Origin of the sequence: Mycobacterium sp. 1165196.3 (genome assembly GCF_001673415.1) — a bacterium.
GTDB classification, from domain to species: Bacteria; Actinomycetota; Actinomycetes; order Mycobacteriales; family Mycobacteriaceae; genus Mycobacterium; species Mycobacterium europaeum_A.
In genome coordinates this window covers 1-55,748 of sequence record NZ_LZLU01000015.1, presented here as the reverse complement: position 1 = coordinate 55,748, position 55,748 = coordinate 1, and the positions used below count along the sequence as shown (strand labels likewise).

Annotated in this window: 43 protein-coding genes; 19 read left to right on the top strand and 24 right to left on the bottom strand. The window is 68.5% G+C overall.

All coding sequences use genetic code 11. The features are described from left to right. On the top strand, positions 1 to 679 hold a 679-nt coding region (locus A5659_RS01845; RefSeq protein ID WP_082975872.1), incomplete at its 5' end, for an aminoacyl--tRNA ligase-related protein. A 3-nt stretch (positions 680 to 682) separates the two neighbouring features. Here the strand turns inward: A5659_RS01845 and A5659_RS01840 are convergent. Next, a complete protein-coding gene (locus A5659_RS01840; protein ID WP_067179024.1) occupies positions 683 to 1,432 on the bottom strand; it encodes a helix-turn-helix transcriptional regulator in 750 nt (249 codons plus the stop codon). Positions 1,433 to 1,487: 55 nt separating this feature from the next. Here A5659_RS01840 and A5659_RS01835 point away from each other — a divergent pair, with 55 nt between their 5' ends. Then, positions 1,488 to 2,060 carry a class I SAM-dependent methyltransferase gene (locus tag A5659_RS01835; RefSeq protein WP_067179022.1) on the top strand — a complete coding sequence of 191 codons (573 nt, stop codon included), beginning with the start codon at positions 1,488 to 1,490 and terminating at the stop codon, positions 2,058 to 2,060. On the opposite strand, the gene A5659_RS01830 is transcribed toward A5659_RS01835, so the two are convergent. Beyond that, complete coding sequence (locus tag A5659_RS01830) at positions 2,057 to 2,542, bottom strand: DUF2834 domain-containing protein (RefSeq protein WP_067179020.1); 486 nt, start codon at positions 2,540 to 2,542, stop codon at positions 2,057 to 2,059. The genes A5659_RS01835 and A5659_RS01830 overlap by 4 nt on opposite strands. A 69-nt stretch (positions 2,543 to 2,611) precedes the next feature. On the opposite strand from A5659_RS01830, the gene A5659_RS01825 reads away from it, so the two are divergent. Beyond that, the gene (locus A5659_RS01825) at positions 2,612 to 3,235 is read left to right on the top strand and encodes a TetR/AcrR family transcriptional regulator (protein WP_066873147.1); all 624 of its coding nucleotides are present in this window, start codon (positions 2,612 to 2,614) and stop codon (positions 3,233 to 3,235) included. Positions 3,236 to 3,283: 48 nt separating this feature from the next. Next, positions 3,284 to 4,858 carry an NAD(P)/FAD-dependent oxidoreductase gene (locus A5659_RS01820; protein WP_067179018.1) on the top strand — a complete coding sequence of 525 codons (1,575 nt, stop codon included), beginning with the start codon at positions 3,284 to 3,286 and terminating at the stop codon, positions 4,856 to 4,858. Here the strand turns inward: A5659_RS01820 and A5659_RS01815 are convergent. From A5659_RS01815 to A5659_RS01805, 3 genes are all read right to left on the bottom strand, one after another. Further along, entirely contained in the window at positions 4,855 to 5,187 is a 333-nt protein-coding gene (locus tag A5659_RS01815) for a hypothetical protein (protein WP_066873143.1), read from the bottom strand. The two genes, A5659_RS01820 and A5659_RS01815, sit on opposite strands and share 4 nt — an antisense overlap. Continuing rightward, positions 5,184 to 6,734, bottom strand: coding sequence for an MBL fold metallo-hydrolase (locus A5659_RS01810; RefSeq protein WP_067179016.1), 1,551 nt, complete (start codon positions 6,732 to 6,734; stop codon positions 5,184 to 5,186). Before A5659_RS01810 ends, A5659_RS01815 begins: the two co-directional genes overlap by 4 nt. Positions 6,735 to 6,817: 83 nt before the next feature. Further along, the gene (locus A5659_RS01805; protein WP_067179014.1) at positions 6,818 to 7,582 is read right to left on the bottom strand and encodes a phosphotransferase; all 765 of its coding nucleotides are present in this window, start codon (positions 7,580 to 7,582) and stop codon (positions 6,818 to 6,820) included. Positions 7,583 to 7,658: 76 nt separating this feature from the next. On the opposite strand from A5659_RS01805, the gene A5659_RS01800 reads away from it, so the two are divergent. The 4 genes from A5659_RS01800 to A5659_RS01785 are packed head-to-tail and all read left to right on the top strand — an operon-like array spanning position 7,659 to position 10,838. Further along, entirely contained in the window at positions 7,659 to 8,429 is a 771-nt protein-coding gene (locus tag A5659_RS01800; RefSeq protein ID WP_066873135.1) for a 1-acyl-sn-glycerol-3-phosphate acyltransferase, read from the top strand. A 3-nt stretch (positions 8,430 to 8,432) separates the two neighbouring features. Next, positions 8,433 to 9,188, top strand: coding sequence for a 1-acyl-sn-glycerol-3-phosphate acyltransferase (locus A5659_RS01795; RefSeq protein WP_067023117.1), 756 nt, complete (start codon positions 8,433 to 8,435; stop codon positions 9,186 to 9,188). A gap of 14 nt (positions 9,189 to 9,202) precedes the next feature. Beyond that, on the top strand, positions 9,203 to 9,988 hold the full coding sequence (locus tag A5659_RS01790) for a 1-acyl-sn-glycerol-3-phosphate acyltransferase (RefSeq protein ID WP_067179012.1): 786 nt from the start codon (positions 9,203 to 9,205) through the stop codon (positions 9,986 to 9,988). Between the two features lie 34 nt (positions 9,989 to 10,022). Then, positions 10,023 to 10,838, top strand: coding sequence for a Cof-type HAD-IIB family hydrolase (locus A5659_RS01785; protein WP_066873127.1), 816 nt, complete (start codon positions 10,023 to 10,025; stop codon positions 10,836 to 10,838). A gap of 7 nt (positions 10,839 to 10,845) precedes the next feature. Here the strand turns inward: A5659_RS01785 and A5659_RS01780 are convergent, their stop codons facing one another. Both A5659_RS01780 and A5659_RS28365 read right to left on the bottom strand, forming a co-directional pair. Continuing rightward, a complete protein-coding gene (locus A5659_RS01780) occupies positions 10,846 to 12,486 on the bottom strand; it encodes an LGFP repeat-containing protein (protein WP_197497880.1) in 1,641 nt (546 codons plus the stop codon). A 128-nt stretch (positions 12,487 to 12,614) separates the two neighbouring features. Next, complete coding sequence (locus A5659_RS28365) at positions 12,615 to 13,685, bottom strand: PirG (RefSeq protein ID WP_197508039.1); 1,071 nt, start codon at positions 13,683 to 13,685, stop codon at positions 12,615 to 12,617. Positions 13,686 to 13,937: 252 nt separating this feature from the next. Between A5659_RS28365 and glf the strand changes: the two genes are divergently transcribed. The 11 genes from glf to A5659_RS01720 all read left to right on the top strand — a co-directional run bounded on the left by glf (position 13,938) and on the right by A5659_RS01720 (position 33,220). Beyond that, positions 13,938 to 15,146, top strand: coding sequence for a UDP-galactopyranose mutase (gene glf, locus A5659_RS01770; RefSeq protein WP_066880196.1), 1,209 nt, complete (start codon positions 13,938 to 13,940; stop codon positions 15,144 to 15,146). Beyond that, a complete protein-coding gene (locus tag A5659_RS01765; RefSeq protein ID WP_066873112.1) occupies positions 15,146 to 17,032 on the top strand; it encodes a glycosyltransferase in 1,887 nt (628 codons plus the stop codon). The genes glf and A5659_RS01765 overlap by 1 nt, the downstream gene beginning before the upstream one ends. Then, positions 17,025 to 17,561, top strand: a complete 537-nt coding sequence (locus tag A5659_RS01760) for a phosphatase PAP2 family protein (protein ID WP_197497877.1) — start codon at positions 17,025 to 17,027, stop codon at positions 17,559 to 17,561. Before A5659_RS01765 ends, A5659_RS01760 begins: the two co-directional genes overlap by 8 nt. Then, positions 17,554 to 18,462, top strand: coding sequence for a decaprenyl-phosphate phosphoribosyltransferase (locus tag A5659_RS01755; protein WP_067179008.1), 909 nt, complete (start codon positions 17,554 to 17,556; stop codon positions 18,460 to 18,462). The genes A5659_RS01760 and A5659_RS01755 overlap by 8 nt, the downstream gene beginning before the upstream one ends. Beyond that, positions 18,449 to 20,422, top strand: a complete 1,974-nt coding sequence (aftB, locus tag A5659_RS01750) for a terminal beta-(1->2)-arabinofuranosyltransferase (protein WP_304441587.1) — start codon at positions 18,449 to 18,451, stop codon at positions 20,420 to 20,422. The genes A5659_RS01755 and aftB overlap by 14 nt, the downstream gene beginning before the upstream one ends. Before the next feature lie 342 nt (positions 20,423 to 20,764). Next, positions 20,765 to 21,808, top strand: a complete 1,044-nt coding sequence (ag85A, locus tag A5659_RS01745) for a diacylglycerol acyltransferase/mycolyltransferase Ag85A (protein WP_066873104.1) — start codon at positions 20,765 to 20,767, stop codon at positions 21,806 to 21,808. Positions 21,809 to 21,958: 150 nt separating this feature from the next. Continuing rightward, positions 21,959 to 22,870, top strand: coding sequence for an esterase family protein (locus tag A5659_RS01740; protein WP_066873101.1), 912 nt, complete (start codon positions 21,959 to 21,961; stop codon positions 22,868 to 22,870). Between the two features lie 166 nt (positions 22,871 to 23,036). Continuing rightward, complete coding sequence (locus A5659_RS01735) at positions 23,037 to 24,047, top strand: cutinase family protein (protein ID WP_067179003.1); 1,011 nt, start codon at positions 23,037 to 23,039, stop codon at positions 24,045 to 24,047. A 326-nt stretch (positions 24,048 to 24,373) separates the two neighbouring features. Next, positions 24,374 to 26,272 carry a long-chain-fatty-acid--AMP ligase FadD32 gene (gene fadD32, locus A5659_RS01730; protein WP_067179001.1) on the top strand — a complete coding sequence of 633 codons (1,899 nt, stop codon included), beginning with the start codon at positions 24,374 to 24,376 and terminating at the stop codon, positions 26,270 to 26,272. A 91-nt stretch (positions 26,273 to 26,363) separates the two neighbouring features. Continuing rightward, a complete protein-coding gene (pks13, locus tag A5659_RS01725; protein WP_369829350.1) occupies positions 26,364 to 31,646 on the top strand; it encodes a polyketide synthase Pks13 in 5,283 nt (1,760 codons plus the stop codon). A gap of 8 nt (positions 31,647 to 31,654) precedes the next feature. Next, positions 31,655 to 33,220 carry an acyl-CoA carboxylase subunit beta gene (locus A5659_RS01720; protein WP_156748756.1) on the top strand — a complete coding sequence of 522 codons (1,566 nt, stop codon included), beginning with the start codon at positions 31,655 to 31,657 and terminating at the stop codon, positions 33,218 to 33,220. 71 nt (positions 33,221 to 33,291) lie between these two features. Here A5659_RS01720 and A5659_RS01715 read toward each other — a convergent pair whose 3' ends face one another. The 17 genes from A5659_RS01715 to A5659_RS01635 all read right to left on the bottom strand — a co-directional run. Then, on the bottom strand, positions 33,292 to 35,073 hold the full coding sequence (locus tag A5659_RS01715; RefSeq protein WP_067178997.1) for an acyl-CoA dehydrogenase family protein: 1,782 nt from the start codon (positions 35,071 to 35,073) through the stop codon (positions 33,292 to 33,294). A 199-nt stretch (positions 35,074 to 35,272) separates the two neighbouring features. Beyond that, positions 35,273 to 35,722 carry an FHA domain-containing protein gene (locus tag A5659_RS01710; RefSeq protein WP_066873087.1) on the bottom strand — a complete coding sequence of 150 codons (450 nt, stop codon included), beginning with the start codon at positions 35,720 to 35,722 and terminating at the stop codon, positions 35,273 to 35,275. A 119-nt stretch (positions 35,723 to 35,841) separates the two neighbouring features. Beyond that, positions 35,842 to 36,357 (bottom strand): hypothetical protein, encoded by a 516-nt coding sequence (locus A5659_RS01705; protein WP_066873084.1) that lies wholly within the window; start codon positions 36,355 to 36,357, stop codon positions 35,842 to 35,844. A gap of 171 nt (positions 36,358 to 36,528) precedes the next feature. Continuing rightward, the gene (locus A5659_RS01700) at positions 36,529 to 39,768 is read right to left on the bottom strand and encodes an arabinosyltransferase domain-containing protein (RefSeq protein ID WP_067179026.1); all 3,240 of its coding nucleotides are present in this window, start codon (positions 39,766 to 39,768) and stop codon (positions 36,529 to 36,531) included. Positions 39,769 to 39,845: 77 nt separating this feature from the next. After that, a complete protein-coding gene (locus tag A5659_RS01695) occupies positions 39,846 to 43,172 on the bottom strand; it encodes an arabinosyltransferase domain-containing protein (RefSeq protein ID WP_067178995.1) in 3,327 nt (1,108 codons plus the stop codon). Between the two features lie 67 nt (positions 43,173 to 43,239). Continuing rightward, positions 43,240 to 43,863, bottom strand: a complete 624-nt coding sequence (locus tag A5659_RS01690) for a maleylpyruvate isomerase family mycothiol-dependent enzyme (RefSeq protein WP_067178993.1) — start codon at positions 43,861 to 43,863, stop codon at positions 43,240 to 43,242. Next, entirely contained in the window at positions 43,860 to 44,345 is a 486-nt protein-coding gene (locus tag A5659_RS01685) for an SRPBCC family protein (RefSeq protein ID WP_067178991.1), read from the bottom strand. The genes A5659_RS01690 and A5659_RS01685 overlap by 4 nt, the downstream gene beginning before the upstream one ends. Then, on the bottom strand, positions 44,342 to 44,665 hold the full coding sequence (locus A5659_RS01680) for a helix-turn-helix transcriptional regulator (protein WP_066873066.1): 324 nt from the start codon (positions 44,663 to 44,665) through the stop codon (positions 44,342 to 44,344). Before A5659_RS01680 ends, A5659_RS01685 begins: the two co-directional genes overlap by 4 nt. 99 nt (positions 44,666 to 44,764) lie before the next feature. Further along, positions 44,765 to 48,043, bottom strand: coding sequence for an arabinosyltransferase domain-containing protein (locus A5659_RS01675; protein WP_156748754.1), 3,279 nt, complete (start codon positions 48,041 to 48,043; stop codon positions 44,765 to 44,767). Positions 48,044 to 48,049: 6 nt separating this feature from the next. Continuing rightward, the gene (locus A5659_RS01670) at positions 48,050 to 50,071 is read right to left on the bottom strand and encodes a galactan 5-O-arabinofuranosyltransferase (RefSeq protein ID WP_067178989.1); all 2,022 of its coding nucleotides are present in this window, start codon (positions 50,069 to 50,071) and stop codon (positions 48,050 to 48,052) included. Positions 50,072 to 50,073: 2 nt separating this feature from the next. Beyond that, on the bottom strand, positions 50,074 to 50,838 hold the full coding sequence (locus A5659_RS01665; protein ID WP_066873055.1) for a decaprenylphospho-beta-D-erythro-pentofuranosid-2-ulose 2-reductase: 765 nt from the start codon (positions 50,836 to 50,838) through the stop codon (positions 50,074 to 50,076). After that, positions 50,839 to 52,230 (bottom strand): FAD-binding oxidoreductase, encoded by a 1,392-nt coding sequence (locus tag A5659_RS01660; protein ID WP_067178987.1) that lies wholly within the window; start codon positions 52,228 to 52,230, stop codon positions 50,839 to 50,841. 32 nt (positions 52,231 to 52,262) lie between these two features. Next, positions 52,263 to 52,628: a GtrA family protein gene (locus A5659_RS01655; protein ID WP_156748758.1), complete on the bottom strand. Its 366-nt coding sequence runs from the start codon at positions 52,626 to 52,628 to the stop codon at positions 52,263 to 52,265. 111 nt (positions 52,629 to 52,739) lie between these two features. After that, positions 52,740 to 53,219: a GreA/GreB family elongation factor gene (locus A5659_RS01650; protein ID WP_066873046.1), complete on the bottom strand. Its 480-nt coding sequence runs from the start codon at positions 53,217 to 53,219 to the stop codon at positions 52,740 to 52,742. Between the two features lie 105 nt (positions 53,220 to 53,324). Beyond that, positions 53,325 to 54,203 (bottom strand): TauD/TfdA family dioxygenase, encoded by an 879-nt coding sequence (locus A5659_RS01645; protein WP_067178984.1) that lies wholly within the window; start codon positions 54,201 to 54,203, stop codon positions 53,325 to 53,327. A gap of 99 nt (positions 54,204 to 54,302) precedes the next feature. Further along, the gene (locus A5659_RS01640) at positions 54,303 to 55,133 is read right to left on the bottom strand and encodes an ABC transporter permease (protein ID WP_066873040.1); all 831 of its coding nucleotides are present in this window, start codon (positions 55,131 to 55,133) and stop codon (positions 54,303 to 54,305) included. Beyond that, positions 55,130 to 55,748: glycosyltransferase family 2 protein (locus tag A5659_RS01635; protein ID WP_197497876.1), on the bottom strand; the 619-nt coding region annotated here is incomplete at its 5' end. The genes A5659_RS01635 and A5659_RS01640, both read right to left, overlap by 4 nt.

Here is a 55,748-nt window from a genome sequence, read left to right as displayed (position 1 = left end):
GCGCCCCGAGGTGATGGCCGGCACCGGGTTCCTGGGCGCCCACGCCGACGAGGTCTACCGCGTGGAGGCCGACGACCTCTACCTGGTGGGCACCTCGGAGGTGCCGCTGGCCGGCTACCACGCCGACGAGATCCTGGACCTGTCCGGCGGGCCGCTGCGGTACGCGGGGTGGTCGTCGTGTTTTCGCCGCGAGGCCGGCAGCTACGGCAAGGACACCCGCGGCATCATTCGGGTGCATCAGTTCGACAAGGTCGAGGGCTTCGTCTACTGCACCCCCGCGGACGCCGAGGCGGAACACCAGCGGCTGCTGGGCTGGCAGCGCGAGATGCTGGCCCGCATCCAGGTGCCGTACCGGGTGATCGATGTCGCCGCGGGCGATCTCGGGTCGTCGGCCGCGCGCAAATTCGATTGTGAGGCTTGGGTTCCCACGCAGGGCGCCTACCGCGAGCTGACGTCCACCTCGAACTGCACCACGTTCCAGGCGCGCCGGCTGGCCACCCGCTTTCGCGACGAGGCGGGCAAACCGCAGACCGCCGCCACGCTCAACGGCACGCTGGGCACCACGCGGTGGTTGGTGGCGATCCTGGAAAACCACCAACAGCCCGACGGCAGCGTGCGGGTGCCCGAGGCCCTGGTGCCGTTCGTCGGCACCGAGGTGCTCGAGCCGAATCGCCACTAATAACTAGCGCGCCTTGGCGGCCACCTGGCCGGGCGTATGCCCGAAGGCTCGCCGGTAGGTGTCGATGAACGCACTCGGTGTGGCCCAGCCGCATTCGGCCGCCACCGACGTGACGTCGCGCCGCTCGGCGAGCAACACCAGGGCGTGCTGCAGCCGCACCTGGGTGCGCCACTGCGGGAACGTCATCGCCAGTTCGTCGCTGAACAGGCGGCTCAGCGTGCGCTGGCCGACCCCGAGCCGATCACCGATCTGCCGCAGCGACAATGACTCCCGCAGGTTGTCGGCGATCAGCGCGCACGCTTGCCGCAGCCGGTCGTCGACCGGTGTGGGAATCCACAGCGCCTCCCCGATGCTGGTGGCCTGTAACTGGTCGTGCAGCACGGCCAGCATCCGGTGGTGCTCGTCGGTGTCGGTGCCATCGGTTTGCGAACACGCGATGATCAGTTCGCGCATCAAGGGATTGACCGCCAGCACGGCGGGGGCCGCGGGGCCGCGGCGGTAGCGGTCGGGGTCCAGCGCGACGCCGTGAAACTGCGTGGTGCCGTGAAACTTGTGTTCGTGCCAGCACCCCGCCGGTATCCAGATCGCGCGGTTCGCCGGCGTGATCCACATTCCGGTCGGGGTGGTCACCGAGACGGCACCCGAGGACGGGTAGACGATCTGGTGCAAAGGATGCCGGTGCCGCTCGATGTGGGATCCCGGCGGCAACGTCTGCGACGAAGTCGCCAGCCCGTGATGGCTGAATTCCGACATATCACGGCAGGATATCGGAAGCCCGCACCCCGTGTGGGCGCCTAGCGTTCTCGGTATGGCGATGAATCTTTTGCACCGGCGGCGCTGTAGCTCCGCGGGCTGGGAGCAGGCGGTGGCCGATCAGCTGTTGCCGTGGGCCCTGCGGGACGTCGAATTGGGCGCGCGGACTTTGGAAATCGGCCCGGGCTACGGGGCGACGCTGCGTGCGCTGCTCGATCGGGCGGCCTCGCTCACCGCGGTCGAGGTCGACGGGGCGATGGCCGATCGTCTGCAGCGCCGCTACGGTGATCGGGCGCGCATCATCCACGGCGACGGCAGCGAAACCGGTTTGCCGACAGACCATTTCACCTCGGTGGTGTGCTTCACCATGCTGCACCACGTGCCTCGCGCCGAACTGCAGGACCGCCTGTTCGTCGAGGCGTTCCGGGTGCTGCAACCGGGCGGGGTCTTCGCCGGCAGCGACGGCGTCCCGTCCCTGGCATTTCGGCTGCTGCACGTCGCCGACACCTACAACCCGATTCCGCCGGCCGACCTGCCGGCGCGGCTTGCGTCGGCGGGATTCACCGACATCCACACCGAGGTCAAGGGCGGCCGGCAGAAATGGCGGGCCACCAAACCGGTCGGCTAAGCGGCTACCGTCGCACGGTCGCGTTCGTGGCGGCGCTGGCGCTCCATCGTGGCGAAGTAGAACGCGAACGCGAACGCGAAGCTGGTGAACAGGCTGGACACGAAGTACAGCCACGGGTGGCGCAGGCCCCTGCGGTAGCCGTCCACGATCGTAAAGATCGGCAGCAGAACGACATTGGCGATCGTGTAGTCCTGGCTGGCCGAGCTGGCGGCCGGGTTGGTGAACATCAGCCTGATGTATTCGAGCCAGCTGCCGTGTTCGCCCCACAGCGGATTGGTGGATCCGTGCGCGTACTGCTGCACGTAGGTGATGTTGAAGTACCAGCCGAGGGCGACCGATGCGATGCCGACGACGTAGTACACGACTTCCATCGGCGAGAACAGCGGGCCGCTGGCCGGGCGGGCGAAGACTCCCCTGTTGGCCAGGACGATCCAGCTGATGACCGTCAGTCCGAGTACCGCGTGAGTGAGTAGCGAGACCATGGGCGCAGTCTCGCCCGGGTCCGGAAGTTTTGTCAATATTGTCAAAAAGTTTCTTGATACCTTACTGCCATGGTCCGGCCCGCTCAGACGGCGCGCAGCGAGCGCACGCGCGAAGCGCTGCGCCAGGCCGCCGTGGTGCGGTTCCTGGCCCAGGGCGTGGAGGACACGTCGGCCGAGCAGATCGCCGCGGACGCCGGGGTGTCGCTGCGGACGTTCTATCGCCACTTCAGCTCCAAGCACGACCTGCTGTTCGCGGACTACACCGGGCTGCACTGGTTTCGCGCGGCGCTGGAGGCCAGGCCGGTCGACGAGCCGGTCATCGACTCGGTGCAGGCGGCGGTCTTCGCCTTCCCCTATGACGTTGAGGCCGTAACGAAAATCGCCGCGCTGCGGGGCGGTGATCTGGACCAGGGCCGCATCGTCCGCCACATCCGCGACGTCCAGGCCGACCTGGCCGACGCCATCGAGGAGCAGCTGCGCCGGCGCAGTGGCGCGGCCGATCGAACGCCGGATGTGCGGCTGCGGGTCACCGTGACCGCGCGGTGCATCGCGGCCGCGGTGTTCGGCGCCATGGAGGCCTGGATGGTCGGCGACGACCGGTCGCTCGGCGAACTGGCCCGGATCACCCACGTGGCGCTCGAGTCGCTGCGCGGCGGGATCTCGGGCACGTGGATCACCGCAGTTTCGTCATAATTGACAAAACTTTGCGGTCGTGCGAGCCTCCCTTTCGGAGGGCAGGACATGACTGAATACGACGCGATAGTTATCGGTGCCGGGCACAACGGGCTCACCGCGGCAGTGCTGTTGGCCAAGGCCGGGCTGCGCACGGTGTGCCTGGATCCCAAGCTCTACGCGGGTGGCATGGCTTCCACCGTCGAACTTTTCGACGGATACCAGTTCGAGATCGCCGGCTCGGTGCAGTTCCCGACGTCGCAGGTGGTGGTCGACGAGCTGGGCCTGGACACCCTGCCGACCATCGACCTGGACGTGATGTCGGTGGCCGTGCGCGGCGTCGGCGACGATCCGCTGATCCAGTACAGCGACCCCGTCAAGCTGTTCACCCATCTCAACGAGGTGCACGGCGCCGACGCCGTCAACGGGATGGCGGGGCTGATGGCGTGGAGCCAGGGCCCGACCCGCGCGCTCGGCCGGTTCGAAGCCGGCACATTACCCAAGAGCATCGACGAGATGTATGCCTGCGCCACAAACGAATTCGAGCGCTCGGCGGTCGACGACATGCTGTTCGGCTCGGTCACCGACGTGTTGGACCGCTATCTGCCCGACCGGGAGAAGTTCGGTGCGATCCGCGGCTCGATGACCGTGCTGGCCGTCAATACGCTCTACCGGGGCCCGGCCACGCCGGGCAGCGCGGCCGCGCTCGCCTTCGGGCTCGGCGTACCCGACGGCGACACCATGCAGATGAAGAAGCTGCGCGGCGGCATCGGCGCGCTCACCTCGCACCTGTGCGACGTCCTGGAAAGTCATGGCGGTGAACTTCGGTTGCGCACCAAGGTGACCGAGATCCTCGTCGCCGACGGGCGGGTGACCGGCGTGCGCACCGAGGCGGGCGAGACGTTGCACGCCCCGATCGTCGTCTCGGGGATCGCGCCGGACGTCACGCTCAACGAGATGATCGAACAGGGCGCGCTGCCCGCCGATATCCGGGAACGCTATGCCCGCATCGACCACCGCGGCAGCTACCTGCAGATGCATTTCGCGCTCGAGGAGGCGCCCGTCTTCGCCGCGCCGTATGAGGCCCTCAACTCACCGGCCATGCAGGCCTCGATCGGCCTGTTCTGCACGCCGGAGGAAGTCCAGCAGCAATGGGAGGACGCGCGGCGCGGCATCGTCCCGGCCGACCCGACCGTCGTGCTGCAGATCCCGTCGCAGAACGACCCGGGCCTCGCACCCGACGGCAAGCACGCCGCGTCGGCGTTCGCGCTGTTCTTCCCGATCGAGGGCGACGTCGACTATGGGCAGGCCAAGGTCGAGATGGGCCAGCGGGTGATCGACAAGGTCACCCGGCTCGCCCCGAATTTCGAACGCAGCATCATCCGGCACACCACCTTCACGCCCAGGCACATGGGCGTCATGTTCGGCGCGCCCGGCGGGGATTACTGCCACGGTCTGTTGAACGCCAACCAGATCGGGCCCAACCGGCCCGGCCCGCGGGGCTTCCTCGGCCAGCCGATCCCGATCGAGGGCCTGTATCTGGGCAGCGCGGGCTGTCACGGGGGCCCCGGCATCACCTTCATCCCCGGTTACAACGCGGCGCGCCAGGCGCTCGCCGACCGCGGGGCCGCGGGGGCGTCCTAACCGCGCCGGCCGAGCAGGTCGTCCAGCAGGGCGGTGAATTCTTCGGGACGCGCCGGCGTGAACGCCGGGCTGGGCCGCGTGCCCGGCACGTCCAGCGTGATCAGCGTCGACTTGAGCGGGCGGCCGATGTCCAGCGGCAACCAGCGGCGGAAGTCCGAGCTGCCCCAGATCCGGAACCGCTGGGTGAAAAGGCCCAGCTGCTCGGCCTTGTACCCGCGGATCGCGTCGAGCGCGATCACCTTCGCCGTGCCGGAAGGAAAGTGGTAGCGGCGCAACGTGATCGCCGCACGATCCAGCTGGATCAGGCCGTCGTCGTAAGATGCGCTCACGCCCGCGAACTCCGCAGCTGGTGGCCCTTGGCGGTCAGGCAGCGTCCGTCGTCCAGTCGCCACTGCCAGCCATGCAGGTTGCAGGTCAACGTGTTTCCCTCGACGACCCCGAATTTCGACAGGTCGGCCTTGAGGTGCGGGCAGCGGCGCTGAATCTCCCAGCCGTCCAGCGTGACCGACGCCGAGTCGTCGTGCGTCTCGGCGAACCAGCCGTCGGCGTAAGCGATCCGTTCATCGGTCAGGCACTTGAAGAACGTGTACAGGTACTCGTTGTAGCCGCCGACACGCCAAGCCCGAAACCGGGTCGACAAGAAGATGGTGTTGACCCAGTCCGGCTCGCGATCGCGCAGCACGGTGCGAACCAGCTCCGGCGCTATCTCGAAACCGTAGCGGACCTTTTCATCCGGAATGCGTTCCCGCACGGCACGTTTCGGGAAGTCCAGGACCACGATTTCCGGCCCCAGCACCAGTTCGACGGGATAACCGATTCCGTCGCAGATCTCGTCACTTTGCGACATGATCGGCTCGAACAGGGCGCGCAACGGTTCCAGCAGCGGCTCCCCGGTGGCCGGTGCCCAACTCGCCCGCTCGGCGGCGACGACGGGCACCATCCGCTCGGCGTAGTCGGCGATGTAGTCGGCCTTGCCCGTGGTGAAGATGGCCTCGACCTGGTCGGTGGGCAGCGGGTGGGTCAGCGAATTGAGCTGCGAGCCGGTGAAATCGGCGGTCGACCCGGGAATCATCAGCAGGCCGCCGGCGTGGCCGTGTCTGCGCATCTGATCCAGGAACACCACCTGGTCGGGGAAGATGTTGGCCGGATCCGCATGGTCGTCGTTGAGGTGGCGCAGTTCCGGATCGAGGAAGCAGGGCGGCCCCGCGGACGGCACCACCCAGGTCGCCCCGACCTGGGTGAGGTATTGGCGGGCGCGGTCCATCTGGCGTTGCCGCTTCTGAATGCCGAACGACTCCTTGGCGCGGGCCGGCATGTCGTAGACCATCGGGTACCAGATGGCCCCGGAGTACTGCAGCAGGTGCACATCGATGTGCCCGAATTCGGTGGCCAGCGCGTCCAGATCCACCGGCCGGGCGTCGTTCATGTTGAAAACCGTTGTCGCGCCGTCGGAAACCAACAGCGCCGAATCGCCGATCGGACCGTCGGCGGGCGCCCGCAGCGCGATGATCATGACGTCAAGCTCGCCCTTCGGGCCGGCGATCCGGTGCTTGACCGAATCGCTGGTCTCGAAGAATCGGTGAAACCCCAGCTTTTGCAATTCGTTTCGCAGGTCGGGTACCGGAAAGTCCGGCAGCAACACCACGGCGTCCTTGTTGACGTGCTCGGCCAGATTCTTCGCGTCGAAATGGTCCCTGTGCAGGTGCGACACATACAGGTAGTCGCAGGCACCCAACGCGTCCCAGTCCAGCGTGCTGTTGTCCGGGAACGGGAACCAGGACGCGAAGTAGGCCGGATTGACCCAGGGGTCGCACAGGATGCTGCCCGCTTGGGTCTGGATCAGAAATCCGGCGTGGCCGACGCTGGTGACCTGCACTGATACCTTCCTGGGGCCGGTAGAAGGCCTTCGAAAGGCTTCTGCGGCCTCGGCCGGGGATGACGGCTTTTCAGCCCCCGAGCTTAGCGCGAGCCGGCATCTTCGGCGTTCCACAACCGCCGGTAGTAGTCGATGCGCACTGGGTCGGGCTCGACACCGTATGCGGCGAAGAATTCCCCCTCCCATCCCCGACCGGGGTAGTTCCAGCCCAGCGACAGCGTTGCCACCGCGAGGTCGGCCCACCGATCGCCCACACCGAGGTCGCCGAGGTCAACATGTCCGCTGTAGCGGCCCTGGCCATCGATCAACGTGTTCGGCGCGCAGGCATCGCCGTGGCAGACCACCAGCCGGTCGACCGGCGGTGGCTCACCAAGCGGCGACCGGGCTGCCGGCGGTAATGCGGCCAGCCGCGCACTCACCGACCAGTCGAAGGGGCACGCCTGAGCCGGAAGCCGGTCATGCAATTCGCGCAGACCCGCACCGATTGCGCACACCGCGACGTCCGGTGCCGCCAGCCACCGTGGATGCACGGCCGGCAGGCCGGGCAGCCCGCGAGTGTGCAGCCACGAATGGTCCCCGGCCATCCCGTGGCCGAGCACTTCCGGCACCGTCCTCAGGTAGTGACGTGCCCACCGCAGACGCTGCGCCTCACCGGCCAGGTCGGCGGTGCCCGGCTCCGCCACCTTGATGAATTCAACCCCGCCGGTGGCGTGCCCAGCAGTCGCGTCAGCACCTACCCGAAAGGTCACTCCGCCGAGCTCATTGACCCAGACCGCCCGCACCGGCCGGCCGGCGGCGAACCGGTCGACGATCGCAGGCACAGGCGGTGGGGATGACGGGGCGGACAACGACGGCCTCCTTGCGGCGCTTTGGATTCTCGGCTCTGGGGACGGCGGGTGGCGGGGAGCATTAGGCTGAACTGCTGTGGAACCGGTTTACGGGACTGTCATTCAACTCGCCCGCCTGGTCTGGCGCGTCCAGGGCCTGAAGATCACGATCGCCGGCGTGGAGAACCTGCCGACCAGCGGCGGAGCGGTCATCGCGATCAACCACACCGGCTACCTGGACTTCACCTTCGCGGGGTTGCCGGCCTACAAGCAGGGTCTGGGCCGCAAGGTGCGGTTCATGGCCAAGCAGGAGGTATTCGACCACAAGGTCACTGGGCCGATCATGCGCAGCCTGCGGCACATCTCGGTGAATCGCCAGGACGGCGCCGCCTCCTTCGAGGACGCCGTCCGCAACCTCAAGGACGGCGAGCTGGTCGGCGTCTATCCCGAGGCCACGATCAGCCGCAGCTTCGAGATCAAGGAATTCAAATCCGGCGCCGCGCGGATGGCGGTCGAGGCCGGGGTGCCGATCGTGCCGCACATCGTCTGGGGCGCCCAGCGGATCTGGACCAAGGACCACCCGAAAAAGCTCTGGCGGCCCAAGGTTCCGATCATCGTGCTGGTCGGCGAACCGATCGAGCCGACGCTGGCCGTCGAGGAGCTCAAGGGGCTGCTGCACTCGCGCATGCAGCATCTGCTGGAGCGCGCGCAGGAAATGTACGGGCCGCACCCCGCCGGCGAGTTCTGGGTACCCCACCGGCTGGGCGGGGGCGCGCCATCGTTGGCGGAAGCGGCCCAGTTGGAGGCCGAGGAGGCGGCCGCCCGGGCGGCCCGGCGGGCCCGGTCCGCAGGGGCGCCGGAGTCGTGATCGATGGTGGAGCCGACCTTCCGCGCCTTGGAGCTGCTGGCTCATCTGGTGGTCAAGGCCACCGGCACCAAGATCACCTTCCGCGGTGAGGAGCAGATCCCCGAGCGGGGCGGCGCCGTGGTGGCGATCAACCACACCAGCTATGTCGACTTTCTGCCGGCCGCGCTGGCCGTCCACCGCCGGGGGCGTCGGCTGCGGTTCATGATCAAGGCCGAGATGCAGCAGGTCAAGCCGGTCAACTTCCTGATCAAGCACACCCGCACCATCCCGGTGGATCGCGGCGCCGGGGCGGGCGCCTACGCGGTGGCGGTGCAGCGGCTGCGCGAGGGTGAATTGGTAGGGGTGTATCCGGAGGCCACGATCAGCCGCAGCTTCGAGCTCAAGGAGTTCAAGACCGGCGCCGCGCGGATGGCCATCGAAGCCGACGTCCCAATCGTGCCGGTGATCGTCTGGGGGGCGCAGCGCATCTGGACCAAGGATCACCCGCGAAATGTGGGCCGCGCCAAAATACCCATTACTGTGCAGGTAGGCGCGCCATTGACGGCGCGCGAAGACATTGCGCAGACCGACGCCGCCCTGCGCGACTCGATGACCACCTTGCTGCACCGCGCGCAAGAGCACTATCCGGGCGAGCCCGGAGCGTATTGGCTGCCGCGCCGGCTGGGCGGCGCAGCGCCGACCCCGGCCGAGGCCGCTCGCATCGAGGCAACCGAGGCGGCGGCCCGCGCGGCTAAAAGGGCCGAGCGCCCGTCGCAGTAGGCGAAGGAGAGAACATGCCCGAGGGGTTCTACCGGCTGGCGGAATGGATCGTTCCGCCGATGGTCGCGATGCAGGGGACCAAGTTCACCTATCACGGCCTGGAGAACATTCCCGCGCGCGGCGGCGCCCTGCTGGCCCAGAACCACACCAGCTATCTGGACTGGCTGCCGACGTTGATGGCCGTGCGCGAGCGTCACCGGCGCGCCTACTTCATGATCAAGGCGGAGATGGCCGACGTGAAGGCGGTCAACTACGTCATCAATCACGCCCGGCTGATCCCGGTGGACCGCAGGTCCGGGCACGACGCCTTCGAGGTGGCCGTGCAGCGCATGCGCGAGGGCGAGCTGATCGGGATGCATCCCGAGGCCACCATCAGTCGCAGCTTCGAACTGCGCGAGTTCAAGACGGGGGCGGCGCGCATGGCGCTGGACGCCCACGTGCCAATCGTTCCGGTCGTCGTGTGGGGCGCGCACCGGATCTGGCCCAAGGACCATCCCAAGAAGGTGTTCCGCAACAAGGTCCCGATCACGGTGGCGGCCGGGCAGCCGTTGCCGCCGCGCGGCACACCCGAGGAACTCAACCTGCTGTTGCGTTCGGCGATGAACGACCTGCTGTACCGGGTGCAGGAGGAATATCCGCACCCGAAGGACGAATTCTGGGTGCCGCGGCGGCTGGGCGGCAGCGCGCCCACCCAAGAGGATTCCCGGGCCCTGCGGTTGTCGGAGCTGCAGGAGCGAATGCGCAAGTACGGCACCGACGGCGTGACCCGGCCCGGGCAGAACCAGAGCGGGCTGCATTGAGCGGTCGGGCCAGCCGGCGAGGGGGACGGTCTCGATGACCCTGCCGGCGCTCATCGCCTGCGACGTCGACGGCACCCTGTTCGACGACGACGAGAAGATCTCCCCGCGCACCCGCGACGCCATCCGCGCCGCGGTGGGCGCCGGTGCGCAGTTCGTGGTGGCCACCGGCCGCCCGCCGCGCTGGATACGTCCGGTCGTCGACGCGCTGGGTTTCGCGCCGATCTCGGTGTGCGCCAACGGCGCCGTCATCTACGACGCCGCGACCGACCGGGTGGTGTCCACCCGCACGCTGAGCGTCGACACCCTGGCCGAGCTGGCGGAGCTGGCCACCCGCGTCATCCCGGGCGCCGGTTTGGCCGTCGAGCGGATCGGCGAAAGCGCGCACGACACGGCGACGCCGCAGTTCGTCAGCTCGCCGGGCTACGAGCATGCCTGGCTGAACCCGGACAACACCGAGGTGTCGATCCAGGATCTGCTCAGCGCCCCGGCGATCAAGCTGCTCATCCGCCGGTCCGGAGCCCGCAGCGCCGACATGGCGGCCGAATTGGCCAAGCACATCGGCATCGCGGGCGACATCACCTACTCCACCAACAACGGACTGGTCGAGATCGTGCCGCTGGGCACCAGCAAGGCCACCGGCATCGACGAGATCGCGCGGCCGTTGCAGATCGCCCCCGAGGAGGTGGTGGCGTTCGGCGATATGCCCAACGATCTGCCGATGCTGCGGTGGGCCGGACATGGCGTTGCGATGGGCAATGCCCATCCCGACGTGCAGGCCGCCGCCGACGAGGTGACCGCCCCCAACAACGACGACGGTGTGGGCCGCGTGCTGGAACGCTGGTGGCTTTAGGGCTGCGTCACGTGGGCGTCGGGTGCGACGGCAGCGAGAAGTGCTCGGCCGGAACCGTTGGGCCGCTCGGGGATTCGGTCGTCAGTGGAATGGTGATCCCGTCGACCACCTCGGAGACGTTTCCGGTCAGCCGCTCGTAGTTCAGCGTGCCATGCTGGAAATTCTGCGTAATCTGTAGCGGCTCTTGAATTTCCGCGCTGGTCGGCAATCCGAGCGGGCCGCGTTCATAGCTCTGCGAGCCCCAGGCGTCGTAGATGGCGCCGGTGACCGGCTGGGCGCCGGTCTCGGGCGACCAGTACATCGCGCCCCGGGCGAAGGTGACGAAGCGGGCGTCGCCCTCCGCGCTGTCTTCCGGTGAGGTCGGCGAGCCCAGTACGCTGCTCATCCCGCCGATCGCCTGCCAGTGGTCATAGATCGCACCGCCCTGCAGCGCCTTGAGCAACTCTTCGGGCGGATCGTTGACATGCGATGCGATATCACGCATTTCGTCCATCAACGCGTAGGCCGCGTTGCCCGGGCAATCGGTGTTCCCGACGTCGCGGTGGGTGAAGATCGTCGGCAGCGTCGCGACGGCGCCGGCCGGGAAGGTGGTGTAGTGGCTGCCGGCCGATTCCAGTTGCACCGTGCCCTTCGGGTCAACGTTGTCCAGGCCCAGTCGCCAGCCCAGCAACCGGCCCATGGTCCGCAGCTGGATGGGGGTGGGGGGCACGTCGTCGAAGTTGCCGATCATCGCCACGCCCCAGGTGTTGCGGTTGAATCCGCCGGTGTGGAAGGCCTCGACAGCCTTGGTCATCCCGCCGGCGCTGCCCTCGAACACCTGGCCGTACTTGTCCACCAGCGCGTTGTACGCGATGTCGCACCAGCCCAGCGTCTTGCTGTGGTAGGTGTAAATCGCTTTGACGATGCCGGCCGATTCAAGCGGCGAATAGTCGTTGCTGCCGGCGGTGTGGTGGACCACCGCCGCGCGAATCCCGTTGTCGTACTGCGGGGAACCGCATCGCAACGATTCGTCGGCGCCCCATTGCGCGCGGCTGATGATGGGCGGGGCCTGGCCGGGCATCAAGACCCCGGCCGGTGGTGTCCAATGCGTGTCGGCCGGCGCCTGCGGTGGGGAGATGAGGACGGCCGAGATGTTCTGCCCCAAGGGCTGTTCGCGGGATGCCGGCTTATAGCCCAGATCGGGTTTCTCCGTCGGCGGCGCCGGGGGCGGTTGGGTCACCGCGGCGTCCAGCGGCCGGGTGACCGCGATCTGAACCGTCGTGGTGGTGCCGACGAACACCGGATCGGTGCCGCGGGGCCCCTCGAGGGACCCCGCCGTTGTCGCCCCGTCGGGTGCCGCGGTTTCGTACTCGGTCTGATACCAGGGGCCCCACGAGCCGTCGCGGTGCTTGGCCCGCACGCGCGTCGACGTGCCGGCCAGGTCGCCGGTGAGGGCAACCAGCGAGAAGGGGGTGCCCTGACTGATTTCGCGGACCGTGACGCCGGCCCCCAGCCCGACCAGCGGCTGTTCGGCCAGTTGGGTGCCGCGCGACGGCCCCGGGCTGGCGGCGCCGCGATCGCGTGTCGTGTCGGCCACCCACGAGACCAGGACGACGGTCGCCGCCATGGCGGTGAGCAGCATCGTCGGCGCACGACTGCGAGACACCAGCCGATGTTACGTGTGTTTCTAATGTTATCTATGGGACGACACGAGCTGAGCGGCGGCGAATGTCGACCAAAAATCGACGGCACCGCAGATATTTCTGCGGTGCCGTCTTGTGGAGGGTTTGGAAAGGACTAGACCGGGGGCAGCGCCGGTACCGCACCGGCGGCCGCCGGCAACGCGCCGGCCGCACCCGCGGCGGCGGGAAGAGCGCCCGCGGCCGCACCCGGTAGGGCACCCGCGGCACCCGGCAGAGCACCCGCGGCACCCGGCAGAGCGCCCGCGGCACCCGGCAGAGCACCCGCGGCACCCGGCAGAGCACCCGCAGCGCCCGGCAGAGCACCCGCGCCACCGTGCATACCCTGCGTGATGGCCGGCATCACCAAGCCCTTGAGCAGGTCGATCGCCTGGCCGGCACCCAGCTGGTTGGCGGCTTGCATCACGTCGTTGACCAGACCGCCACTGGCACCGCCGGTGCCCGATCCGCCGCCCAGGCCGGTGCCGCCGCCGATCGGCGACGCGTTACCGAAGGTCGACGGGTCGCCCAGGATCGGGTAGGTACCACCGGCGCCCGGGTCCAACCCGGCCCCGGAGTCGATCGGCACCTCGCTCGGCGACACCGCCGGCCCACCCAGGCCCGGCGAAACTCCGGCCGGGCTGGTCAGTCCGGGATTGGACAGCGCCGGGTTGAGCCCGGCACCCGGAGTCGCGACACCGCCACCGGGGGTGGTGGGCAACGCGCCGGGAGCGGTGAGTCCGGGCGTCAATGGCGCCGCACCGGGGCTCGTCAGGCCCGGGCTCGTCAAGCCGGGGCTGGCCAGACCGGGACTGGTCAAGCCGGGGCTGGCCAGACCGGGACTGGTCGCGCCCGGATTGGTCAGGCCCGTCGTCCCCAGTCCGGGGGTCCCGAGGCCCGGAGTGCCCAGGCCGGGGCTGGCGAGACCCGGCGTGGCGGTCGCGCCCCCGTTCAACGCGGGTATCGGGGGCATGTTGATCCCGAATTGCGACAGCCCCTGCGACAGGGCGCCCATCAGCTCACCGGGCAGGTCGCTCATCACCGCGGCCTGCTTGAACTCGTGGTGCTCGGGCGCCTTGTTGCCGGCGGTCGACTCGTAGACAAGGAAGTATGCGCAAGGACTCGCCACTGCCAGGGCGGCAACCGCGCTCATGGCTGTTGAGAGCTTGCGTCGGCGTCGGTTCGGCACGGAAGTCTCCTCTATCTGACTATGTGTTGTGTCGGCGCGTCCCGCCGGTCCTAGCTGGTGGGAATCACACAAAGTCGATGGTACGAGTGGTGATCCTGTTACTAGAGTGGTGATATTGAATCGTGAGGCAATTGCGACCCCGACTGTGATCGCGGATCCGCGGCGCCATAACGGCCGTCGTCACAAGCCGAGCCCGCCGCATGGCCTCGCCAAATGGGTTAGGGCCACGCGGTCGGATACCCTAAGCAACCGATGACCGCTCGTTTCGATCTTTTCGTCGTCGGCTCTGGATTCTTCGGACTGACCATTGCCGAGCGCGTGGCTACCCAGCTCGGGAAGCGCGTACTTGTCGTGGACCGCCGCCCGCACATCGGCGGCAACGCCTACTCAGAAGCCGAGCCGACCACCGGCATCGAGGTGCACAAGTACGGCGCCCACCTGTTCCACACCTCCAACAAGAGGGTGTGGGACTACGTGCGGCAGTTCACCGAGTTCACCGACTACCGCCACCGCGTCTTCGCGATGCACAACGGGCAGGCCTACCAGTTCCCCATGGGGCTCGGCCTGGTGTCGCAGTTCTTCGGCAAGTACTTCACCCCCGACGAGGCGCGCCGGCTCATCGCCGAGCAGGCCGCCGAGATCGACACGGCCGACGCGCAGAACCTCGAGGAGAAGGCGATCTCGCTGATCGGCCGTCCGCTCTACGAGGCCTTCGTCAAGGGTTACACCGCCAAGCAGTGGCAGACCGACCCCAAGGAGCTGCCGGCCGCCAACATCACCCGGCTGCCGGTGCGCTACACCTTCGACAACCGCTACTTTTCCGACACCTACGAGGGGCTGCCCGTCGACGGTTACACGGCCTGGCTGCGCAACATGGCCGCCGACGACCGCATCGAGGTCAGGCTGGACACGGACTGGTTCGACGTGCGCGACCAACTGCGCGCGGACAGCCCCGACGCGCCGGTCGTCTACACCGGGCCGCTGGACCGCTACTTCGACTACGCCGAGGGCCGGCTGGGCTGGCGCACGCTGGATTTCGAGCTGGAAGTGCTGCCCATCGGGGACTTCCAGGGCACACCGGTGATGAACTACAACGACCCCGACGTGCCCTACACCCGCATCCACGAGTTCCGTCACTTCCACACCGAGCGCGACTATCCGACCGACAAGACCGTGATCATGCGGGAGTACTCGCGCTTCGCCGAGGACGACGACGAGCCCTACTATCCGATCAACACCGAGTCCGACCGCGCCCTGTTGGCCGCCTACCGGGCCAGGGCGAAGGCCGAGACCGCGTCGTCCAAAGTGCTGTTCGGCGGCCGGCTGGGCACCTACCAATACCTGGATATGCACATGGCCATCGCCAGCGCCTTGAACATGTACGACAACGTTCTCGCGCCGCACCTGCGTGACGGCGCATCCCTGACGGAAGCCCAGAACAAAGAGGAAGGCGCGCGCTAATGTCCGCCGTGAGCCTGCTGTCCCGGATCATCCTGCCGCGTCCCGGCGAGCCGCTCGACGTGCGCAAGCTCTACCTGGAGGAGTCGACGACGAACGCCCGGCGCGCGCACGCGACCAGCCGTACGTCGTTGGAGATCGGCAAAGAGTCCGAGGTGTCGTTCGCCACCTACTTCAACGCGTTCCCGGCCAGCTACTGGCGGCGCTGGTCGATCTGTCAGTCCGTGGTGCTGCGGGTCGAGCTGACCGGAACCGGGCGCGTCGACGTCTACCGCACGAAGGCCACCGGGGTGCGAATCTCGGTGCAGGGCCGCCAATTCGTCGGCACCGACGAGCAGCCGGCCGTCGTCGAGATCGAGGTGCCGCTGCGGCCGTTCGAGGACGGCGGCTGGATCTGGTTCGACATCACCACCGACACCGCGGTCAACCTCATCAGCGGCGGCTGGTACGCGACCGAGCCCGCGCCGGGCACGGCCAACATCGCCGTCGGCATCCCCACCTTCAACCGCCCCGCCGACTGCGTCAACGCGCTGGCCGACCTTACCGCGGATCCCTTGGTGGACAAGGTGATCGGTGCGGTCATCGTCCCCGACCAGGGCACCCGCAAGGTGCGCGACCACCCGGACTTCGCCGCAGCGGCGGCGGGCCTGGGCAGCCGGCTGTCCATTCACGACCAGCCCAACCTCGGCGGTTCCGGCGGCTACAGCCGGGTGATGTACGAGGCGCTGAAAAACACCGACTGCCAACAGATCCTGTTCATGGACGACGACATCCGCATCGAGCCGGACACGATCCTGCGGGTGCTGGCGCTCAACCGGTTCGCCAAGACGCCCACGCTGATCGGCGGGCAGATGCTCAACCTGCAGGAGCCGTCACACCTGCACATCATGGGCGAGGTCGTCAACCAGGCGAACTTCATGTGGACCGCCGCGCCGCACGCCGAGTACGACCACGACTTCGCCAAGTTCCCGTTGAACGACAAGAACGATCGCAGCGCGCTGCTGCACCGGCGCATCGACGTCGACTTCAACGGCTGGTGGACGTGCATGATCCCGCGGCAGGTCGCCGAGGAGCTGGGCCAGCCGCTGCCGCTGTTCATCAAGTGGGACGACGCTGAATACGGTCTGCGCGCCGGCGAGCACGGCTACCCGACGGTCACGCTGCCCGGCGCCGCGATCTGGCACATGGCCTGGAGCGACAAGGACGACGCCATCGACTGGCAGGCCTACTTCCACCTGCGCAACCGGTTGGTGGTGGCGGCGCTGCACTGGGAGGGTGACATCACCGGCCTGGTCCGCAGCCACCTCAAGGCGACCCTGAAACACCTTGCCTGCCTTGAGTACTCGACCGTCGCCATTCAGAACAGGGCCATTGACGACTTCCTCGCCGGCCCGGAGCACATCTTCTCGATCCTGGAATCGGGTCTGCCGGAAGTGCATCGGCTGCGCAAGGAATACCCGGACGCCGTCGTGCTGCCGGCGGCCAGCGAATTGCCGGCGCCGTCGCACAAGACCAAGGCGATGAAGCCGCCGGTGAACCCGGTCTCGATCAGCTACCGGCTGGCCCGCGGCATCCTGCACAACATGACCAAGGCCGACACCGAATCCCACATCCGGCCCGAGTTCAACGTGCCCACCCAGGATGCGCGCTGGTTCCGGCTGTGCACGGTCGACGGCGTGACGGTCACCACGGCGGACGGCTGTGGCGTGGTCTACCGGCAGCGGGACCGGCGAAAGATGTTCTCGCTCTTGTTCGCATCGCTGCGTCGTCAGCGTCAGTTGCTCAGCCGCTTCGACGAGATGCGCCGGGTGTACCGCGACGCCCTGCCGGTGTTGTCCAGCAAGCAGAAGTGGGAGACGGCGTTGCTGCCAGCTGCAGAACATGCATGAGGCCGCCGCTGCACAGGCGCCGCGCGGCGAGGTGGCCGCGCTGGTCGCCGTCCAGGCGGCGCTGAGCGACCGTCCCGGGGCGCTCCCCACCGCCCGAGCGCTGTCCCACTTCGGCGAGCACAGTCTCGGCTGGGTGGTCGTCGCCGCGCTCGGCGCGCTGCTGTCACCGAAGCGGCGCCGCGACTGGCTGGTGGCCGGGGCCGGCGCGTTCGCCGCGCACGCCGCCGCCGTCGTCGTCAAGCGGATCGTGCGCCGCAAGCGGCCGCATGATCCCGCCGTCGCGGTGAACGTCGGCACGCCCAGCCAGCTGAGTTTCCCGTCCGCACATGCCACTTCGACCACCGCCGCGGCCATCCTGATGGGCCGGACCACCGGCCTACCGCTGCCCGCGGTCCTGGTGCCCCCGATGGCCTTGTCGCGGATGCTGCTGGGCGTGCACTACCCCAGCGACGTGGCCTTCGGCATCGCCCTGGGCGCCGTCGTTGCGGCGCTCGCGCGCCGTGCACGAGAGGTGTGGCTGGATGAGTGAGGACGTCGTGACCCGACCGCTGGGCAACCTGATCACCGGCGTGATCAAGGCGATCCGGCCCCGCCAGTGGGTGAAGAACGTCTTGGTGCTGGCCGCACCGGTGGCCGGGCTGGGCAGCGGCATACGGTACGACTACGGGCAGATGCTCACCCAGGTGGGGCTGGCGTTCGTGGTGTTCAGCCTGGGGGCCTCGTCGGTGTATCTGGTCAACGACGTCCGCGACGTCGAGGCCGATCGCGAGCACCCCACCAAGAGATTCCGCCCGATCGCGGCGGGCGTGGTGCCCGAGTGGCTGGCCTACCTCCTGGCGGTGCTGCTGGGTGCGGCCTCGCTGGGCATCGCATGGCTGGTGACGCCGAACCTGGCGCTGGTGATGGCCATCTACCTCGCCATGCAGCTGGCGTACTGCTTCGGCCTCAAACACCAAGCGGTGCTTGACATTTGCATCGTGTCGTCGGCATACCTGCTGCGCGCCATCGCCGGCGGCGTGGCGACGGAAATCCCACTGTCCCAATGGTTCCTGCTGTCGGCCGCGTTCGCGTCGCTGTTCATGGTGGCCGGCAAGCGCTACGCCGAGCTGCAGGTCGCCGAGCGCACCGGCGCCAAGATCCGCAAGTCGCTGGAGAGCTACACCAGCACCTATCTGCGATTCGTCTGGACGATGTCGGCGACCGCGGTGGTGATCTGCTACGGCCTGTGGGCGTTCGAGCGCGACCACCACTCGGGGTCCTGGTACGCGGTGTCGCTGGTCCCGTTCACCATCGCGATCCTGCGCTACGCGGTCGACGTCGACGGCGGCCTGGCCGGTGAACCCGAAGACATCGCGCTGCGGGACCGGGTGCTGCAGCTGCTGTTCCTGGCGTGGATCGCGACAGTCGGAGCCGCCGTTGCCTTCGGTTAGCCCCGAACTGCAGGCTCTCAAAGCGCGCATGATGCGCAGCCGGCCGGTGCTCAGGCGGCCCGGCTGGCCCGTGTTTCCGTACACCACCATGGTGCGGGTCAGCCTGTGGATCAGCGTGGCGGTGGTCGCCGTGCTGTTCGGCTGGGGGAGCTGGCAGCGGCGGTGGATCGCCGATGACGGCCTCATCGTGTTGCGCACCGTGCGCAACCTGCTGGCCGGCAACGGCCCGGTGTTCAACCAGGGTGAGCGGGTAGAGGCCAACACCTCCACCGCCTGGACCTACCTGATGTACGTGGGGAGCTGGGTCGGCGGCCCGTTGCGCATGGAGTATGTGGCGCTCGCGCTGGCGCTGGTGCTTTCGGTGGCGGGCATAGCGCTGCTGATGCTGGGCGCCGCGCGGTTGTATGCGCCGAGCCTGCGCGGCCGCAAGGCGATCATGTTGCCCGCCGGTGCGCTCGTCTACATCGCGCTGCCGCCCGCGCGGGACTTCGCCACCTCCGGGCTGGAGAGCGGCCTGGCCCTGGCGTATCTCGGGTTGCTCTGGTGGATGATGGTCTGCTGGGCCCAGCCGGTGCGCAACCGCGCGGATAACAAGGTGTTCGCCGGCGCGCTGGCCTTCGTCGCCGGGTTCAGCGTGCTGGTGCGCCCGGAGCTGGCCCTCATGGGCGGCCTGGCGCTGATCATGATGCTGATCGCGGCCCGGACCTGGCGCCGCCGCGGATTGGTCGTGGTGGCCGGGGGCTTTGTCCCGGTCGCCTACGAGATCTTCCGGATGGGCTATTACGGCCTGCTGGTGCCCGGCACCGCGCTGGCCAAGGACGCGGCCGGGGACAAGTGGTCGCAGGGCATGATCTACCTGTTCAACTTCGACGCGCCCTACGCGGTGTGGATCCCCCTGGTCCTGCTGGTGCCGCTGGGGGCGCTGCTGTTCGCCGCGCGACGCCGACCGTCGTTTCTGCGCCCCGCGCTGGCGCCCGACTACGGCCGCCTGGCCCGCGCCGTGCACAGCCCGCCGGCGGTGGTGGCGTGGGTGCTGGTCAGCGGTCTGCTGCAGGCCCTGTACTGGATCCGGCAAGGCGGCGACTTCATGCACGCGCGGGTGCTGCTGGCGCCGCTGTTCTGCCTGCTGGCTCCCGTCGCCGTCGTCCCGATCGCCATCCCCGACGGCCAGGACTATTCGCGGGAGACCGGTAACTGGGTCGCCGGCGCCGCCGCCGCGCTCTGGCTGGGACTGGCCGGATGGGCGCTGTGGGCGGCGAATTCGCCGGGCATGGGCGACGACGCCACCCACGTCACCTATTCCGGGATCGTCGACGAGCGCCGCTTCTATGCCCAGGCCACCGGTCACGCGCATCCGCTGACCGCCGCGGACTACCTGGGTTACCCACGGATGGCGGCCATCCTGACCGCCCTCAACAACACTCCCGACGGCGCGTTACTGCTGCCGTCGGGCAACTACATCCAATGGGACCTGGTGCCGCAGGCTCAGCCGGCGCCGGGTGATAAGTCACCGCAAAAACCGCAGCACGCCGTGTTTTTCACCAACCTCGGCATGGTGGGCATGAACGTCGGGCTCGACGTCCGGGTCATCGACCAGATCGGTTTGGCGAATCCGCTTGCGCAGCACACGGAACGGCTCAAGCACGGCCGCATCGGGCACGACAAGAACTTGTTTCCCGACTGGGTGATCGCCGACGGTCCCTGGGTGAAGGTGCCGCCGGGGATTCCGGGCTACCTGGATGCGCAGTGGGTCGCAGAGGCCGTCGCGGCGCTGCAGTGCCCCGACACGAAGGCGGTGCTCAGCTCGGTGCGCGCCCCGATGACCCCGCACCGATTCCTGTCCAATCTGGTGAATTCCTTCCGTTTCACCGGATATCGGATCGATCGGGTGCCGCGCTACGAACTGGCGCGATGCGGGCTGCCGATACCCCCGGAGGCACCGCCTCCACCGCGCGAGTAAGCGTCGCGCAGAAGAAATTTCGGTACATCCCGAACAAATCACATCCCGCCCGCCGCGAAAAAATGCTAGCAACATCACAATTGGCCTCTCACCAGCCCGCAATGACGATCAAGCACATGTTGAAAGCGCGCCTCTTAGACACATGTTTTAATTGAAAACCGCTGGGTACGAGGGTTGCTCGGCGGTCGGCGCCGCCGCCTCGATGCGACCGAACGCCATAAGGTGTGGTTGACTACACGAGCACTGCCGCGCCTGTGCGCTGGCAGGTTCGATCCAATCAAGCAAGAAGCGCCCGATCGGTGCAATGCGCCGAGAGGCCGCAAGAAGGATGAGGAAGCAAGGATGACGCTTGTCGACAGATTGCGCGGCGCCGTGGCGGGTATGCCGCGCCGGCTCGTCGTGGCGGCCGCTGGTGCGGCGCTGCTCTCGGGCCTGATTGGCGCCGTCGGAGGCTCGGCGACCGCCGGGGCCTTCTCGCGCCCGGGTCTGCCGGTGGAGTACCTGCAGGTTCCGTCCGCCGGGATGGGCCGCGACATCAAGATCCAGTTCCAAAGCGGTGGCCCGAACTCCCCGGCGTTGTACCTGCTCGACGGTATGCGTGCGCAGGACGACTTCAACGGCTGGGACATCAACACCCCGGCGTTCGAGTGGTACAACCAGTCGGGCATCTCGACGGTCATGCCCGTCGGTGGCCAGTCCAGCTTCTACTCCGACTGGTACAAGCCCGCCTGCGGTAAGGCCGGCTGCGTCACCTACAAGTGGGAGACCTTCCTGACCACCGAGCTGCCGGCGTACCTGGAGAGCCAGAAGCAGGTCAAGTCCACCGGCAGCGCCGTGGTCGGCCTGTCGATGGCCGGTTCGTCCGCGCTGATCCTGGCCGCCTACCACCCGCAGCAGTTCATTTACGCCGGCTCGCTGTCGGCGCTGCTGGACCCGTCGCAGGGCATGGGCCCGTCGTTGATCGGCCTCGCCATGGGTGACGCCGGTGGCTACAAGGCCGCCGACATGTGGGGTCCGAAGGAAGACCCGGCCTGGGCGCGCAACGACCCGTCGCTGCAGGTCGGCAAGCTGGTCGCCAACAACACCCGGATCTGGGTGTACTGCGGTAACGGCAAGCCGTCCGACCTCGGTGGCGACAACCTGCCCGCCAAGTTCCTCGAGGGCTTCGTGCGGACGTCCAACCTGAAGTTCCAGGACGCCTACAACGGGGCCGGTGGCCACAACGCGGTGTGGAACTTCGACGCCAACGGCACCCACGACTGGCCCTACTGGGGCGCGCAGCTGCAGGCGATGAAGCCTGACCTGCAGTCGGTGCTGGGCGCCACCCCGGGTGCGGGTCCGGCCACAGCCGCCGCGACCAACGCCGGAAACGGCCAGGGCACCTAACCAACGCCAAGCAAGACGACCAGCGGCGGGAACCCTTCGGGGTTTCCGCCGCTGGCCGTTGGCGCCTGTGACGTGTTTCACTACCCCGCGGGCGGGGGAACTAAGCCGCTGGCTAATGTGCTTTCAGCGACTAGACGATGGAGGGTGGACATGACGGTCGGGCGGGGTATGTCAGCGCTGCTGCGGTTGTTCTGCGTAGCCGTACTCGCGGTCGGGTTGGCCTTCGCGCTGCAGCCCGCCGCAACCGTCGGCAAAGCCCGCGCGGCGGGCTACGAAAGCCTGATGGTTCCCTCGGCGGCGATGGGCCGCGACATCCCGGTGGCCTTCCTCGCCGGCGGACCGCATGCCGTCTACCTGCTGGACGCCTTCAATGCGGCCCCGGACGTGAGCAACTGGGTCACCGCCGGTAATGCGATGAACACCCTCGGCGGCAAGGGCATCTCGGTGGTAGCCCCGGCCGGCGGCGCCTGGAGCATGTACACCAACTGGGAGCAGGACGGCAGCAAGCAGTGGGACACCTTCCTGTCCAGCGAGCTGCCCGATTGGCTGGCCGCCAACAAGGGCCTCGCCCCCGGCGGCCACGCCGCCGTCGGCGCCTCGCAGGGCGGGTACGGCGCGATGGCGCTGGCCGCCTTCCACCCCGACCGCTTCGGCTTCGCCGGATCGCTGTCCGGGTTCCTCTACCCGTCGAGCACCAACTACAACGGCGCCATCCTGGCCGGCCTGCAGCAGTTCGGCGGCATCGACGGCAACGGCATGTGGGGCGCCCCGCAGCTGGGCCGCTGGAAGTGGCACGACCCCTACGTGCACGCCTCGTTGCTGGCGCAGAACAACACCCGGGTGTGGGTGTGGAGCCCGACCAACATGGGCGGCGACGACGCCGCCATGATCGGCCAGGCGGGCGCGGCGATGGGCAGTTCCCGGGAGTTCTATCAGCAGTACCGCAGCAACGGCGGACACAACGGCCACTTCGACTTCCCCGGCGGCGGCGGTAACGACTGGGGCTCGTGGTCGGGGCAGCTCGGCGCCATGTCGGGCGACATCGTCGGCGCCATTCGGTAGCGGCGATCGCGAGCGCGGCGACGCCGGGCGCTGCGGGTCGGCGCCATTGATGTAGCGCGTCGCTGCCCAAAAAGCGCATTCGGCAAAGCCGGTACCGTGTAGGGGGTGCAGCAGGGGTCGGGAGGACCGCGTAGCTGCGATCCACCGACTCTGCTGGCAGGAGAACATGGCTAAAAGCGCGCGGCGTAAGCGTCAACGCACCCTCGCTTGGATCGCCGCCCTGTCCGTGGCCGCCGTCGTCCTGTTGGGCATCCTGGCCGCTGTCACCCTGCTGCGCGGCCATAACGCCGAGCCCAGCGCGGTGCCGACCGGGGTGCTGCCTCCGTCGTCGACCACCACGCACCCGCACAAGCCGCGGCCCGCCTCGCAGGACGCGTCGTGCCCCGATGTGCTGCTGGTCAACGTGCCCGGCACGTGGGAGTCGGCGGTCGCGGACGACCCCGGCAATCCGACGCAATTCCCCAACGCGTTGCTGCACAAGGCGACCGCCGGCCTCACCCAGCAATTCCCGTCGTCACGGCTGCAGGCCTACACCACCCCGTACACCGCGCAGTTCCACAACCCGCTGAGCGGCGACACCCAGATGTCCTACAACGCCAGCCGCGCCGAGGGCACCCGCGCGACCGTTCAGGCGATGACCGACATGAACACCAAGTGCCCGCTGACCAGTTACGTGCTGATGGGCTTTTCGCAGGGCGCGGTGATCGCGGGTGACATCGCCAGCGATATCGGCAACGGCCGCGGACCCGTCGACGACGACTTGGTGCTGGGTGTGACATTGATCGCTGACGGTCGCCGCCAGATCGGCGTCGGCAACGACATCGGCCCCAACCCGCCGGGGCAGGGCGCCGAGGTCACCCTGCACGAGGTGCCCATCCTGTCCGGGATGGGCCTGACCATGACCGGCGCGCGCCCGGGTGGTTTCGGCGACCTCAACGACAAGACCAACGAGATCTGCGCGCCCGGCGACCTGATCTGCGCAGCTCCGGAGGAAGCTTTCAGCATCGCCAACCTGCCGGCCACGCTGAACACCTTGGCCGGCGGGGCCGGTCAGCCGGTGCACGCCCTGTACGCCACGACGCAGTGCTGGAGCATCGACGGGGCGCCGGCAACCGACTGGACGCTGAACTGGGCTCACGGCCTGATCGCAAATGCGCCACAACCAAAACACGGATGATCAACGGCGGTGGGACACAAGCCTCAGGTGGCGGTTGACGGTAGCGAACAGCGGTACCTTGTGATTTGGTCTGCCGTAGGCAGGCCCGTAACATTAAGAAGAATTTAAGAGCTATCGGACCTTCGTCGCGCACCCAGTCGGGGTCGATGGTGGCTGGGCTGGCACATGGCCGGCGTTGCCCATCGGGTGCCGTGCGAGGTCCGGCGCGCGTGCGTAGACATGTAACCGTCGGCTCAGCCGGCTGAAGAACGAAGCCGTCGGCGGAGCCGACCAAGGAACACAGCGTCGGCCGAGCCGACCGAAAACAGGTGCGACAGGAGAGCGGAATGCCCTACCACAACCCGTTCATCGTGAATGGAAAGATCAAGTTCCCGGACAACACCAACTTGGTCAAGCACGTTGAGAAATGGGCGAGGGTGCGTGGCGACAAGCTCGCCTACCGGTTCGTCGACTTCTCCACCGAACGCGACGGTGAATACCGCGACATCGTGTGGCGCGACTTCAGCGCCCGCAACCGGGCCGTGGGCGCCCGCCTGCAGCAGGTCACCCAGCCGGGCGACCGCATCGCGGTGCTCTGCCCGCAGAACCTCGACTACCTGATCGCGTTCTTCGGCGCCCTGTACGCCGGCCGGATCGCGGTCCCGTTGTTCGACCCCGCCGAGCCGGGTCACGTCGGGCGCCTGCACGCCGTCCTCGACGACTGCACCCCCTCGACGATCCTGACCACCACCGACGCCTCCGAGGGCGTCCGCAAGTTCATCCGCGCCCGGTCGGCCAAGGAACGGCCCCGCGTCATCGCCGTCGACGCCGTCCCCAACGAGGTCGCCGCGACGTGGGAGCCGCCGGAGGCCGACGAGGAGACCATCGCCTACCTGCAGTACACCTCCGGCTCCACCCGGACCCCGACCGGCGTGCAGATCACCCACCTCAACCTGCCCACCAACGTGTTGCAGGTACTCAACGGGCTGGAAGGCAAGGAGGGCGACCGCGGTCTGTCCTGGCTGCCGTTCTTCCACGACATGGGGCTGATCACCGCGCTGCTCTCGCCGGTGCTGGGCCACAACTTCACCTTCATGACGCCGGCCGCCTTCGTGCGCCGGCCGGGCCGGTGGATCCGGGAGATGGCCCGCAAGCCCGAGGACGATCCCGACAGCGAGGTCTTCACCGTCGCGCCGAACTTCGCGTTCGAGCACGCGGCGGTGCGCGGGGTGCCCAAGGAGGGCGAGCCGCCGCTGGACCTGAGCAACGTCAAGGCCATCCTCAACGGCAGCGAGCCGGTGTCCCCGGCGTCGATGCGCAAGTTCTACGAGGCCTTCGCGCCGTACGGCCTGCGGGAGACCGCGATCAAGCCGTCCTACGGCCTCGCCGAGGCGACGCTGTTCGTCTCCACCACGCCGATGGACCAGGCGCCCACGGTCATCCACGTCGACCGTGACGAGCTGAACAAGCAGCGCTTCGTCGAGGTGCCCGCCGATTCACCCAAGGCCGTTCCGCAGGTTTCCGCCGGCATCATCGGCGTCGACGAATGGGCCGTCATCGTCGACCCGGAGACCGCGAGCGAGCTGCCGGACGGCCAGATCGGCGAGATCTGGCTGCACGGAAAGAACCTGGGCACCGGCTACTGGGGCAAGGAAGACGAGACCAACGACGTCTTCCGCAACATCCTCAAGTCGCGGATCAGCCAGTCGCACGCCGAGGGCGCCCCGGACGACGGCACCTGGGTCAAGACCGGCGACTACGGCACCTACCACAAGGGCCACCTCTACATCGCCGGCCGCATCAAGGACCTGGTCATCATCGACGGCCGCAACCACTACCCGCAGGACCTCGAGTACTCGGCGCAAGAGGCCAACAAGGCGCTGCGCACCGGCTACGTGGCCGCCTTCTCGGTGCCGGCCAACCAGCTGCCGAAGGAAGTCTTCGACAACCCGCACACCGGCATCAAGTACGACCCCGACGACGTCTCCGAGCAGCTGGTGATCGTCGCCGAGCGCGCGGCCGGCTCGCACAAGCTGGACTACCAGCCCATCGCCGACGACATCCGGGCGGCCATCGCCGTGCGCCACGGCGTGACGGTCCGCGACCTGCTGCTGGTGCAATCGGGCACGATCCCGCGCACCTCCAGCGGCAAGATCGGGCACCGCGCCTGCCGCGCGGCCTACCTCGACGGCAGTCTGCGAAGCGGCGTCGGTTCCCCGACGGCCTTCGCCAAGTCCACTGACTGAATCTCTGAGGACCATGGCTGACACTGAGCACCCCGAAAACGACACTCCGGGCGGGGAGGTGCCCGCCGCGCCCCCCGCTAAGGGGACCGACATGACCGTGCCCGAGATGCGCGAATGGCTGCGCAACTGGGTGGGCCGGGCCGTCGGGAAGCCTGCCGACGAGATCGACGAGTCGGTGCCGATGGTCGAACTCGGCCTGGCGTCGCGCGACGCCGTGGCCATGGCCGCCGACATCGAGGACCTGACCGGGGTCACCCTGTCGGTCGCGGTCGCCTTCCAGCACCCGACCATCGAATCGCTGGCCACCCGCATCATCGAGGGCGAGCCCGAGGTGGCCGACGACGAGCTCGACGGCGCCGACTGGACGCGCACCGGTCCCGCCGAGCGCGTCGACATCGCGATCGTGGGCCTGGCGACCCGGTTGCCCGGCGACATGAACTCCCCGGACGAGACGTGGGCGGCGCTGATGGAGGGCCGCGACGCGATCACCGACCTGCCCGAGGGCCGCTGGTCGGAATTCCTCGAGGAGCCGCGCATCGCCGAGCGGGTCAGCACCGCGCGCACCCGGGGCGGGTACCTGAAGGACATCAAGGGCTTCGACTCGGAGTTCTTCGCCGTCGCCAAGACCGAGGCCGACAACATCGACCCGCAGCAGCGGATGGCGCTGGAGCTCACCTGGGAGGCGCTCGAGCACGCCCGCATCCCGGCGTCGAGCCTGCGCGGCGAGGCGGTCGGCGTGTACGTCGGCTTCTCCAACAACGACTACCAATTCCTGGCGGTGTCGGACCCGACGGTCGCGCACCCCTACGCGATCACCGGAACGGCCAGCTCGATCATCGCCAACCGGGTGTCCTACTTCTACGACTTCCGCGGTCCCTCGGTGGCGCTGGACACCGCCTGCTCGAGCTCGCTGGTGGCGACGCACCAGGCGGTGCAGGCGCTGCGCAACGGCGAATGCGACGTGGCCGTCGCGGGCGGTGTCAACGCGCTGCTCACCCCGCTGGTGACGCTCGGTTTCGACGAGATCGGCGCGGTGCTTTCTCCCGACGGCCGGATCAAGTCGTTCTCCTCGGACGCCGACGGCTACACCCGCTCCGAGGGCGGCGGCATGTTCGTGCTCAAGCGGGTCGACGACGCCCGCCGCGACGGCGACCAGATCCTGGCCGTCATCGCCGGTAGCGCGGTCAACCACGACGGCCGGTCCAACGGGCTGATCGCCCCCAACCAGGACGCCCAGGCCGAGGTGCTGCGCCGGGCGTACAAGGACGCCGGAATCGACCCGCGCACCGTCGACTACATCGAGGCGCACGGCACCGGCACCGTCCTGGGCGACCCGATCGAGGCCGAGGCGCTGGGCCGCGTCGTCGGGCGCGGCCGCCCGGCCGACCGCCCGGCGTTGCTGGGCGCGGTGAAAACCAATGTGGGACACCTGGAGTCGGCGGCCGGTGCGGCCAGCCTGGCCAAGGTGGTGCTGGCGCTGCAGCACGACAAGCTGCCGCCGTCGATCAACTTCGCCGGCCCGAGCCCCTACATCGACTTCGACGGCATGCGCTTGAAAGTCGTTGACACCGCGAGCGATTGGCCGCGATACGGCGGCTACGCGCTGGCCGGGGTGTCCAGCTTCGGCTTCGGTGGGGCCAACGCGCACCTGGTCGTGCGCGAGGTGTTGCCCCGCGACGTGATCGAACGCGAGCCCGAGCCGCAGGCCGAGGTCATCGCTCCGGCGGCCGCCGGCGAAGACCCCGCCGAGGCGCCCACGCTGGAAAGCCACTCGCTGCGGTTCGACGACTTCGGCAACATCATCCCCGACGCCTCGGAGGCCGTGGAGGAAGAATACGAGCTGCCCGGCCTCACCGACGAGGCGCTGCGCCTCAAAGCGATCGCGGCCGAAGAGCTTGCCGCGCAAGAGGAATCGGAACCGACCAAGCCGCTGATCCCGCTCGCGGTGTCGGGATTTTTGACCTCGCGCAAGAAGGCCGCCGCCGCCGAGCTCGCGGACTGGATGGAAAGTCCGGAAGGCCAGGCGTCGTCGCTGGAATCGATCGGCCGGGCGCTGTCGCGGCGCAACCACGGCCGCTCGCGCGCGGTGGTGCTGGCCCACGACCACGAAGAGGCCATCAAGGGCCTGCGGGCGGTCGCCGAGGGCAAGCAGAAGCCCAACGTGTTCAGCACCGACGGGCCGGTCACCAGCGGCCCGGTCTGGGCGATGGCCGGTTTCGGTGCGCAGCACCGCAAGATGGGCAAGAACCTGTATCTGCGCAACGAGGTCTTCGCCGAATGGATTGAGAAGGTCGATGCGCTGATCCAGGACGAGCGGGGTTACTCGGTGCTCGAGCTGATCCTCGACGACTCCCACGAGTACGGCATCGAGACCTCCAACGTCGTCATCTTCGCGATCCAGATCGCGCTGGGCGAGCTGCTCAAGCACCACGGCGCCAAACCCGCTGCGGTGATTGGCCAGTCGCTCGGCGAGCCCGCGTCGGCCTACTTCGCCGGCGGCCTGTCGCTGCCCGACGCGGCCCGCGTGATCGCGTCACGCTCGCACCTGATGGGCGAGGGCGAGGCGATGCTGTTCGGCGAATACATCCGCCTGATGGCGCTCGTCGAGTACTCCGCCGACGAGCTCAAAACCGTGTTCGGTGACTTCCCCGGCCTGGAGGTGTGCGTCTACGCCGCGCCCAGTCAGACCGTGATCGGCGGTCCGCCCGAGCAGATCGACGCCATCGTCGCCCGCGCCGAGGCCGAGGGCCGCTTCGCCCGCAAGCTGCAGACCAAGGGCGCCGGGCACACCTCGCAGATGGATCCGCTGCTCGGGGAGTTCTCCGCGGAGCTGCAGGGCATCGCGCCGATGAGCCCGACCGTCGGCATCTTCTCGACGGTGCACGAGGGCAGCTACATCAAACCCGGCGGCGAGCCGATCCACGACGTCGCCTACTGGGTCAAGGGAATGCGGCACTCGGTCTACTTCACCCACGGCGTGCGCAACGCCGTGGACAGCGGCCACACCACCTTCCTTGAGCTCGCGCCCAACCCGGTGGCGCTGATGCAGATCGGCCTGACCACCGCCGCCGCGGGATTGCATGACGCCCAACTGATTCCGACGCTGGCCAAAAAGCAGGACGACGTCGAGTCGATGATCTCGGCCATGGCCCAGCTCTACGTCCACGGTCATGATCTGGACATCCGCACGCTCTTCACCCGTGCCCAAGGGCCAGAGGACTACGCGAACATCCCGCTGACCAAGTTCAAGCGCAAAGAGCACTGGCTGGACGTGCACTTCTCCGGCGACGGCTCGGTGATCATGCCGGGCACCCACGTCGCGCTGCCGGACGGCCGCCACGTCTGGGAGTACGCGCCGCGCAACGGCGAGACGGACCTGGCCGCGTTGGTGAAATCCGCTGCGAAACAAGTCCTTTCGGACGCGCAGCTGGTGGCGTCCGAGCAGCGCGCGGTGCCCGGCGCGGGCGCGCGGCTGGTGACGACCATGACCCGGCACCCGGGCGGCGCCTCGGTCCAGGTGCACGCCCGCATCGACGAGTCCTTCACCCTGGTCTACGACGCGCTGGTGTCGCGGGCCGGTCAGAGCGTGGCGGCGTTGCCCACCGCGGTGGGCGCAGGTGCGGCCATCGCCGCGCCGGCCACGACCGCCGCGGTCGAGGCGCCCGAGGCGCCGGCCGAGGACGCCGACGCTGAGACGCTGTCGGACAGCCTGACCAACCGCTACCTGCCGTCCAGCGTGGGCCGCTGGTCACCGGATTCCGGCGAGACCGTCGGCGAACGGCTGGGGCTGATCGTCTCGGCGGCCATGGGCTACGAGCCCGAGGACCTGCCGTGGGAGGTGCCGCTGATCGAGCTGGGCCTGGACTCGCTGATGGCGGTGCGGATCAAGAACCGCGTCGAATACGACTTCGACCTGCCGCCAATCCAATTGACGGCCGTGCGCGACGCCAACCTGTACGCCATCGAGAAGCTGATCGAGTACGCGGTCGAGCACCGCGACGAGGTCGAGCAGCTACACGAGCACCAGAAGACGCAGACGCCCGAGGAGATCGCCAGGGAGCAGGCCCAACTGCTCAGCGGGGCCACGCCGACGACGGCCGCCGCACCGGCGCCGGACCCCCAGGCCGAGCCCCAGACGCAGCCCGAACCACCGCCGTCGGACGCCACCATCCCGCCGCCTCCGACGGACCCGTCGGGCCCGAAGGGCGCGGCGACCAACGGTGCGAAGCCGGACCTGGCCGCAACGCTCAGCCAGGAGGCGGTCGCCAAGGCGCTGAATTCCGATGTGCCGCCGCGCGACGCCGCCGAGCGGGTCACCTTCGCCACCTGGGCGATCGTGACCGGCAAGTCGCCGGGCGGCATCTTCAACCCGCTGCCCAAGCTCGACGAGGACACCGCGGCCAAGATGGCGCAGCGGCTCTCCGAGCGCGCCGAGGGTGACGTCACCGCCGAGGACGTCCTGACGTCGGACACCATCGAGGCGCTGGCCGAAAAGGTGCGTCAGTACCTGGAGGCCGGGCAGATCGACGGCTTCGTCCGCACGCTGCGGGCGCGCCCCGAGGGCAGCTCCAAGCCGCCGGTGTTCGTGTTCCATCCGGCCGGCGGGTCGACCGTCGTCTACGAGCCGCTGCTGAACCGGCTGCCCGCGGATACGCCGATGTACGGGTTCGAGCGCGTGGAGGGCACCGTCCAGGAGCGGGCCGCCCAGTACGTGCCGAAGCTGTTGGAGATGAACGCGGGCAAGCCGTTCATCCTGGCCGGGTGGTCGCTCGGCGGCGCGCTGGCCTACGCGTGCGCGATCGGTCTGAAGCGCGCGGGCGAGGACGTGCGCTTCGTCGGGATGATCGACACCGTGCGCGCCGGCGAGGAGATCCCCCAGACGCAGGAGGAGACCCGCAAGCGCTGGGACCGGTACGCGAAGTTCGCCGAGCGCACCTTCAACGTCGAGATTCCGGCGATCCCCTACGAGCAGCTCGAGGAGCTCGACGACGAGGGCCAGGTCAAGTTCGTGCTGGACATCGTCCAGCAGAGCGGTGTGCAGATCCCCGGCGGCATCGTCGAGCACCAGCGGACGTCCTACCTGGACAACCGGGCGCTCGAGACCGTCCAGATCGAGCCGTACGACGGCCACGTCACCCTGTACATGGCCGACCGCTACCACGACGACGTCATCGAGTTCGAGCCGCGGTATGCGATCCGCCAGCCCGACGGCGGCTGGGGCGAGTACGTGGCCGACCTCGAGGTGGTGCCGATCGGCGGCGAGCACATCCAGGCCATCGACGAACCGATCATCGGCAAGGTCGGTGCTCACCTCTCCGACGTGCTGAATAAGGTGGAGGCCGAAACCAGTCAGACGAGTGAGGTAGGCAAATAGTGACGGAGATGGCGCCGGCTCCCATTCAGCACACCACCGCCGAGAAGCTGGCCGAGCTCTACCGTCGCTTGGAATTGGCCAAAGAGCCGGGCGGTGAGAAGGCCGTCGCCAAGCGCGACAAGAAGGGCATCCCCAGCGCCCGCGCCCGGGTGCACGCGCTGGTCGATCCCGGCACCTTCCTCGAGACCGGGGCGTTGGCCAAGACGCCCAACGACCCGAACGCGCTCTACGGCGACGGCTGCGTCACCGGCCACGCCATGATCGACGGCCGGCCGGTCGGGGTGTTCTCCCACGACCAGACCGTGTTCCAGGGCACCGTCGGCGAGATGTTCGGCCGCAAGGTCGCCCGCCTGATGGAGTGGTGCGCGATGGTCGGCTGCCCGATCATCGGCATCCAGGACTCGGGCGGCGCCCGCATCCAAGACGCCGTCACCTCGCTGGCGTGGTACGCCGAGCTGGGCCGCCGCCACGAGGCTTTGAGCGGTCTGGTGCCGCAGATCTCGCTGATCTTCGGCAAATGCGCTGGGGGAGCGGTGTATTCGCCGATCCAGGACGACCTGCTGGTCTCGGTGCGTGACCAGGGGTACTTCTTCGTCACCGGGCCCGACGTCATCCGGGAGGTCACCGGTGAGGACGTCACCCTCGACGAGCTCGGCGGCTCGGATGCGCAGGCCCGCAACGGCAACATCCACCAGGTGGTGAACTCCGAGGCCGAGGCGTTCCAGTACGTCCGCGACTTCCTGTCGTTCCTGCCGTCGAGCGCCGTCAGCGAGCCCCCGATCGTCAACCCCGGCCTCGAGCCGGAGACCACCCCGACCGATCTCGAGCTCGACTCGATCGTGCCGGACTCGGACAACATGGCCTATGACATGCACGAGATCCTGCTGCGGATCTTCGACGACGGCGACTTCCTCGACGTCGCCGCGCAGCACGGGCCGGCCATCATCACCGGGTTCGCCCGGATCGACGGGCGCCCGGTCGGCGTGATCGCCAACCAGCCCATGTACCTGTCCGGGTCGATCGACAACGAGGCCTCCGACAAGGCGGCGCGGTTCATCCGGTTCTGCGACGCGTTCAACATCCCGCTGGTGTTCGTGGTGGACACGCCCGGCTTCCTGCCCGGTGCCGAGCAGGAGAAGAACGGCATCATCAAGCGCGGCGGCCGGTTCCTGTACTCGGTCGTGGAGGCCGACGTGCCGAAGGTGACCATCACGGTCCGCAAGTCGTACGGTGGCGCCTACGCCGTGATGGGATCCCGGCAGCTGACCGCGGACTTCAACTTCGCCTGGCCGACCGCGCGCATCGCGGTGATCGGCGCCGAGGGGGCCGCGCAGCTGCTGATGAAGCGGTTCCCCGATCCCACCACCCCCGAGGCGCAGCAGATCAAGAAGGACTTCATCGAGGGTTACAACCTCAACATGGCGATCCCCTGGACCGCCGCTGAACGCGGATTCATCGACGCGGTCATCGACCCGCACGAGACCCGGCTGCTGCTGCGCAAGTCAATGAAACTGTTGCGGGACAAGCAATTATGGTTCCGCACGGCCCGTAAGCACGGGCTCATCCCGATCTAGGCCTCACGCCTCAACGCGAGCAGACGCAAAAGCACCCAAAAACGCTCATTTTGAGGCGTTTTCGCGTGCTTTTATGTCTGCTCGGCGGCGAATGCGCCGTCTACCAGTTCGTCGAAGCGCTCCAGCGCCTCGTCGGAGTCGGCGTCGATGCCGCGCAGCGCCCCGCGATCGGCGAGATAGCGCTGCGCGTACAGACCCGCGACGAGCGCCTTGCGCTCACCGCCCCGGGTCGCGCGCTCCCACGCGGCCTGCTCGATCAGCAGGGCGCCGGCGTAGACGTCGCCCATGAATTGGGCCAGCGGGAACAGCCGGGCCTCGGCCGTCTGCCTGTCGAGTTTGGTCCAGGCGGTGATCGCCGCGTCCAGGTCCTCGATCCGCCCGGCGACCAGCCGGGTGGTTTCGCCGTCGTCGGCGACCGACACCGCGTCGCGCAGCCGCGCCAGCAGCGTCTCGTGCGCGCGGCTCTGCTCGATCCCGCGCCGCACGTCCAGACACAGAATGTTGTCCGGCCCCTCCCAGATGGTGTTCACTTGCGCGTCGCGCAGCAGCCGCGCCACCGGCCAGGTCTCGATATAGCCGTTGCCGCCGTGGATTTCAATCGCGTCCGAGGCCGCGGTGATCCCCAGCCGGCATACCCTGAGCTTGGTGACCGGCACGGCGATGCGCTGCCGCATGCTGCGCGGCTGACGATGGTTGGTGGCGCCGGTACCGTCGAACACCAGCGCCTGCGCCGCCTCGACGTCGACGATCAGCTCGGCGAGCTTGCGCCGCATCAGTGGCTTGTCGATCAGCGCGCCGCCGAATGCCCGGCGTTGCCGGGCGTAACACAGCGATTCCACCAGGGCGCGCCGCGCGTTGCCGAGCGCGAACAACGCGATGCCCAGGCGCGCGGCGTTGGTCAGCTCCATCATGCGTCCCAGGCCCTTGCCGTCGGACGGCCCAGCGGCGTCGGTGGGCTCGCCGGACAGCAGAAACGCTTCGGCGTCGACGAATTCGACCTCGCCGGAGGCCACCGAGCGGGTGCCCAGCTTGTCCTTCAGCCGTCGCACCCGCACGCCGTTGCGGGATCCGTCGCGGCGGGTGCGCAGCACCAGGAAGTTGGCGACGCCGCGCGAAGAATCCGGTGCGCCTTCGGGTTTCGCCAAGACGGCGAACGCCTGCCCGGCGCAGTTGGACGCGAACCACTTGAAGCCGTTCAACAACCACGCGTCACCGACGCGCCGGGCGGTGGTCTCCAGCGCGCCCAGATCGGAGCCGCCGGTGCGTTCGGTCAGCAGCTGCGCCGTCTCGCCGGCCCACTCGCCGGAGGCGAATTTGGCCGCCACGTGCTCGGCCACGTCGGGCGGCGCGTAGGCGGCCACCAGCGACTGGACCATGCCGCCGCCGGTGCCCAGCGCGCAGCCCATGCCGATATCGGCTTGGTTCAGCAGGTAATTCGAGGCGAACATGGTCAGCGACGAGCTCATCTTCGCCTCGCGCGCTTCGGTGCGCAGCGCCCGCTGGGCGTCCAGGACCGCCCGCTTGGATTGCGTGAAGGAGGCCGGCATGACCACCTCGCTGATGTCATGACCCCACCGGTCGTAGCGCTGCAGCCGCGGGGGGTTGCGATCCGTCTCCTCGGCCCAGCGCGCCACCGGCCCGCCCATCAGCTCCCCGATGCGGGTCAAATGGCGTTCGGCCAGCGCGAGTTCGTCCGGCTCGAGGTAGTAGGCCATGGTGAACTGCAGCGTGGGATCGGTGAGGTACCAGTTGAGTCCCACCGCGCCGCCGTAGTTCTCCGTCGCGTAGCGCTGCGATTTCTCGTCGGTGGAAAACGGCAGCCGGTCCACCGCCTCTAGGGCGTAGTCGCTCATGGGTCAGACGCTACGCGCCGGGCCGGTCGTCAGGCAGTAGCCCGCAAGCGGGCGCCGCGGGCGATTCGGGTCAATATGATCCGGCCACTGGTGCCGAACCGCACGGAAATGATTCGGCCGGAACTGAATTCGCCGATGCGTACCCGGATGTCGTCGGCACTGTGCCCGGGGTCAGCGGTCACGAATCCCCTCGTCGCTGTTACGTCGGCTGGGCGGTGAGGAAGATCAGCCTGAAGTTGCCGACCTGGAGCACGTCGCCGTTGGTCAGCACCGCGGAGTCGACGGCGGCACGGTTGAGGTAGGTGCCGTTGAGGCTGCCGAGATCGACGACGCGGAATTCGCCGTTCTCGGAGTGGAATTCGGCGTGCCTGCGGCTGACCGTGATGTCGTCGAGAAAGATGTCGCTGGCCGGATGCCGGCCCGCGTTCATGACCGGCTGGTTCAACACGAATCTCGCCCCGACGTTGGGGCCCCGCTTCACGACGAGCATGGCCGAACCGCGGTCCAAGTCCGCCGCCGCCTCGGCGACGGCCGATGACATGTCGACGTCGTCGCGGGCGTCGGCGCGCAGCAGGGAACCCATGTCGCCGGTGGCATCATCGGCCGCGGCGATTCGCTGCTGGCTTGTGTCCCTGTGCGACGCCGACACCGCTCCCTCCCCAGATTCCTCGGATACTCCCATCGCAGCATTTGACTCAAACGTCAAAATAGGGCCGGAAGTCCCCGCTTCACCCGCTCGCCCGGCGCCACCGCGCGGGCGCGCGGCGGCTAGGACCGCACCGGCACCACGAACTCGGAGGTATAGAACTCCGCCGGGTTCTGGGAGTTCGCATTCGGCCGCTCGATAATCACCCACACGCCGGTCGTGCCCGGCCGAATGGTGTCAGCAACGGTCGCCGTTGCGTTTCCTGCCCCGTCGGTGACCATGCTGGTAAATGCGGTTCCCGGGTCGCCGGGGCCGCAGGTCGATGAGGACGGGCGGGGTTCTTCGATGAGGCCGACGTCGAATTGCGCGCCCGGTTCGGGCGCGTCGACCAGGTGCACCTCGGCGACCGCCCTGGATCCGCTGGTGCGGACGATGGCCGAACCGGTGCCGAGCATCGGGCCGGGTACTTTGGGGGCGATGCTGATCTTGCTGAAGTCGCATCGCCGCAGATAGGTGTCGAAAACGACGGTCGTGCCGCCGCCCTCGGCGGACGCGGTGCCGACGGCCGAAGCCGCGGCGGGGGTGATGACCGCGGTGGCCGCGGCCGCGCAGGTTCCCAGGCGTGTCAGTGTGTGCATTCGGCCACCTCGCTCCGCGGTGTGAACTGGATCACAGCGGAATGAGTATTCACCCGAGATTGGCGGTATTAAACCTCTGCCCGGTAATTACCCGGGCGTTAATTCATTGCGCTATTCCACGCCGAATAACCACGCGCAAAACCATTTCGGCGCCGTGTTTTCGGCGTTCCGCTAGGGCTTGATGCGGATCGGCCCGGGTGACCACCATCCGGTGCGGGTGGCGGTGCCCAGGTCGAGCTGCGCCGGGTGGGCGTCGGCGATGGTGTCGAACTTGCGCAGCGATCCCCAGTCGCGGCCCCAGTCATGGGACAGGTATGTCGACATCACGTGGGCCCGCAGCAACAGGTCGGTGATGCCCAGCAGGCCGCCGTTGACGCCGTCCTGCCAGGTGTCGGTGTCCTGCTTCTTGGCGTTGTAGTCCGGGGTGATGCGGAACTCCGGGATGTCGGTGACGCCGTTGGAGTGCAGCATCGGCTGCTGGCACGGGAACGCCAGTCCCACCGCCCAGTCCATCAGCACCGGCCGCTTGGAGCCGACGTACTCCTGCAACGACCGCAGCTCAGGCACCCGTGGCGGAGTCAGCGCGATCCAGTCGTCCGGTGTCAGGGACAGGTCCTCGGCAACCACCCGAACCGCGACCGCGTCGGCGGGCATCGCCGAACGCGCGAAGCGCAGGTTCCGCCACACCTTCGGCTGCTCGCCGTACAGGTCGTAGGGCACCAGCCGGCCGGCCGGCTGCACCGCGCCGCCAGGGTCGGGCCTGCCGAATTCCAGTTCCACGGTCTGGCCGCTGGTGTGGCCGTGCAGGATGCTGTTGCCGGCGATGGTGCCCGCGGCGGTCACCACCACCAGCGGGTGTCCGTCATCCGGCTTCGGCAGCTGGTACCACGCCGAGGTGAGCCGGCTCTGCTGCTGCGCGCCGGTGGTGTAGCTGCCGGCCAGCGGCACCCGGCCGGGGTCGAGGCCATACGGCAGCGGCACCGTCGAGCCGTTGACGCCCGGGGCCTTCAGCTTGGTCGGCGCATCCCAGTCGTAGTCGGTGCCGGGCTGCGGCACCTCCGTCTCCTTGATCGACTCGGCCAGGGTGCGGTCCGGTACGCCGTTGGGCGTGAATCCCGTTGGGCTGACGCCACCCAACGGCCCGAGCGGGCCGTAATTGTCCGGCTCTCCTGTTTTGAAAGGCATCATGAAGCCGGCATTGCTGTCGGGCTCGACGAGCACGTCGTCGGCCAGCCCGCAGCCGCCGCTGAACTCCCGCAGGTTGTCCCAGGCGTTCGAGTAGGTCGGGTACTGGCGCACGATCCCGGCCACCATCGAGGCGATGAAGACGAACGCCATGAAGCCGGCCGCGAGGGGGATGGGCGCGGCGGTCAGCGTCCGCGCCAGCCGTCCTTCGCCGCGGTCCCGGGGCGCGAAGTGCAGGTACGCCGCATAGAGCGCGACGATCACGAACAGCGCGAAAAAGACGGTGCTGATGCTGATTCCGTGGATCCGCGGCATCACGTTGTTGAACGGGACGCCGAAGCTCGACACGTACCACCAGCCGTTGGTGGTGGCGAAACACAGGGCCAGCACGAACAGCAGCGCCGCCAGGAAGGCCATGCGGTTACGCGACCAGCGCAAGCTCTCGTGCGACACCAGCACCGTCGTCAGCGCGGCCATCGCCGCTCCCACCGCGGCGAACAGCCCGAAGTGGTGCACCCACTTGGTGGGGGTGAACATCAGAAAGAACATGGTGCCGAAGATGACGCCCATCAGCCGCCAGGCCGGCCCGCGCGCAACACCGGGAATTCGCTTGCGCCGCAACATGATAAAGACCGCGGTGAAGAGGCACAGCGCGGCGATCAGGAAGCCGAAGCGGCGCGACAGCGAGCCGTCGACGGTCGGCAGGATCAGGTAGTAGTAGCGCAGGTTCTCGGTGTACCAGGCCTGGCTGGGGCCGATCGAGGTGCGAATCCTGGTGGCTTCCAACACCGTTGACAGCGTCTGATCGGCGAACACTACCGTCAGGATGACCGTGCCGGCGGCCAGCATCGGCGCCACCAGCGGCCAGGTGCCGACCAGGCGATGGCGTTTCACCAAGATGCGCAGGATCGGGCGGCCACCGGCGACCAGCGCTGCCACCGCGATCAACCCGGTGGGCTGGACGCCCAGGGTGAAGGCCGCGGTGATGACGGCCAGCGCGGCGGGGGTGAGCCGGCTGTAGCGCATGGAGCGCTCGATCAGCACGTAGGTGATCAGCGAACCGACGGCGATGATCGGCTCGGGCCGCAGGCCGTTGTCGAACGGCATCCAGGCCGTCAGCAGGACCATGCCCGCCGCCCAGTTCGCCGCCTTGCTGGCGGCCACCGCAGGGCCGAGCCGGGGTAACACTTCCCGCGAGAGCAGCAGCCAGCACACGATCCCCGCGATCAGGTCCGGCAACCGCATCCACAGGCTGGCGTCGGTGACGTGGGTCATCAATGCCAGCAGGTTGTAGTACCAGCCGAAGGGGTCCTCGGGGCTACCGAACCAGCGGAAGTAGTTCGACATGTAGCCGGCGCGATCGGCCACCCGGGCCATGCCCAGGATGTAGCCGTCGTCCGACGAGTTCGCCCCGATCACATGCCACAGCACGAAGCCGGAGATCACCGTGACGTCGGCCAGGGTGAACGTGCGCCAGTTCGCCGGAATGAGCCGGCGCATCCGGTGACCGTCCAACTGATCGAGGCGCCACAAGGCGATCAGCGCGACGATGGTGGACACGATGGCCAGCACCATCGCGGCCAGCTTCAAAGTCGTTGGGGTGGTGGAGAACCGGGTGTCGATGGTCGCCGAGAGTTGCAGACCGGCCGGGGCCGGCCCGCTCAGGTCGGTGAACACCCCGACGATCTGTGGCCGCAGGTTCGGGTCGGGGAAGCCGCCGCCGAGCGGCTTGCCCGCCGGATCGGTCAGCCCGACGAACGTGGCGAACGCGCCCGCCTTCGTCGAGGTGATCTCGATGCGCTGACACTGTGCTGACTCCACCTGATCGCGGGCCGCGCTGGCGATCACCACGTTGCGGTCGGTGACGTCGACGCGTTTGCCGTTGACCACCACGAACAACGCGTTGAGCGCGGCGTCCTTGCCCTTCTTGGGCGCCGTGCTGAGCACGACGCCGCCCTCCGGTGGCAGGCCGCGCACCACCGAGCACGGCACGGTTACCTTCACGTCGACCGGGGTGAGCGAAATCAGCGGCGCGGTAACGCTGTTCAGCTGGCCGTTCTGCGGCCAGTTCAGCGTCGCGGTGGTCTGCACGACGGGCAACAGCGGGGTGGCGATCGACAGGATGAAACCGATCAGCCCGGCGATCGTCGCGACCCAGCGCGTCACCCGCACGTCCTGGCGGGACAACGCTTCGCGCTCGCGCTTGTCGACGGTCGTGATACTCATTTGCTGGTCGGTTCGCGACCCGTCCCCCGCAAGCGGGAGGTGCCCCCGGCGCCCGGCTTCGCCGCCCTTGCGATCGCTCATGGCAGCGCCCGAATCGGTCCCTGCCGGCTCCACCCGTGCACTGTCATCACACCCTGTTCGATTGTGGCGTCCGGCGCCTGATCAGCCGGCACCAACCGGAAGTACTGCTCGACGGATCCCCAGTCGCGATGCCAGTCACCCCGCAGGTACGTCGCGATCGTCGAGGTACGAAGCATCGCCTGAGTGATCAGGAACGGACCCCCGTCCTCGCTGGCCTCCCACCCGTTCGACGACGCCGCCGTCTGCTTGTGGTCGGGCAGGATGCGGTATGCCGGTAGTTCGGCAACGCCAAGGTGTTCGGAGAACGGCCGCTGGCACGGGAAGTTCGCGGCCGTGGCGATGTCCATCAGCACGGGGGTCTGCGACCCCATCAACTGCTGCAGGGTCTGCAGCACCGGGACGCGCGGCGGCGTGATCGCGAACCACTGGTCCGAGCTCAGGTTGGGGTCGTAGGCGACGATGCGGGCCACGTTGGCCTCCGGTGGCGCCCAGGTGAGCGGGAACCGCAGGTTGCGCCACGCCGGCTCCGGCCCGATGTCGATCGGATACACCTGTGCCAGCGGCTGGGTGGTGCCGTCGGGACGGGAGACGCCCCACTGCAGTTTGAGCTGCTGCCCATAGGTGAAGGTGCCGTCCTCCTTGTACGACCAGATGGCACCGGCAGCCGTCACCACCACGATCGGCCGGTCCGGGCTACGCGGCGGCAGCTGGTACCAGGCCGAGGTCGCGGTGGCGGCCAGCGAGTTTTCGCCGTAGCTGCCCATTACCGGGGTGCGGGCCGGGTCCAGTCCGAAGGGCAGCGCGGCATGCGAGCCGTTCACCCCGACGGGGCCTTTCCCGCCGGCCGTGCCCGCGGAGTCGGTCATGGTGGCATTGGGTTTGTTGGGTGAGCCGGTGGAATTCACCACGCCCGGCTTGGTGACCACCGGGTACGACCTCAGGTCGTCGCCCACGCCGTCGGGTTTGAAGCCGACCGGGTTGACACCGCCCAGCGGGCCGTCCGGCCCGAACGTCTGCCCGGGCGCCGGCTGCAGCATGCCGGCGTTGGGGTCGGGCTCGGCCAGCACGTCGTCGGCCATGGCGCAGCTGGTCTTCGACAGCCCCGAGCTGATCGCGGCGAGGTTCGCCTTGCCGGTGGTGTAGAGCGGATAGCGGAACACCGCGCCCTTGGTCAGCGACGCGACTTCGCCGACGACCATGATGGTTGCGACCACCAGCAGCGGCGTCGACGCCAGCACCCGGTTGCGCCGGTTGTCCTTGACCTCGGTGTGCCCGGCGTAGTCCATCCGGAAGTGCTGCCAGGCGGCCAGCAGGCCGGTCGCGATCGACAGCGCCAAAAACATCGACGTCACCGGGTGGCTGGCCACGACCGGCTGGATGTCGTACCACGGCACCCCGTAGTTGCCGACGTAGAACCAGCCGTTGATGCCGGAGGTCGCCACCGCCAGCACGAACAGCAGGGCGGTGACGTACAGGGTCAGGTTGCGGCGGTTGTGCAGGCCGATCCGGGCCAGGGCGAACGCGGTCACCGCGCCCAGCGCCCCGGCCAGCCCGGCGAACGCACCGAACTGGACCGCCCACTTCGTCGGGGTGAACGTCAGCAACAGCAGGCCGAAGGCGCATGTGCCGATCAACCGCCAGGCCGGCCCGGTGGCCACGCCCGGAATCCGGCCGCGGCGCAGCAGGGTGACCAGCATGCCGAACATGCACAGCAGCAGCACCAGCACCGCGAATCGCCGGGCCATCGACCCGTCGGGGTTCGATTCCACCGTGAGGAAGTAGTAGCGCAGCCAATCCTGGTACCAGGCGATGGTCGGGCCGACCTTGTACTTGATGCGGGCCGATTCCCCGACCGTGGCCAGCGTCTGACTGCGGAAGACCACCACGAGGATCAGCGACGCCGAGGCCGCCAGCACGGCCAGCGGTGCGAGCAGGCCGTCGCTTTGCCGGCGGCGCCGGATCGTCTGGGCGACGGCGCGCGCCCCGGTCAGCAGCGCGGCGACGGCGATCAGGCCCTGCGGTGCCAGCGTCGCGCTCAGCAGCGCCACGATGATGGCCACCGCCGCCGGGGCCAACCGACGCAGCGCGATTGCCCGTTCCACCAGCATCCAGGTGACCAGCACGCCGAGGGCGATCAGCGGTTCGGGCCGCAGTCCGTTGTTGAACGGCAGCCACGCCGCCACGAACACCGCGCCCGCGGTGAACACCGCCACCCGGTTGGCCGCCAGGCCGCCGCGGCCGGGTCCGAGCCGGCGCAGCACCCAGTGGCTGATGATCAGCCAGCAGCCGATCGCGGCCAGCGTGGCGGGCAGTCGCATCCACACGCCGGCCGTGCTGACGGAGGCCATCTTGGCCAGCAGGCTCAGGTACCAGTCGAAGGGAGCGTCGGTGGTGCCGAAGTAGCGGTAGTAGTCGGCGATGTAACCGGCGCCGGGGGCGACCCGCGCGATGGCCAGGTTGTAGCCGTCGTCCGACGACGTGGCGCCGATGATGTGCCACAACAGCAGCGTGGCGATGACCCCGGCGTCGGCGATCCACGTCGCGATGCCCACCCGCCGCCAGTTGGCAAGGTGCGTGCCGGGGCGATACCGGGAGAGCCAGGCGATCGGGGAGCGCCAGTTGAGCAGGGTGCTGCCGCCCCGGCTGCGGCGGTCCAGCACCGCGAGCGCGATGATGGCCGTCAGCACCGCCAGGGCGCCCAGGGCCATCACGATTTCCTTGAGGACGGTGGGCGCGGTGATGAAGCGGGTGTCGATGTCGATGCGGGCCGACAGCCCCGGCCCCGCGGGCACCTTCATGTCGGTGAAGACGCCGCCCACCTGGGGTTTCTTTTCGGGCGACAGGATCCCCGAGGCGCCCGGTATGCCGACGAAGTCCGCGCCGGTCGCGCCGGCGTCGGCCCAGACGTGCAGCACGCTGCAGCCGCCGGCGGCGACGGCCGAGCGTTGCGCGACCGCGGCCACGGTGTCGCGGAACGCGACGACGACGACGTCCGTGTTCGCCCGCACGAACAGCCCGTTCTTCCCGGCGTCCATGCCACCCGGCGGCAGCGTCGCGACGACCAGGCCGCCACCGGCGGGCAGGGTGGCGATGTCCGGGCAGGGAATGGAGATGTCCAGCGCGCGGGGCGCCCCGGACACCAGCGGCGCGGTGATCTGGCTGACGTGCCCGTCCGTGCTGCCCTGGGGCCACAGGACCGTTGCGGTGGTCTGCCGCACCGGAAGCAGCGGGACGGACAGGCACAGCAGCAGGCCCACGATTCCCGCGATGGCGGCCACCGACCGGGGGATCCGCTGCGATCGCTCTTTACCGTCGTGGGGCACGAGGCTCGATCGTAAGCGACGCTGCTTTGTCCGATGAGGACGCGGGGCCGCGCGGGCACCGGGGACGCTATCCGCGGACGCGGTCCGCCAGCGTGGCCAGCCCCGGACCGTCCAGGTCGGCCAGGGCGGCCGGACGCCCGGTCATGGCCAGCAGGAGCGCCTCGCCGGGGCCGGTCACCTCGGGCCCGTCGCCGTGCGTCCACTCGACGTCGGTGGCGCGCAGGCGCAGGCCCCGGATCCTGCGGCCGGCGCCGAGCCGGGGATTGCCGGGCACCAGCGGAAGGATCCGCTCGAGCCGATCGGGCGGCACCTGCCGCGGCCGGTCGAGCGCGCGGCGGATGTCCTGGTGATGGATGGTGCCGTCGACGAGCGCGATCATCCCGCCGAAACCCGCTGTCAGTCCCCGCGGTTGGAGGTGGCCGCGCAGGAATTCCAGCAGCTGTTGCGGGGTCAGGGCCGCGAATTCGTCGACACCCACCTGGTTCGCCCGCACGATCGCGCCCTTGGCGAACCGTTTCAGCAACCCCAGCGCGCCCAGCTCCTCGTAGCTGATCACATGCGCGACAACGTCTTTGACGCTCCAGCGGGTGCACAGGGTGGGCACCTGCCAGTCTTGCGGCGCCAGGGTGGCCAGGAATTCGGCGAGGTCGGCCCGCTCGGCGCGGGCCATGGTCATCAGGTCGGCGCTCATCGCGGATCACCGCCGACGATCAACTCCCGGTACCGGCCGAGGTACAACGGCCAACCCGCGTCGCCGTCGACGCCGTCGGCGACGGACTCCCAGCCCGGCCCGTGCCGGTCCAGGTGGCGGTGTACGAGGTCGACCCGGGTGCGGTCACCGGACTCGGCGGTGAAGCGGACGTCGACCTCGCTCGTCTTGGCCGGGTCGGTTTCCAGCTGCCATGTCGGACCGATGTCCCAGCTGAACACCACGCGGTGTGGCGGCTCGTAGACCAGGATCCGCGCCCATCGGCACACGCTGCCGTCGACGCCTCGGTCGTAAATATGGCCGCCCACTTGGGGTTCGAACGCCGTCTCGGCGATCGGGACCGCCAACAGGTTGTGCTCGCGCGGCTTGAACGCGCCGAACTGCTCGGTGAAGACGGCGAACGCGCGCTCGATGGGGGCGTTGACGACGATGTGGTGGTTGACGTTTCCAATCCGCTGGGTCATGTTGCTCCCTCGTTCATCTCGTCGATGGTCTGCGCGTAGCCGGCCAGCGCCTGTGTCCAGAACCGGTCGAGGTCGGCGCGCAGCGCCTGCAGGCCGGCCGGATCGAGCTGATAGACGCGACGGGTTCCCGCGGCGCGGTCGCGCACCAGCCCGGCGGACTTGAGCACCTTGAGATGCTGGGACACCGCCGGTCTGCTGACCGGCAGGTCGCGGGCCAACTCGCCGACCGCCGACGGGCCGTGGGCAAGACGCTCCACGATGGCCCGCCGCGTCCCATCCGCCAGCGCCAGCCAGACGTCACCCGTTTGGTAAGTGACCACGAACCGTAAGTCTAGGCTTACCGACGGCGGACGGCAAGGGTCGGCCCGCGCGGGCCGTCGCACCCGTGCGGCGAAGCCCTCGAGAAAAGTGCTGTGCGCCTAGGTTTTACGCAGCGGTGCCGGGCCCCACAGGCCGCTGCGGGTGGCCGTCCCCAGCAGCAGGTGGGCGGGCTGCGCGTCCGGGTAGTAGGGCGTCAGCCGCTGCAGCGAACCCCAGTCGCGAGACCAGTCGTCCTTGAGGTAGGTGGCCATCGTGGTCGCCTTGACCAACAGCTCGGTCACCCCCAGCGGACCGCCGCCGTTGTTGTCCATCACCGGCGAGTTGGCCTCGGCGCCGAATCGGTCGGGCAGGATGCGCCATCTCGGCGTCTCGTCGACGCCGTTCTGGTGACCGAACGGTCGCTGGCACGGGAAGGCGAGCCCGACGAGCCAGTCGAGGAACACCGGGTCGGCGGAGCCCACCACGTCCTGCAGCGTGCGCAGCTGCGGAATCCTGGGCGGGGTCAGCGCGATCCAGTGCTGCGGGGCCAAGTCCTCGTCGTCGGCGACCAGCCGGATCTGGGTGGCCGAGCTCGGGATCGCCGACAGTGGCAACCGCAGGTTGCGCCAGGCCGGCGACGCCCCCACGTCGGCGAATTGGAACGAACCGCCGGGGTGTCCGCCGGCCGCCTGATCGTCGGTGGCCCACTGCACCTGGACCTCGCGGGGGTCGAAGCGCCCGGCGGCGCTCACCACCAGCAGCGGGCGCGCCTTGTCGCGCGCCGGCAGTCGATACCAGCTGGACCGCAGGTGCGCGGGAATCTGGATGCCCGAGCGCCAGCTGCCGAGCACCGGCGTGCGGGCGGGATCGAGGTTGAAGGGCAGCTGGGCCGACGAGCCGTTGATGCCCGGTGCCGGGGTGGTGCCGCCCTCGGTGCCGGCCTGGTTGCTGCCGGTCTTCTCCTCGTCGTTGACGAAGCTGCGGTCACCCGGCCGTTCCATCACCGGGTCCGCGCGCACGTCGGCGGGAATTCCGTTGGGCGTGAAGCCTTCCGACAGGCCGGCGCCCAATGCGTCGGCGACCGAAGCGTTCACCGGCGCCAGCATGCCGGCGTTGGGCTCCTGCTCCACCAGCACGTCCTCGGCCAGTCCGCACGACTTCCCGGTCAGCGCTTGCAGATTGGAGCGACCGACCGACCATGCCGGATACTGGTCGGTCATCGCCAGGGTCAGCGAGGCCACCTCGAACACCACCAGGACCCATGTGGCAATTGCCAAGGGGGACTGGATGATTCCGGCCACTCGGGCGCCCAGCCGGGTTCTGGGCGGCCCGTTGTCCGGGGCGACGAAGTGGAACCAGGCGGCCAGCAGCAGCACCGCCGCGGTCAACCCGAGCAGCGCGGTGGCGAAGGCGTAGTGCCAGGCCGGGAACTCGTTGGACCAGGGCACGCCGAAATTCGAGACGTACCACCAGCCGTTGACGCTGGCGAACGACAACGCCACCAGGAACAGCACCACCGCGGCGTACACGGTCCGGTTGCGCCGCGACCGCATCGCCACCGCGGTCACCGCGACCGCGGCCAGCGCGCCCAGCGGTCCGGCCAGTCCGGCGAACACCCCGAAGTGGTGGGTCCATTTGGTGGGGGTGAACATCATCGCGGCGAAGGAGATGATGGTGATGCCGACGATGCGCCGGCTCGGCCCGGCGGCCGTGCCCGGAATCCGGCCCTTGCGCAACGACATTGCCACCGTGACGCCGAGCGCGAGAACCAGCGCCAGCACGGCGAAGCGGCGGGCGACCGACCCGTCCGGGCTGGCCATGAACAGCCGCTCGTAGCGAATGTGTTCGTCGAACCAACTCAGGCTGGGGCCGACGGCCCGCTTGAGCATGCTGGCCTGGATCTCGCCGGTCAGGGTCTGGTCGCGGAAGATCAGGATCGCGGTGACGGTGGCGGCGGCCAGCAGCGGGGCTATCAGCGGCAGCGCACCGAACCGCGTGGAGCGGCGATGCAGGATGGTCCGCAGCGGCCCGATCGCGACCAGCAGCGCGCCGATCGAGGCGATGCCCGTCGGCCCGGAGAACAGGGTCAGCGCGCCGATGATGCAGGCGATCGCCACCGGCAGCAGCCGGCTGGTGGCCACCGCGCGTTCCACCGAGCACCAGGTCAGCAGGATGCCCAGGGCGATGATCGGCTCGGGCCGCAGGCCGTTGTCGAGCGGCAGCCAGACGGCCAGGAACATGCCCGCGGCGGTCCAGGCCGCGGCCCGGTTCTGTTTGACGGCATGACCCAGCCGGGGCATGACCTCGCGGCTGATCACCCACCAGCACGTCAGCGCCATCACCAGGGTGGGCAACCGCATCCAGACGCTGGTGGTGCTCACGTGGGCCCACAGCGCCAGCAGGTCGTAGTACCAGCCGAACGGCGCTTCGGGCGTGCCGAACCAGCGGTAGTAGTTGGCCATGTAGCCGGCGTGCTCGGAGACCCGTGCCATGGTCAGGATGTAGCCGTCGTCGGACGTGTTGGCGCCGACGAAATGCCACCACACCAGCACGCCGATCACCAGCGCGTCCAGCCCGCCGATCGACCACCAACGGGCCGGCAGGAAGCGGCGGTGCCGGGTGCCGTCTGCGGTGTCGAGGATGTGCAGCGCGACCAGGGCGGCGGCGGTCAGCACCAGCCCCAGGATCATCGCGGCCATCTTCAGCGGGGTGGGGCTGCTGCTGTAGCGGGTGTCGATGGTCGCCGAGAAGTGCAGGCCCGACGGCGCCGGTCCGCTCAGGTCGGTGAAGACCCCGACGATCTGCGGCCGGAAGTCGTAGCCGCTTTTCTCGCCGCGCAGCGGCGAGCCGGGATGCTCGGCGTTGGGTCCCTGCGTGAGTCCGACGAATTCGGCCGTGACCTTCTCGGCGTGCGCGGTGAAGGTCAACCGCTGGCAGGCCGGACTGAGCACCTCGCTCAGCGGAGCGGTCACCACCGGGACGTTGCGCACCACCAGCACCAGGTCGTTGTTGGCGCGCACGATCAGCAGGCCCCGGTCGACGGCCTTGGGTGCCTGCTTGGGCACCGTCGACAACAACACCGTCTTGCCGGCGTTGCCGGGTCCGGCCAGTCCGGCGGCGGCGTCACACGGGACGGTGATGTTCAAATCGGTGGCCACGTAGCCGATCAGCGGGGCGTCGACGCTGCCGAAGGTGCCGTTCTGCGGCCAGTTCAGTTGGGCGGTGGTCTGGTTGACCGGGAGCAGCGGGGTGGCGATCGCCAGCAGCACGCCGAGCAGCCCGGCGACGGAGGCAACCAGCCGGGCGATCCGGTGATTCGCTCCCGTGTCGTTCACGGAGCTAGATGCTAGTTCTTCGGCCGTTTGAGGCCCCGTTTGAGGCGTGGTGTCGGTGCTCATCAGCGGTTACGCCCCCGGCTTGCGGATGGCCAGCACGAACGGGCCGATGCTCTGGACGGTGAAACGCGGGCTGTCGAACAGGGCGCCGCGCAGATCGACGGTGTAGCGCCGCACGTTGGGCTGGTTGGGGTAGACGTCCTCGGCCAGCCGCAGCGTGTAGTTGCCCGCGGCGCCGCGGCGCATGAGGAAAACCGTGGGCGGGGGCCAGGGGCAGGTGTCCAGGGCATGGAGCAGCTCGTCGGCGGTCTTGAGGTTGGACCACTTGTTGATCTGCGCGGCCCGCAGGTCGAACTGCGCGAGCGGGTTGGCGTAGTGCGAGGTGAGGCCCTGAAATCCCCAGTACGGGTAGAAGGACAGGAAGCTGTAGTCGGCGGTCATCACGACGGTCTGATCGCGCGGCTTGCCGGTCACCTGGGTGATGGCGTGATCGATTGTGGCGTAGAACTTCTCGGCGCTGGGCGGGCGGCGGTCCCCGCGTTGGCCGTGACCGTCGGTGTCGGTGTAGGCGATGGTGAGGTCGGGGCGCAGCACGTCGGGGATGTCCTGGCTGAACGCGATCGCGGCGGCCAGCCCGATCGCGCCGGCCACTGGGAAGACGGCGCGGCCCCAGCCGCGTTCGCGGCCCACGGCGGCCAGCGCCTGGGCGAGTTCGACGAAGCCGAAGGCCCCGGCCGCGACCAGCAGCACGCTCAGGGTCGGCTGCAGCCGGAAGGACAACAGGGTGGTGCGCGCCAGCGTGGTGAGCATCGACAGCAGCGACCACAAATAGATGGCCAGCACGCCGATGGCCAGGGCGCCCGCCCGCACCGACGAACGGGCCCGCACCACCAGCCACAGGGTGCCGATCAGGCAGACGACGCCCAGCAGCGTGAACTGCAGCATCGGGAACGTCAGCTGCGCGCCGTCGGCCGGCAGGTAATGCTGGGCGCTGCCGGTGTTGCTGATCGGGTTGTGCAGCGCCCGCAACACGAACGGCAACCAGGTGGTGCAGGCGATCACGACGGCGATGCTGGCGATGACGGCCAACCGCCGCAGCGGATCGAGGGCGGCCTTGACGCCGCCACTGTGCCGGTTGCGCCGCCAGCGCACGCCGGCCAGCCACAGGGCCATCAGTGCGACCGTGAACGCGGTGAACCCGAACAGCAGCGTGTACCAGGTGGCCGTCCAGCCCAGAAACAGCCCGGCGGCGATCACCGCGCTCCACCCCGCACGACCGGGCGCGTCCGGCTCCGCGCGCACCCCTGCCGCGAGTGTGAAGTTAGTTTCACGCTCGGAATCGACTGTGCAGTTAGTTTCACGCTCGGCGTCAGAAGCGCGGCCAGTCCCGCGCTCACCGGCGCGCAGGCCCGACCAGGTCAGCACCAGCATCGGCGGCAACAGCACGGTGATCATCGCCGAGTACGGCTCGGGCGAGCCGTAGGCCAGCGTCACCGCGGCCGTCGCGGCGGTGACGATCAGCGCGTATTCGAACCGGACCAGGCGCCACCACAGCACCAGCGCGACCGCGACCGCGATGGTGATCGACGTGATGGCCCACGGCTTGAAGATCTCCCACGCCGGTGTGCCGCCGAGCGCGGCGGCGCGCCCGCCGATCCAGAACCAGCCCGGCGGGTAATACGGCGGCAGCCCGAGGTAGGTCATGTCGCGCAGGGCGGGGCTGTCGGCGAGCCGGGTGACGTACTCGGTGCGGAACTGCTGGTCGACGGAGATGCCGAACAGGTACAGCTTGGTCGCCCCCAGCGGCATGCCCAGCGTCACCACGGTGAACGCCGACACGAAGACCAGCCCACCCAACCGGGTCAACCACCGGCCGCGGGGACGGCTGCAGCGCCGCCACGCCCAGCCGACGGCGACCAGCCCGGCCAGGCAGCCGACCTGCCCGACGGTGGTCAGGGCGTGCAGTTGGTTGGAGGACGGGAACGCCGGCCATTGCACCCGGGAGATGGCGATCAGCGAGACCACCGCGACGGCTACCGCGACCAGCGCCGCCAAGGCCATCTGGCCGAGGGTGGCCAGCGCGTTGCGCATGATCAAATGGGAAGCTTGCGGAAGATGGGACGCGGGACGTGTCGCAACACCATCATCACATAGCGGAATGCTGCTGGTGCCCAAACCAATTCCTTACCTTTGGCGGCCGCAGTCACCGCGAGGTTGGCGACGTATTCCTTATCGACGGTGAGCGGGGCTTCCTTGACGTGCGCGCTCATCCGGGTACGCACCTGGCCGGGCCGGATCACCAGCACGCGAACCCCGTACTCACGCAACGCCTCTCCGAGCCCCAAATAGAATCCGTCCAACCCGGCCTTGGTGGAGCCGTAGACGAAGTTGGACCGCCGCACCCGCTCACCGGCGGCCGAGCTCATCGCGATGATCTGCCCGAAGCCCTGGGCGCGCATTTTCTCACCGAGCAGCACGCCCACCGAAACCGCTGCGGTGTAGTTGATTTCGGCGGCCAGCACCGCTTTCTGCTGGTTCTGCCACAACTCCTCGGCGTCACCGAGAATGCCGAAGGCGACGATCGCGACGTCTATATCTCCGTTGGCGAAGGCCGCCTCGATCATCTTCGGGTGGGTGTCGGGGTCGGTGGCCTCGAAGTCGATCAGCTCGACCGAGCGCGCACCGGCGGCCTTCATCTGGGCCACCGCGGCGTCCCGGGCCGGATCATTGGGCATGGCGGCCAGGACAATTCGCGCGTGCGCGTTCTGCAGGTAGCGTTCGCAGATGGCCAGGCCGATCTCGGAGGTACCGCCGAGCAGCAGGATGGTCTGCGGATTACCTACGGCATCGAGCACCATTTACAGCAGCTCCAAACGTCGGGCCATGTCGGAGGCGAACACCCGCAGGGGGTCGGCCTTGCGGCGTATCGCGATCCATTCGTCGATGCGCGGATACATGGCGTGGAAGGTTTCTGCGCTCACCCGGGAATCCTTGGCGGTGTATACCCTTCCGCCGAATTCCAGGACGCGCCGGTCGAGTTCGTTGAGGAACTCATTGATCCCCGGCTTGTTGGGGAAGTCCATGGCGACGTTCCAGCCGGCCATCGGGAAACTCAGCGGCGCGCGGTTGCCCGGGCCGAAGAGCTTGAACACGTTGAGCGCCGAGTAGTGCCCGCTGGTCTGGATCCAGCGGATGATGGCCTTGAATTCGTCCATCGCGTCCGGCGGAACCAGGAATTGGTGTTGGGCGAAACCCCTTGGGCCGTAAGCATTATTCCAGCCGCTGACCAGGTCAAGCATGTGGTAGAACTGCGACAGGTTCTGGATCTTGCCGCTGTAGGTTCCGCCCAGCCGGTAATACACCTCGCCGATCGCCATGAACGACAGCTTGTTCATGGCGCTGACGGGAAACACGTCCGGCACCGTCAACAGCTGCGGCGCATCGAATTTCAGCGGGTTCTTGGCCAGCTTCTTGGGTAGCTGGTCCAGCTTGGCCAGGCTGCCCCGGCTGACCGCGGCGCGGCCCAGCTTCGGTGGCGGGCTGATCAGGTCGAACCAGGCGCTGGAGTAGGTGTAGTTGGCTTCGCTGCCGTCGAGGTGAACGGCGACCGTCTCGTCGAGGTCCTTGGTGGCGATGCCGTCGGCGATGAAATACGCCGTCTCCGTCGGAGTCATGGCGATGGTGGCGCGCAGCACGATCCCGGTCAGGCCGTTGCCTCCGACGGTCGCCCAGAACAGGTCCGCGTCCTCGCTGTCGGGGGTGATGGCGCGGACGGTGCCGTCGGCCATGAGCAGGTCCATCGAGCGGACGTGGTTACCGAAGCTGCCCGCGCTGTGGTGGTTCTTGCCGTGGATGTCGCAGGCGATCGCGCCGCCGACGGTGACCTGACGGGTTCCCGGCAGCACCGGGACCCAGAGCCCGAACGGCAGCGCGGCCTTCATCAACTGGTCCAGGCTGACCCCGGCGTCGACGTCGACCAGCCGGGTGTCGGCGCTGATCGAGTGGATGCGGTTGAGCCCGGTCATGTCGATCACCAGGCCGCCGCCGTTTTGGGCGTTGTCGCCGTAGGAGCGGCCCAGGCCGCGGGCGATCATGCCCCGGCCCTTGGGATCGTCCGAGTCGGCCACCCGGGCCACGGCCTTCGCGATCACCTCGGGATCGCGGGTGGAGAGCACCTGGGCCACCGACGGCGCGGTGCGCCCGAAGCCCATCAACTGGGCGGGCTTGGTCACGGGATCGGTGCTCGACATCGTCAAAGAGGGTACCGCCTGCCGATGGCGGCTCAGCGGATGCGGAAGATTACGGCCCGCTGCACCACGAAGTTGATCACCGTCGCGGTGCCCTGGGCGATCACGAATGCGACCAGCGGCGCCCACCCCCGGTAGTGCAGCAACGCCAGGCACAGGTGGTTGAGCCCGACCTGGACCGCGAACGTGACGGCGTAGAGAACCATGACGGCGACGAACCGGGCGGTACTGGGGTTCGCCTGGAAGGTCCAGCGGCGGTTGATCAGGTAGGCGGTGATGGTGCCGACGATGAAGCTGGTGGCCTTGGAAAGGTCGACCTGGACGCCCAGGACCTTCCACAGCAGCAGGTAGAGCCCGAAGTCCACGATTCCCGCCAGGCCACCGGTGACGACGAACCGGATGACCTGCGTCGTGAGGGGCAAGCCCGGGCGCACGTCCTCGGACGCGGAATCGGGCAGCGGGGCAACCATCGAGGGGAGTCTACGGGGCCGCCGGGCTTTTCCCGGCGAGCGTCAGCGGGGCAGCTTGACCGAGATCAACTCGACCTGGTTCTCGCCCTGCGGCGTCGAATAGGTGACCGTGTCCCCGGGTTTGCGGCCGGCCAGGGCCTGGGCCAGCGGACTGCGCGCGGTCAACGTCTCGCCCTCCCCGCCGACGGGAGTCTCCTCGACGATGGAGATCACCTGCATCGTGACCACTTCACCGTCGGCGAACCGCAGCGTCACCTCGGTGCCGCCGGGCAGCGTCTCCGACGCGTCGGTGTCCGACGGCCCGGCCCGTAGGCGCCGGTCCAATTCGGAGATCCGGTCGGTGAGCACCACCAGTTCCTCCGCGCGCTGGATCGCCTCGGCTGCGTCACCGTGGTCGCCCACCATCCCGCGGTCGTTCTTGACCTCGGCTTCGAGGCGCTCGCGCCGTTGCCGTAGCCGGTCCAGCTCCGCTTCGAGGTTGTTCCGCGCGGCGTCCGCTGCCGATGGGACCTTTTTGCTCACGTCGGTGGACCTTTCGACCGGTTGCTCAGGTGGCGTTTCAGTGTGACACCACGACGGGGCCCCCGCCACCACCTAGAACGGCGGCGTGGCCGTCGAAGTGGCATGTCACCGGCGCCTCGGCGGACGCATCGCGTCGAGCCCATCCCCGGCCGTCGCCGCAACCGTGCTCCGCACCATGTGGCGCGGCTCGCGCGCCGGCCACGGGCGGCCGCGGTGCATGATCGCGCGGTTGTCCCACATCACCACGTCGCCCTTGCGCCACGCGTGCAAGTAGCTCGTTCCGGGGGCGGTCGCCGCCTGAGTCAGCTCGAAAAGCAAGTCCTGGGCCGCTGTACGCTCCATGCCCTCGATCGCGAAAGTGTGCGAGGCCATGTACAACGCCTTGCGGCCGTTAACTGGATTCGTCCAGACGAGACGCCAACACTGCGGCGGCAGCGCCGCCCGTTCAACGGGACCGACAAGGTCCGGCGCGATCTTGGCGCGCGAAAAGGCGTACTCGTGCCAGGCGAAGGAGTTCTCCAGCTGCCGTTGCAGCGCCGGATCGAGGCGGTCGAACGCAAGCCGCGTCGAGACGTACTCGGTCTCGCCTCCCCGTGCAGGAACGATGCGCGACGACAGCACCGAAGCCAGCGCCGGCACCCGCTTGAACGAACTGTCGGTGTGCCACAGCTGGTTCGCCTTGTTTTCGAGAGCAAGCCGGTGATCCTCGGGCAGCACGTTGCCCTCTTCGTCGAGGGTCTTGAGCACCACGAGGTTGCTGCCGGCGCCCACCGACCCCGGCTTGGTAACCTCGAGCGGGCCGAACCGGCGCGAGAAGGCAAGTTGCGCTTCATCGGTGACGTCCTGGTCACGAAGGACCAGAACCGAATGCTCCTCGAACGCCGCGCGCACCACCGCGTATACGGCGTCGTCGGAAGCAATCTCGTGGATCGTCACTCCACGCAATTCGGCGGCAAAGCCCGGGCCCAACGGGACGATGTCCATCGCGCGCCCTCCATCGTTCATCTGAGCACGAATGTCCACCCAAAAAGGGTCCCCGGCAACCCAGCCAGCATGGGAGTTCGAGCGACAGCACCCCAGCGGCTACACCCAGTACGGCACCCGGGCGCGATATTGGCGCATCGCGAACGCGGCCAGCAGCCAGCCGACGGCGGTCAGCACCAGCACCACGGCCCAGTGCCGCAGTTCCTGATGCGAGCCCAGCAGCGGGGCGCGCACGATGTCGAGGTAGTGCAGCAGGGGGTTGAGTTCGACGATCTTCGACCAGCGCCCGGCGCCCTGCTGCCGCAGGGTGTCGTCGTTCCAGATGATCGGCGTCATGAAGAACAGCAGCTGCACGATCGAAAACAGCAACGGGCCGATGTCGCGGTAGCGGGTGGCCAGGATGCCGAAACACAGCGACACCCAGATGCAGTTCAGCACGATCAGCGCCAGCGCGGGGAGCACCGAAAGGTCGGCCCACGACCAGGGTTTGGGGAAGATCATCGCGATGACGACGTAGATGACGATGTTGTGCGCGAACAGGATCATCTGCCGCCACACCAGCCGGTAGACGTGCACGCTCAGCGGCGTGGGCAACTGCTTGATCAGACCCTCGTTGGCGACGAAGACGTCGGCGCCTTCCAGGATGGCGGCGTTGATCAGGTTCCAGATGATCAGCCCCAGCGTGACGTACGGCAGATGCACCGACAGCTCGAGATGAAACAGCTTGGAGTACAAGCCGCCCATCGCGACGGCGGTGGTACCGGTCGCGATGGTGATCCAGAACGGCCCCAGCACCGAACGCCGGTAGCGCTGCTTGATGTCCTGCCAGCCCAGGTGCAACCACAGCTCATGACGGCGGAAGCCGTCGACGAGATCGCTGCGGGCGCGGGTAAAGGTGCGCGACTGTGCCGCCGCGTCGACGAAAGTCACTGCGTTCCTTCCGGTTTCCCGAACCGCTCGCGACGCCCCAAGCGCCGCAACCGGATCCACTCGGCCAGTCCCCGCGGGTCGCGACGGCTCACCAGGAAGAACCAGCCGAACCGGACCCACTCCTGCACCACCAGCTTGCGCAGGCCGGGCTGCGACAGCAGGTAGCCGCGGTTGCGGTAGGTGTAAAACCGCTTGGTGGGGTTGTCGGGATATTGGGTGTGCATCCGGCCGCCCAGGATCGGCCGGAACTCATCGGATCCGCAGGGATGCAGGTAGACGGTGTCCAGGCAGGTCCCGAACGGCAGGCCGGATCGCACCAGCCGGCGGTGCAGTTCCACCTCGTCGCCGCGGATGAACAGCCGCAGATCCGGGACACCGACGGCGTCCAGGGTGGCGGCCCGAAACAACGCGCCGTTGAACAGCGACGCGATCCCGGGCAGCAGGTCCTGGCCCGCCTCGGTGCGTAATTCGCTTGTGCGCCTGCGCCATACCAGACCGCGACGCAACGGGAACGCCAGCCGCTCCGGGTCGGCCATGTTGCACACCATCGGCGACACCTCGGCCAGGCCGTACTTCTCGGCACACGCCAGCAGGGTGGCCAGCACGCCCGTATCC

Bases quoted from the DNA above. Each gene is read 5' to 3' on its own strand.
- A5659_RS01840 (WP_067179024.1), bottom strand. From the start codon at position 1,432: ATGTCGGAATTCAGCCATCACGGGCTGGCGACTTCGTCGCAGACGTTG.
- A5659_RS01835 (WP_067179022.1), top strand. From the start codon at position 1,488: ATGGCGATGAATCTTTTGCACCGGCGGCGCTGTAGCTCCGCGGGCTGG.
- A5659_RS01830 (WP_067179020.1), bottom strand. From the start codon at position 2,542: ATGGTCTCGCTACTCACTCACGCGGTACTCGGACTGACGGTCATCAGC.
- A5659_RS01825 (WP_066873147.1), top strand. From the start codon at position 2,612: ATGGTCCGGCCCGCTCAGACGGCGCGCAGCGAGCGCACGCGCGAAGCG.
- A5659_RS01820 (WP_067179018.1), top strand. From the start codon at position 3,284: ATGACTGAATACGACGCGATAGTTATCGGTGCCGGGCACAACGGGCTC.
- A5659_RS01795 (WP_067023117.1), top strand. From the start codon at position 8,433: ATGGTGGAGCCGACCTTCCGCGCCTTGGAGCTGCTGGCTCATCTGGTG.
- A5659_RS01790 (WP_067179012.1), top strand. From the start codon at position 9,203: ATGCCCGAGGGGTTCTACCGGCTGGCGGAATGGATCGTTCCGCCGATG.
- A5659_RS01785 (WP_066873127.1), top strand. From the start codon at position 10,023: ATGACCCTGCCGGCGCTCATCGCCTGCGACGTCGACGGCACCCTGTTC.
- glf (WP_066880196.1), top strand. From the start codon at position 13,938: ATGACCGCTCGTTTCGATCTTTTCGTCGTCGGCTCTGGATTCTTCGGA.
- A5659_RS01765 (WP_066873112.1), top strand. From the start codon at position 15,146: ATGTCCGCCGTGAGCCTGCTGTCCCGGATCATCCTGCCGCGTCCCGGC.
- A5659_RS01760 (WP_197497877.1), top strand. From the start codon at position 17,025: ATGCATGAGGCCGCCGCTGCACAGGCGCCGCGCGGCGAGGTGGCCGCG.
- A5659_RS01755 (WP_067179008.1), top strand. From the start codon at position 17,554: ATGAGTGAGGACGTCGTGACCCGACCGCTGGGCAACCTGATCACCGGC.
- ag85A (WP_066873104.1), top strand. From the start codon at position 20,765: ATGACGCTTGTCGACAGATTGCGCGGCGCCGTGGCGGGTATGCCGCGC.
- A5659_RS01740 (WP_066873101.1), top strand. From the start codon at position 21,959: ATGACGGTCGGGCGGGGTATGTCAGCGCTGCTGCGGTTGTTCTGCGTA.
- A5659_RS01735 (WP_067179003.1), top strand. From the start codon at position 23,037: ATGGCTAAAAGCGCGCGGCGTAAGCGTCAACGCACCCTCGCTTGGATC.
- fadD32 (WP_067179001.1), top strand. From the start codon at position 24,374: ATGCCCTACCACAACCCGTTCATCGTGAATGGAAAGATCAAGTTCCCG.
- pks13 (WP_369829350.1), top strand. From the start codon at position 26,364: ATGACCGTGCCCGAGATGCGCGAATGGCTGCGCAACTGGGTGGGCCGG.
- A5659_RS01720 (WP_156748756.1), top strand. From the start codon at position 31,655: ATGGCGCCGGCTCCCATTCAGCACACCACCGCCGAGAAGCTGGCCGAG.
- A5659_RS01715 (WP_067178997.1), bottom strand. From the start codon at position 35,073: ATGAGCGACTACGCCCTAGAGGCGGTGGACCGGCTGCCGTTTTCCACC.
- A5659_RS01705 (WP_066873084.1), bottom strand. From the start codon at position 36,357: ATGCACACACTGACACGCCTGGGAACCTGCGCGGCCGCGGCCACCGCG.
- A5659_RS01700 (WP_067179026.1), bottom strand. From the start codon at position 39,768: ATGAGTATCACGACCGTCGACAAGCGCGAGCGCGAAGCGTTGTCCCGC.
- A5659_RS01690 (WP_067178993.1), bottom strand. From the start codon at position 43,863: ATGAGCGCCGACCTGATGACCATGGCCCGCGCCGAGCGGGCCGACCTC.
- A5659_RS01685 (WP_067178991.1), bottom strand. From the start codon at position 44,345: ATGACCCAGCGGATTGGAAACGTCAACCACCACATCGTCGTCAACGCC.
- A5659_RS01675 (WP_156748754.1), bottom strand. From the start codon at position 48,043: ATGAGCACCGACACCACGCCTCAAACGGGGCCTCAAACGGCCGAAGAA.
- A5659_RS01670 (WP_067178989.1), bottom strand. From the start codon at position 50,071: ATGCGCAACGCGCTGGCCACCCTCGGCCAGATGGCCTTGGCGGCGCTG.
- A5659_RS01665 (WP_066873055.1), bottom strand. From the start codon at position 50,838: ATGGTGCTCGATGCCGTAGGTAATCCGCAGACCATCCTGCTGCTCGGC.
- A5659_RS01660 (WP_067178987.1), bottom strand. From the start codon at position 52,230: ATGTCGAGCACCGATCCCGTGACCAAGCCCGCCCAGTTGATGGGCTTC.
- A5659_RS01645 (WP_067178984.1), bottom strand. From the start codon at position 54,203: ATGGACATCGTCCCGTTGGGCCCGGGCTTTGCCGCCGAATTGCGTGGA.